This is a genomic window from Terriglobia bacterium (assembly GCA_020072815.1).
Classification (GTDB): Bacteria; Acidobacteriota; Terriglobia; order Terriglobales; family Acidobacteriaceae; genus Angelobacter.
Map to the genome: position 1 here is coordinate 56,578 of JAIQGE010000013.1, position 57,671 is coordinate 114,248.

The 57,671-nt window shown below is 59.1% G+C and carries 39 protein-coding genes and 1 tRNA gene (2 of these 40 only partly in view); 20 read left to right on the forward strand and 20 right to left on the reverse strand.

Features of this window, described 5'->3' with window-relative positions; translation table 11 throughout:
• Positions 1–246, forward strand: the final stretch of a protein-coding gene (locus LAO20_17100) for a sigma-54 dependent transcriptional regulator (protein ID MBZ5533150.1). It extends 1,161 nt beyond the left edge of the window; the window shows 246 of its 1,407 coding nt (coding positions 1,162–1,407); the start codon falls outside the window, past its left edge; its stop codon occupies positions 244–246.
• Between the two features lie 8 nt (positions 247–254).
• On the opposite strand, the gene LAO20_17105 is transcribed toward LAO20_17100, so the two are convergent.
• Positions 255–623, reverse strand: coding sequence for a response regulator (locus tag LAO20_17105; GenBank protein MBZ5533151.1), 369 nt, complete (start codon positions 621–623; stop codon positions 255–257).
• A 47-nt stretch (positions 624–670) separates the two neighbouring features.
• Positions 671–1,870 (reverse strand): PAS domain-containing sensor histidine kinase, encoded by a 1,200-nt coding sequence (locus tag LAO20_17110; GenBank protein ID MBZ5533152.1) that lies wholly within the window; start codon positions 1,868–1,870, stop codon positions 671–673.
• A gap of 465 nt (positions 1,871–2,335) precedes the next feature.
• Here LAO20_17110 and LAO20_17115 point away from each other — a divergent pair, with 465 nt between their 5' ends.
• Positions 2,336–3,046, forward strand: a complete 711-nt coding sequence (locus LAO20_17115) for a response regulator transcription factor (protein ID MBZ5533153.1) — start codon at positions 2,336–2,338, stop codon at positions 3,044–3,046.
• Between the two features lie 114 nt (positions 3,047–3,160).
• On the forward strand, positions 3,161–5,491 hold the full coding sequence (locus LAO20_17120) for a hypothetical protein (protein ID MBZ5533154.1): 2,331 nt from the start codon (positions 3,161–3,163) through the stop codon (positions 5,489–5,491).
• Between the two features lie 17 nt (positions 5,492–5,508).
• Here LAO20_17120 and LAO20_17125 read toward each other — a convergent pair whose 3' ends face one another.
• From LAO20_17125 to LAO20_17135, 3 genes are all read right to left on the reverse strand, one after another.
• Positions 5,509–6,105: a hydrolase gene (locus LAO20_17125; protein MBZ5533155.1), complete on the reverse strand. Its 597-nt coding sequence runs from the start codon at positions 6,103–6,105 to the stop codon at positions 5,509–5,511.
• Positions 6,106–6,203: 98 nt separating this feature from the next.
• Positions 6,204–6,746, reverse strand: coding sequence for a hypothetical protein (locus LAO20_17130; protein ID MBZ5533156.1), 543 nt, complete (start codon positions 6,744–6,746; stop codon positions 6,204–6,206).
• 193 nt (positions 6,747–6,939) lie between these two features.
• Positions 6,940–8,085 carry a potassium channel family protein gene (locus LAO20_17135; protein ID MBZ5533157.1) on the reverse strand — a complete coding sequence of 382 codons (1,146 nt, stop codon included), beginning with the start codon at positions 8,083–8,085 and terminating at the stop codon, positions 6,940–6,942.
• 111 nt (positions 8,086–8,196) lie between these two features.
• On the opposite strand from LAO20_17135, the gene LAO20_17140 reads away from it, so the two are divergent.
• From LAO20_17140 to LAO20_17165, 6 genes are all read left to right on the forward strand, one after another.
• Entirely contained in the window at positions 8,197–8,991 is a 795-nt protein-coding gene (locus tag LAO20_17140; GenBank protein MBZ5533158.1) for a VTT domain-containing protein, read from the forward strand.
• A 322-nt stretch (positions 8,992–9,313) separates the two neighbouring features.
• Positions 9,314–12,349: a PAS domain S-box protein gene (locus tag LAO20_17145; protein ID MBZ5533159.1), complete on the forward strand. Its 3,036-nt coding sequence runs from the start codon at positions 9,314–9,316 to the stop codon at positions 12,347–12,349.
• Complete coding sequence (locus tag LAO20_17150) at positions 12,340–13,083, forward strand: response regulator (protein MBZ5533160.1); 744 nt, start codon at positions 12,340–12,342, stop codon at positions 13,081–13,083. Before LAO20_17145 ends, LAO20_17150 begins: the two co-directional genes overlap by 10 nt.
• Before the next feature lie 77 nt (positions 13,084–13,160).
• Positions 13,161–13,670, forward strand: a complete 510-nt coding sequence (nrfH, locus tag LAO20_17155) for a cytochrome c nitrite reductase small subunit (GenBank protein MBZ5533161.1) — start codon at positions 13,161–13,163, stop codon at positions 13,668–13,670.
• Positions 13,657–15,111: an ammonia-forming cytochrome c nitrite reductase subunit c552 gene (locus tag LAO20_17160; protein ID MBZ5533162.1), complete on the forward strand. Its 1,455-nt coding sequence runs from the start codon at positions 13,657–13,659 to the stop codon at positions 15,109–15,111. Before nrfH ends, LAO20_17160 begins: the two co-directional genes overlap by 14 nt.
• Positions 15,112–15,235: 124 nt before the next feature.
• Positions 15,236–15,309 (forward strand) — tRNA-Gln (locus tag LAO20_17165).
• 364 nt (positions 15,310–15,673) lie between these two features.
• Here LAO20_17165 and LAO20_17170 read toward each other — a convergent pair.
• From LAO20_17170 to LAO20_17200, 7 genes are all read right to left on the reverse strand, one after another.
• Positions 15,674–16,444 carry an enoyl-CoA hydratase/isomerase family protein gene (locus tag LAO20_17170; protein MBZ5533163.1) on the reverse strand — a complete coding sequence of 257 codons (771 nt, stop codon included), beginning with the start codon at positions 16,442–16,444 and terminating at the stop codon, positions 15,674–15,676.
• Positions 16,445–16,762 (reverse strand): hypothetical protein, encoded by a 318-nt coding sequence (locus tag LAO20_17175; GenBank protein ID MBZ5533164.1) that lies wholly within the window; start codon positions 16,760–16,762, stop codon positions 16,445–16,447.
• A complete protein-coding gene (locus tag LAO20_17180) occupies positions 16,762–18,120 on the reverse strand; it encodes a DUF1446 domain-containing protein (GenBank protein MBZ5533165.1) in 1,359 nt (452 codons plus the stop codon). The genes LAO20_17175 and LAO20_17180 overlap by 1 nt, the downstream gene beginning before the upstream one ends.
• Positions 18,117–19,667 (reverse strand): AMP-binding protein, encoded by a 1,551-nt coding sequence (locus LAO20_17185; protein MBZ5533166.1) that lies wholly within the window; start codon positions 19,665–19,667, stop codon positions 18,117–18,119. Before LAO20_17185 ends, LAO20_17180 begins: the two co-directional genes overlap by 4 nt.
• Positions 19,667–20,839, reverse strand: coding sequence for an acyl-CoA dehydrogenase family protein (locus LAO20_17190; protein MBZ5533167.1), 1,173 nt, complete (start codon positions 20,837–20,839; stop codon positions 19,667–19,669). Before LAO20_17190 ends, LAO20_17185 begins: the two co-directional genes overlap by 1 nt.
• Positions 20,836–22,761: an ATP-grasp domain-containing protein gene (locus LAO20_17195; protein MBZ5533168.1), complete on the reverse strand. Its 1,926-nt coding sequence runs from the start codon at positions 22,759–22,761 to the stop codon at positions 20,836–20,838. Before LAO20_17195 ends, LAO20_17190 begins: the two co-directional genes overlap by 4 nt.
• Before the next feature lie 89 nt (positions 22,762–22,850).
• Positions 22,851–24,386, reverse strand: a complete 1,536-nt coding sequence (locus tag LAO20_17200; GenBank protein ID MBZ5533169.1) for an acyl-CoA carboxylase subunit beta — start codon at positions 24,384–24,386, stop codon at positions 22,851–22,853.
• Positions 24,387–24,580: 194 nt separating this feature from the next.
• Between LAO20_17200 and LAO20_17205 the strand changes: the two genes are divergently transcribed.
• The 5 genes from LAO20_17205 to LAO20_17225 all read left to right on the forward strand — a co-directional run bounded on the left by LAO20_17205 (position 24,581) and on the right by LAO20_17225 (position 31,758).
• Positions 24,581–25,405 (forward strand): alpha/beta hydrolase, encoded by an 825-nt coding sequence (locus LAO20_17205; GenBank protein MBZ5533170.1) that lies wholly within the window; start codon positions 24,581–24,583, stop codon positions 25,403–25,405.
• 43 nt (positions 25,406–25,448) lie between these two features.
• On the forward strand, positions 25,449–27,560 hold the full coding sequence (locus tag LAO20_17210) for an enoyl-CoA hydratase/isomerase family protein (protein ID MBZ5533171.1): 2,112 nt from the start codon (positions 25,449–25,451) through the stop codon (positions 27,558–27,560).
• Positions 27,561–27,986: 426 nt separating this feature from the next.
• Positions 27,987–29,291, forward strand: a complete 1,305-nt coding sequence (locus LAO20_17215; protein MBZ5533172.1) for a PKD domain-containing protein — start codon at positions 27,987–27,989, stop codon at positions 29,289–29,291.
• The gene (locus tag LAO20_17220) at positions 29,288–29,905 is read left to right on the forward strand and encodes a hypothetical protein (GenBank protein MBZ5533173.1); all 618 of its coding nucleotides are present in this window, start codon (positions 29,288–29,290) and stop codon (positions 29,903–29,905) included. Before LAO20_17215 ends, LAO20_17220 begins: the two co-directional genes overlap by 4 nt.
• 218 nt (positions 29,906–30,123) lie before the next feature.
• Complete coding sequence (locus tag LAO20_17225) at positions 30,124–31,758, forward strand: ATP-binding cassette domain-containing protein (GenBank protein ID MBZ5533174.1); 1,635 nt, start codon at positions 30,124–30,126, stop codon at positions 31,756–31,758.
• 154 nt (positions 31,759–31,912) lie between these two features.
• Here LAO20_17225 and LAO20_17230 read toward each other — a convergent pair whose 3' ends face one another.
• The 6 genes from LAO20_17230 to LAO20_17255 form a co-directional block, all read right to left on the reverse strand.
• A complete protein-coding gene (locus LAO20_17230) occupies positions 31,913–32,638 on the reverse strand; it encodes a response regulator transcription factor (GenBank protein MBZ5533175.1) in 726 nt (241 codons plus the stop codon).
• A 318-nt stretch (positions 32,639–32,956) separates the two neighbouring features.
• Complete coding sequence (gene rpoD / locus LAO20_17235; protein MBZ5533176.1) at positions 32,957–34,618, reverse strand: RNA polymerase sigma factor RpoD; 1,662 nt, start codon at positions 34,616–34,618, stop codon at positions 32,957–32,959.
• Positions 34,619–34,828: 210 nt separating this feature from the next.
• A complete protein-coding gene (locus tag LAO20_17240) occupies positions 34,829–35,017 on the reverse strand; it encodes a hypothetical protein (protein MBZ5533177.1) in 189 nt (62 codons plus the stop codon).
• Between the two features lie 48 nt (positions 35,018–35,065).
• Entirely contained in the window at positions 35,066–35,290 is a 225-nt protein-coding gene (locus LAO20_17245; GenBank protein MBZ5533178.1) for a hypothetical protein, read from the reverse strand.
• Positions 35,291–35,313: 23 nt separating this feature from the next.
• Positions 35,314–35,748: an RNA-binding protein gene (locus LAO20_17250; protein ID MBZ5533179.1), complete on the reverse strand. Its 435-nt coding sequence runs from the start codon at positions 35,746–35,748 to the stop codon at positions 35,314–35,316.
• Positions 35,749–36,233: 485 nt separating this feature from the next.
• Positions 36,234–38,738, reverse strand: coding sequence for a DUF11 domain-containing protein (locus LAO20_17255; GenBank protein ID MBZ5533180.1), 2,505 nt, complete (start codon positions 38,736–38,738; stop codon positions 36,234–36,236).
• 737 nt (positions 38,739–39,475) lie between these two features.
• Here LAO20_17255 and LAO20_17260 point away from each other — a divergent pair.
• Positions 39,476–39,793 carry a hypothetical protein gene (locus LAO20_17260; GenBank protein ID MBZ5533181.1) on the forward strand — a complete coding sequence of 106 codons (318 nt, stop codon included), beginning with the start codon at positions 39,476–39,478 and terminating at the stop codon, positions 39,791–39,793.
• A gap of 351 nt (positions 39,794–40,144) precedes the next feature.
• On the opposite strand, the gene LAO20_17265 is transcribed toward LAO20_17260, so the two are convergent.
• Entirely contained in the window at positions 40,145–41,125 is a 981-nt protein-coding gene (locus LAO20_17265) for a peptidyl-prolyl cis-trans isomerase (protein ID MBZ5533182.1), read from the reverse strand.
• Between the two features lie 1,018 nt (positions 41,126–42,143).
• Here LAO20_17265 and LAO20_17270 point away from each other — a divergent pair.
• From LAO20_17270 to LAO20_17290, 5 genes are all read left to right on the forward strand, one after another.
• Positions 42,144–44,762: a DUF11 domain-containing protein gene (locus LAO20_17270; protein MBZ5533183.1), complete on the forward strand. Its 2,619-nt coding sequence runs from the start codon at positions 42,144–42,146 to the stop codon at positions 44,760–44,762.
• Between the two features lie 1,068 nt (positions 44,763–45,830).
• Positions 45,831–48,239 carry a fibronectin type III domain-containing protein gene (locus LAO20_17275; GenBank protein ID MBZ5533184.1) on the forward strand — a complete coding sequence of 803 codons (2,409 nt, stop codon included), beginning with the start codon at positions 45,831–45,833 and terminating at the stop codon, positions 48,237–48,239.
• Between the two features lie 1,000 nt (positions 48,240–49,239).
• A complete protein-coding gene (locus LAO20_17280) occupies positions 49,240–53,799 on the forward strand; it encodes a fibronectin type III domain-containing protein (GenBank protein MBZ5533185.1) in 4,560 nt (1,519 codons plus the stop codon).
• A 242-nt stretch (positions 53,800–54,041) separates the two neighbouring features.
• Positions 54,042–54,734 (forward strand): Crp/Fnr family transcriptional regulator, encoded by a 693-nt coding sequence (locus tag LAO20_17285; GenBank protein ID MBZ5533186.1) that lies wholly within the window; start codon positions 54,042–54,044, stop codon positions 54,732–54,734.
• 203 nt (positions 54,735–54,937) lie between these two features.
• A complete protein-coding gene (locus tag LAO20_17290; GenBank protein MBZ5533187.1) occupies positions 54,938–57,628 on the forward strand; it encodes a glucosidase in 2,691 nt (896 codons plus the stop codon).
• A 16-nt stretch (positions 57,629–57,644) separates the two neighbouring features.
• On the opposite strand, the gene LAO20_17295 is transcribed toward LAO20_17290, so the two are convergent.
• On the reverse strand, positions 57,645–57,671 hold the 3' end of the coding sequence (locus LAO20_17295) for an aminotransferase class V-fold PLP-dependent enzyme (protein ID MBZ5533188.1). The gene runs 1,389 nt beyond the window's last position; 27 of the gene's 1,416 nt are visible here — the last part of the coding sequence; its start codon lies beyond the right edge, outside the window; it ends in the stop codon at positions 57,645–57,647.

Here is a 57,671-nt window from a genome sequence, read left to right on the forward strand (position 1 = left end):
CTGCCGCCCGCGGTGCAGTACGCCGCGGATGGATTCCGCCAGCCGGCTGCGGTTGCCGGCGGAGTTGCATCCGGCCTGCCCGCACCAAATGGCGTCGGCAACGGCTTGTCCCTGGAGGAGCATGAAAAACAGCTCCTGGACCAGGCCCTGACGCAAGCGGGCGGCAACCAATCTAAAGCGGCACGCCAGCTCCGCATCGGCCGCGACGCCCTGCGTTACAAAATGAAGAAGTATGGGCTTCTGTAATGTTCCAGCTATTTCGCACGCAATAATCGGCTTACTTCGTCGCGCAACTGGGTCAGGGCAACCGGCTTGGAGATGTATCCTGTAAAGCCCGCGGCCATGACCTTTTCGCGGTCTCCCGGCATGGCGTTGGCGGTCACGGCCACCACGGGAATTGCCGCCAGCTTGGGATTGCTGCGGATTTCCTGCAACACGTCATAGCCATTGCGCTGCGGAAGCTGCAGGTCCATCAGGACCAGGTCCAGCGACTGCCCGCGAATCAGCGCCAGCGCTTGTTCGCCGTCATTGGCTTCCACCACCTCGTAACCCTGTTGCTCCAGGACGGTCCGCAGCAGTTCGCGGCTGCTGGCTTTGTCTTCGACGATGAGGATTCGCGGCATGGCAACCTGCCTGTCGCAGGGTAAAGAATTCTATCGTAAAAATGAGTTTAGAGGCTGGGCGGGCCGGTCAGGGGCAGGGCAATGGTAAAGCGGCTTCCTTGTCCCGGCTCGCTGGTAAGCCGGATGTTGCCACCGTGCAGTTCCACCAGCTTTTTGGTGATGGGCAGGCCCAATCCCGTGCCTTCGCGTGTGCCTTTGGTTGTGCTGCCTGCCTGATAGAACTTTTCGAAAATGCTTTCGTGTTCATCCGCTGGGATGCCAACCCCGGTATCGCACACGCTGATCTCCAGCCATTGCCCATCGGCGGTGAGCGCCTCCACCCAGACAGCGCCGCCGTTCGGAGTGAACTTTACCGCGTTGCTCAGCAGGTTGTAGAGGATCTCTTTCAGGCGCAGGCGGTCGGCGAAGACCAGATCGTGGAAAGTGTTCTTGTTCTCCAAATGGATGTCTTTGGCTGCGGCCTGCTGATGAATGCCGGCCAGAACCTCGTCTAGGCAGGCGGCAAAATCAAAGGCGCCCAGCTGGAGTTCCAGACGTCCCGCCTCAATCCTGCTGATGTCCAGGATTTCGTTGATCAATTGCAGCAGGTGGCGCGAATCCTGCAGTACGTGGCCGAGGAACCGTTTTTGTTTGGGGTTGAGCGTCCCTTCCACTTCTTCCGTTAGCAGCTCGGAAAATCCGATGATGGTATGCAGCGGCGTTCGCAACTCGTGGCTCATGCTGGCTAGGAACTCGCTCTTCAGCCGGTTGGCTTTTTCCACGTCGCGGTTGCGGGCTTCCAGTTGTTCGTTTTTGGCCGCCAGTTCCGCATTGTATTGGTCCTGGACGGCGCGCAGCCGCTGCTCAGCCTCTTTGCGCGCGCTGATGTCGCGTACCACGGCAATCACGCGCAGGCCGTCTTCCACCCAATTCGGACTCAGACTGATCTCCACCGCAACCTGCGAGCCGTCTTTGCGTTGGGCCATCAGGTCCAACCCGCCTCCCATGGGGCGCACTTGCGGGTGAGCGGTATAAGAATCTCTTAGTTGTCCGTGCCCGGCCCGCATGGCCGATGGCACCAGTTGGTCCACGTTGATGCCGTGCAACTCCTCGCGCGTGTAGCCGAACATTTTTTCCGCGGTTTCGTTGGCCAGCACGATGCGGCCTTTGCCATCCACTTCCAGAATGGCGTCCGGCGCTGCTTCCAGCAGTTTGCGAAAACGCTTTTCCGCGAAGACTTCCGCCGCCGTGTCCGGCTTCTTACCCACGGTGGATGGGTCCTCCGGCTGCGAGGCGTCTTTCGTTATGGGCCGTTCTGGATCAAACTTGGTCGTAAATTCTCTTCCTTTCGATGAAACCGCAAGCGCAGCACAAGGCGGGATTAAGTGGCGAGCACAGCAATGGTATTCTAATTCTCTAATTCTGTGCTCTTCGAGCGATGTGCCGCTTCAATACGATGGGCCTCCTGATCAATGCAAGAAAGACAGGAGGTAACGGCCAACCTCGCCATGGTAAGCTGCGGCGTTGTGAGTGAGATTCATCGCGAATGAGAGTTAAGAAGAATCTTATCTCCATGCCCCTCCATAATACTTGTTGCTGAGATGTGACCTAAATCATTTTTTCGTTTCGAGTGCCACCTTCATAATCTAAAATGCCGCGTTCTCCAGGGTGTGCGTTAGTACGACCCGAGAATGAACTAAACCGGAATTCTGTTTGGGAGAAGGTGTAGCGCAATGCGGATTCTGATAGCGGAGGATGACGCTCCGCTGGCATCTTTTGTCGCCAAGGCCCTGACCGAGGAAGAACACCAGACGGAGATCGCTGCCGATGGCGAAGCGGCGTTGGCAAAACTGGTGGCGAAACCGTTTGATCTGTTGATCCTGGACCTGAACCTGCCCGTGCTCGACGGCAATGAAGTGCTCAAGCGGCTGCGCGGCCGCGGTTCGGAAATCCCGATTCTGATTCTTACGGCTACGGACAACGTGGCAGAACGCGTAGCGTGCCTGGACGCGGGCGCGGATGATTACCTCACCAAACCTTTTTCCTATTCTGAGCTGGCGGCCCGGCTGCGCGCGCTTTACCGTCGCAAAGGACCTCCGGTGCAAACCGTGCTGCGCGTGCAAGACCTGGAGTTGGACTGCGTCCAGCGCACGGTGGTCCGGGCGGGCGTTCCGGTTGATCTCACTCCCAAGGAATTTAGCCTGCTGGAATACTTCATGCGCAACCTGGGCCGGCAGATCACCCGCAACATGATCATCCAGTACGTGTGGAAGCTGGCGCCGGACACCATGACCAACGTGGTGGACGTGTATGTCAACTACTTGCGCAAAAAGATTGATGAAAACGCCAAAGTGAAACTGATTCGCACCGTCCGCGGTGTTGGCTACGAGTTCGGTCCATCCGCGCATCCGGACGATGCCGACCAGGCCGAAGACCCCGAATAACTTCCCCCGAAGCGATGTTGCACTGGGTCCCGCCGAACCTGACGGGTCAGAAGCCAGCGTTTGACTTTTATTCCAACTCAGGCCCATTATTTCCGCCCGGGAGAAACTGAATCAATGCTTGTCGCCACCAGCAAAAGTCAGCGCTGTGTTGTCTCTGCATTACTGGTTTGTCTCACCCTTGCCTCGGCAGGGCTTTTCGCACAACAACAGCAGCCTGCGGCCGAAGCCGCGCGTCTGGAGCGGCTGGTCGCGCTGTGCAAATTGTGGGGCGCGATCAAATATTTCCATCCCTATCTCGCCTACCGCGAGGATATTGACTGGGACAAAGCCGCGGTGGAGGCCATTGCCAAGGTCAACGCGGCCAAGAGTTCCGCTGACTATGCCGATGCGGTTGATCAGATGCTAAAGGCTCTCGGCGATCCCGCTACCCGAGTCCTGCCCAAGGAAACAGATCAAAAGCCATTGCCCGGAGAAACCGGTGATCCCAGTTTTCGTACTCTCGCTGACGGTGTTCTGCTGGTCAGCGTTCGCAACTTCGGGGAGCAACCGGGCTTCAGCTTCATGCTTGAGCAGGCCTCGGCTCTTACCAAGGAGATTCCCAAAGCCAAGACCGTGATCTTTGACCTGCGGCCTCCCGGCCGGCTGACGGAAAACCAGCAGGGAGTTGTCGCCAATGTGTTCGAATTCGGAAACCTGGCCAGCATGCTTTCTTCATCGCCTCTGGTCTTTCCCGGCGAACGCCGCCGAATGCACGTCGGATTTATTCCTCAGCAAGGGGCCACTTCAGGAGGCTATGAATCGGCGTTCTTCATTTCCCAGCGCACCAAGGTCTTGCCCGGTAAATCTGCCAAGGATGTCCCTGTTATTTTTCTTGTCAACCAGAATTCAGAGATTCCGGCAGCGGCGCTGGCGCTGCAAGCAGCAGGCAAGGCAGCCATCGTCGCAGAGGGCCGGATCGAAGATTACTCGGCGGTTTCTACGCAGAAATTCAAGCTCGCGGACGGTATAGAGGCGGAGATTCGCCTGGGCGAACTCCTCTACCCTGACGGTTCTACCAGTGTGGTTGCGGATGAAACCGTGCCCGCATCGTCTCAGGTGGGAGAGCAGAACACGGCATTTCAAAGAGCCCTGGCGTTGGCAAAAGACTTCAGAACGTCTCCGACGAATCGCCGCCATGTAGCCGTCAGCGCCGCAATTCCCGTTGAAAAACCATACTCGGACATGAGCTACCCTGCCCGCGAGTATCGCGTGCTTGCAGCTTTCAGGATCTGGACGGTCATCAACTACTTCTTCCCCTACCAAGATCTCATGGGAGAAGACTGGGATGGCGTGTTGCGCGAGTCCATCCCCAAGCTGGAACGGGCGAGTAACGCGCTGGAATACAGCCTGAGCGTGGCGGAGATGGTGACCCGGTTTCATGATGGCCATGGTTTTGTGCGCAGTCAGTTATTGCGGGACTATCTTGGCGCTGCTCCGGCGCCGGTGCGGGTGCGGATGATTGAAGGCTTACCCGTGGTCACCGCCTTTTGGAATGATCAATCCGTGAAAGATGCCGCCGCGGCCGGCATCGCGGTTGGCGACGTGATCATGAAAGTGGATGGTGAAGACGCTAAAGACCGCCTGGCGCGCTTGTCCAGATATATCTCAGCGTCAACACCGCAGTGGCAGCAATATCGCGCGGCAGGTACATTGTTGAGCGGTCCGGAAGGCTCCACCGTCAAAGTCACAGTGCGTGACGCCAAGAATCAAGTCAAAGAACTAAACCTGCTTCGCAAGGCCGCTTACTACCAAGGTGAACTCATCGAACGCCGTGGAGCACCCTTCAGGCTGCTTTCGGAGACGATTGGCTACGCCGATTTGGACCAACTGGAGGTCTCCATGGTGGACGACATGTTTGAGAAGTTCAAAAACACCAAGGCCATCATCTTTGACGATCGCACCTATCCCCGCGGGACAGCCTGGGCGATAGCGCCGCGGCTCACCGAAAAAGACCAGGTCGTTGCCGCAACATTCACACGGCGCGTTCCCATGTTCCCCGATTCGCCGATGGGAGAGATCGTGGGATCTTCCACCACGCAGGCTTTTCAGCAAAAAATTCCCCACAGCGACAAATGGAAATACAAGGGGAAGACCGTAATGCTGATTGATGAACGCGCCATCAGCCAGGCGGAACACACGGGTTTGTTTCTGCAGGCGGCGAACGGAACCAAGTTCATCGGCAGCCCCACGGCCGGGGCCAACGGTGACGTAACCTCATTCTGTGTTCCCGGCGGAATCTGGATCAGTTTTACCGGACAAGCGGTGCGTCACGCTGACGGCCGCCAGTTGCAGCGCGTCGGCCTGAAGCCGGACATCGAAGTCCGCCCCACCATCAAGGGTATCCGCGCCGGAAAAGACGAAGTTCTGGACCGGGCGGTGAAGTACTTGAGGAAAGAGCTGAAATAGTTGACGCAGAGGCAGCCTTACTTCAAATGCTCCAGCATCGCCTTGAACACGCTTGTCCCTGATTTGCCCATCAACTCGTAGATCATCATCTCCGTGGATGACAGCACGGCCCCGGCGGCGCGCATGCGTTCCAGGCCGAGCTTCCAGTTCAATTCGGTCCGGGAGCTGACCGCGTCGGCGGCCACGTGGATGTTCATTCCCTGGTTCAGCGCGCCCAGCGCCGTCTGCATCACGCAGATGTGGGTCTCCATGCCGCACAGCAGCAGCGTGTTGCGCTCGGCCAGCGTGCCGATAGCCGAACAGAACTCGCCGTTGCCGAAGCAGCCGAACTCCAGCTTGTCCACCGGCTTGGTGTTGGGTGGCAACAGCGCCATGATTTCCGGGACGGTCACGCCCAGACCCTTGGCGTACTGCGTGGAAACCACCACGGGCAGTGACAAGAGGCCGGCCAGCCGGACCAGCAATTGCGCGTTGCGTACCAGCCGGTCTTTTTCGTGGATGGGCGGCAGGAGTTTCTCTTGAATATCAATGACTGCCAGTACGCAATCTTCCACGCGCAGGGGCCGGCGCGCGACTTCAGAGTAGGGAAGCGTCTCAACCGGTGTGCTGACCATAATAGGAAATTGTAGCGCGTGGGCTCGATGTAATCATCCGCGCACAAAAAAGCCCGGAGTCCTTGCGGAACTCCAGGCTTCTCATATCGTCCCCGGGATTATCTTCCCAGGAAAGTCACGTGCACGTACGTTCCCAGGCGCGCATTGAACGCCAAGTACCAGCCAACGTGGTCGGGGTCGTTATAGATCACAACCCGGTCGCGGTCCCAGTACCAGTCATTGCAATAGGCGTAATCGGGTTCAGCCACGCGGAAGTAGTAACCGTTGAACCAGAACCGTTCCGGCCGCCCGCCGCCGAGCACCCAGATGTGACTGCGGCCAACAAAGCGGAACCGCCCGTGTTCCCAGGGATGCTCGAGGTGAAAGCGCCGGTCATTGCGGTCCCAATCATGTCCCACCCACCGGTCGCGGCGGTTGTCGTGGTCCACGTGCGGCCTGTCAGGATGGCCTTCGCGGTCGCGAAAGCCGCGGTCATGGTCTTCACGGCGCTCGCCCTTGTCGTGTCGCGGACCATGAGAAGGAATGTGTTCGCGCTTGTCGCGGTCCCGGCCGCGATCGTGGTCCCGATCTCGGTCTTGCGCCGTCACATAGACCGGTATGAGAAACAACGTCAGAAAAAGTCCGAGAAGCTTGTGTTTCATCCGCACCTCCAGAGTTGGGTCATGCTGTGTGCAAATAGGTTGTTGCCTCACTCTAACAACCCGTCCCAGCGATAATCCACTCGGTGCGGCTTACCAAAGTTCAGGAACCCAAGTCCCAAATCCTAAGCCTCAAAGACCCACGACCAAAAAGAACTAAGAGCACGAATTGGGCCATAAGTTTAGCTGGTCTTCCTCAGTGGTCATGGTCATCATGCATCGCCACCACGCGTGGCCGGACCTGGTCGTGTTGCCATGCGCTGGTCTGCCAGTTGTCTTTCACAGCCTCGCGTTTGATCCAGGGCGGCAACTCCAGGCGCAGATGGCGCGCCAGGGCCATGGCGTACGGTTCGTAGAGACCACGCAGGCGGAGCAGTTCGGCGTCCGCCGCATCGCCGACGGTAAGCTTCATCCCGGCGCCCTGCAGTTGCCTGCGGATGGCCTCCAGGTCTTCCGCTTGCAAGCGGGACGAAGCGCCATCGCGGTCCGGCGGCGCTGCAAACACCTGGCTCAGGTCCACCAGAGCATGGCGTGCGATGGCAAACGTCATTCGCGCCTGGTACTGGCACATGCCTTCCAGTCCGACCATGGCCAGCGAGCACACGTCCAGGACGGCGGTGAGCGACCCGATCCAGGATTGGTTATCGTGCTGCGACCGGAAGTAAGCCAGCACGGGATAAGAAAGATGGCTCTCCATCAGATCAGCCGCCCAATGTTCCCAGTCATGCAGCACGGTGGTGAGCGCGTCCAGGCCTTGATCGTTCCGTCCGGCGTGGCGGCGCAGCAGTTCGAAGGCTGTGGGCGGAGATCCGGCGCGCGCGTCGAGCAGAGAGATGGTCACTTCACGCCGCGAGAAAGCTTGATACAGCACCGGCAGATAGCCGATGACCAGCGCGAGAAATCCAAATCCAATGCCCGCTTCTAGAACGGTAACCAATCTGCCCAGCGGTGTGACAGGCGTGATGTCGCCCAGCCCCAGCGTGAACAGCGTGGTCCCGCTCATGTAGAGTGCGTTGCCAAAGTGGCTGGGAAGGAGCGAGCCGGTAAAGCGCGCACCATCGCCAAAGTGGATCAACGCGAAACCAAACACCAATACCACGGCGAAGAAGGCAAACAGCATCAGCAGGGAGAGCGGGCCGTAATAGCTGAGCAGCGCGTCGCGTCCCTTCTTACTTTGGCGTCCCTTTGCCACACTTCGCCATGCGACCCATGTTACGCGGTAGAACAAAACCGCCAGGCGGAAATGGCGCGTCACCCGCCGAGGCAGCACAATGGTCTCAAACGTCTCCCACAGCACCACCAGAACCATGATTACGCCGGCAATTACCGAAAAGTAGTTCAATACGTGTCCTCTCTTGCAAGGCATTAGATTACAGGAAATCGCCAACGGTTCGTCTTTCTGCGGGCTGCGGTACACTGAATGGCGAATGAAAGCGCCAGCAGGTAACGCCACGTGAAGACTCTACTGCACATGCTCACCGGGCATCCTTACCTGGTGGTATTGCTCTCGGCTTTGCTGGAGCGCATTGGGTTGCCGCTGTTTCTCTCACCAGTGCTGGTGGGCGCGGGGGCCCTCGCCGCCGGAGGACAGATGCGCTTCGACCTCGGCTTCTGGCTAGCCTTGGTTGCTTGCATCGCTGGCGACGCCCTCTGGTTTCATCAGGGACGCCTCCGCGGCGACTCCGTGCTCGCCACTCTGTGCCGCATCTCCTTTGAGCCGGATAGCTGCGTCCGCCGTTCCAAAGTGTTTCTGGAAAAAGGCGCGATGCGCACCGTATTCTTCTCCAAATGGATCCCCGGGCTCTCCCACATTGTTCCCGCCGTCGCCGGACTGAGCGGCATTGGCCAGGGCCGGTTCTTTGTCGCCAACGTAGCCGGGACCGCGGTGTTTGTTCTGGCGCTAATGCTGGTGGGCTATCTTCCCGTGGAGCACATGCGCCTGGTGCCGGCGGTGGGCTCGGTGGTCTTTGAAGGCAGCCTGGTCTTGTTGGCGGCCAACGTTGGCTACAAATACGTGCAGCGGCGCCGCTTCTTCGCTGAGCTTTACAAATCCCGCATCACTCCACATGAGCTGCGCGCCATGCTGCAAACAGGAGAACCCGTGGTGGTGGTTGACCTTCGCCATCCCCTGGACTCGGTCACCGACCCGCGCACGCTTCCCGGCGCCATCCGGATGTTGCCGGAAGATGTAGACAAAAAAGCCCGCCTGCTGCCCGCTGATCAGGAGATCGTCCTCTACTGCACTTGACCCAATGAAGCCACGAGCGCCCGGGTGGCGCAGAAACTCCAAAAGCTGGGAATCAAGCGGGTCCGTCCGCTGCAGGGAGGATTCAGCGGATGGAAAGACCTTGGCTATCCCTTAGAAGAGCCGACCGAAGTAGCGTGGCACAGCGCAGTGATCGAAAGGTGAATCCACGCGCGCCTGCTGCCGGGTGATGCCCATCACATCCTTAATGTGTCTTTCGACTTGAAAATATATGTTCAATGAAGAGGCAGGCTACGGGCGGCTGGCACAAGTGTCGCTCTGTTCGTAACCGGTGTTTCCGTTCATTGCTGATAGCAAGAAACTTATGGTTGTAGAGCCCCATTGGCCCAAGCGCGTTGCTTTCACCACAGGAACGGCGTCCTGCCTTCTGGGCTTGGCCGTGCTGGTGGGCTGGGCCGTGCATTATGTCCCGCTCATCCAGATTTCTTCTTCGCTTGCTCCCATGCAACGCATGACTGCTCTGGGCTTTGTGCTCTGCGGTCTCGCACTCATCTTCATCAGTACCGGACGCCGCCGGGCAGCAGCGATCTGTGCGGCTTTTCCGCTGCTCATTGCCGCACTTACCTGCGTCGAGTATGTATTCGATGCTGACTTGGGCATAGATCAACTGTTGGGAACCGGCTACATAACCGTGCTGGCGCCTCAGCCCGGCCGCATGTCTCCGGTCACCGCAGTGTGCTTCCTGCTCATCACTTCGGCGCTGGCAACTGTCGCGTTCCGGTCTTTGGCGCGGTTCGCATCGGCCGTCCTCGGGATCGTGGGCTCCCTGGTGGTGACCGTAGGGACGGTCAGTGGTCTGAGCTTCGTCCTCGCACAAAAGGACGTCTATGCCTGGGGCCACATTGCCCGCGTGGCCCTTCATACCCGGGCCGGGTTCCTGCTGCTGGGTGTCGGGCTTCTGGCGACTGCCTGGAAGGAAAAACCCCGTCACTCCATTTTGCCCGGGTGGCTTCCCTTGAGCGTCGGGCTCGCCGTGGCCGTTGGCGTCCTGGGGCTGTGGCAGGCTTTCATTGTGCATGAAGAAAGCAGGTTCGCGCTGCTCTCCTTCAGCTTGCTGGTAGGCGGTTTTGTTGTAGCTTTGCTTTTTGCGCTTACCGTATATCTTGCCCAGAAAGCCTGGGACCGCAACCGCGAACTTGTGATTTACCGAATGGCATTTGAGAACAGTTTTGATGGTCTTTTCCTCACCAGTCCTGATGGTTCCATCCAGGCAGCCAACCCCAGCGGCTGTCGCACTCTTGGCCGTACAGAACAGGAGATTTGCCAGGCAGGGCGCGAAGGCATCCTGGATACCGGCGATCCTCGCTTCCAGATCTTCTTGGAGCAGCGTACGCGAACCGGAAAGGCCCATGGCGAGCTCAATGCCAAACGTAAAGATGGCACGCTCATCCCCGTGGAGGCTTCCTCAGTCATTTTCAAAGATACTGGCGGCACGCTTAGGACTTCCACAGCAATGCGCGACATCAGCGGGCGCAAACGGGCAGAAGCACAGCTGCGCGAGAGCGAGGAACGCTTCCGCCGGATTTTCGAAGAGGGTCCGATCGGACTTGCTCTGGTTGCAACCGACTATCGCTTTCTGAAAGTCAACAACGCGCTTTGCCAGATGGTGGGGTACACGGAGCCTGAACTCCTCGGACTCACCTTCGCCGATATCACCCATCCTGATGACCTTCAGGCCGACGTCACGCTGGCAGACCAACTCCTCACCAATCAGATCCCTTACTACCAGATGGAGAAGCGCTACTTTAAAAAGAGCGGTGAAATCATCTGGGTCCACCTCACCGGCTCGGTCATCCGCGACCAGCACGGCAATATCCTCTACGCTCTGGCCATGGTTGAGGACATCACTGCTAGCAAGCAGGCAGAACAAAAGCTAAGCGAGCAGGCTGCCTTGCTGGAGCTTGCTCATGACGCCGTCATCGTCCGCGACCTGCAGAGCCGCGTGGCCTTCTGGAACAGGGGCGCCAAGGACACCTATGGATGGTCCGCGGAAGAGGCGGTTGGACGCATCACCCATGAGCTTCTGCGGACTGAATTTCCCATCCCGTTCAAGGAGATCGAGGCCATTTTGCAAACGGCCGGCCAGTGGGAAGGCGAACTGGTGCACACCACGCGTGCGGGCAAGACCATTGTCGTGACCAGCCGCTGGTCCCAACTGTGCGATGAGGCCGGAGCGCCCCGCAGCATTCTTGAAATCAATCGTGATATCACAGGGCGGAAGCACGCCGAGGCTGAACTAAGAGTCCAGACCGAGCGCCTCTCCCTGGCCACCCGCGCTGCCTCCATTGGCGTCTGGGACTTGGACCTGCGCACCAACCTCACGATCTGGGACGATACTTTGTTCGCAATGTTCGGCCTCCCCAAGATGGTTCCCATGCCCTATGAAAACTGGGCGCGCTTGGTCCATCCTGACGACCTGCCCGGGGCCGAAGCTTCGTTGCAGAGGGTCATGAGCCTGAAGACCCAGGACTACTGTGAATTCCGCATCATCCGGCCGGATGGTGCATTGCGCTACATCTCCTCGGCCCAGGGAGCGGTTCTGGATGAGCAAGGTAACGTTAGTCGCATTGTTGGCATCGGCGTCGATATCTCTGAACGCAAGCGCCTGGAAGCGCAACTGGCAGCCTCCGCGCGGCTTTCGGCACTGGGCATGATGGCCGGCGGGGTAGCGCATGAAGTCAACAATCCCCTTACCATCATCCATGCTTCGGCCAGCGACCTTCTGGATACCTTGAAGCGCGATGGCCAGGTGCCTTTGGAGACGGTGACGCGCGCCGCCACCCGTATCCGCCAGACCGCTGACCGCATCGCCAAAATCGTGAAGAGCCTCCGGCGCATTTCGCGGGAAGGGTCCCAGGACCAGTTCTTCCCGGTCTCCGCCGGCAAAATTGTGGAAGAGACTTTAGAGATGTGCCAGGAACGGTTCAAGGCCCATTCTGTGTCTCTGCAGTTGTCACCGATTGGTCCAGACCTGCTCATTTCCTGCCGCGAAGTGCAGATTGCCCAGGTGCTGCTCAACCTGCTGACCAACGCGTTTGATGCGGTCAGCGCCCAGCCGGGAGAAAAATGGGTGCGGCTGGACGTGCAGCGCCGCGGCGGGTCCATCGTCTTCTCCGTGGTTGACAGCGGCCCCGGTATACCCCCTGAGATCAAGGCGCGCATTATGGAGCCGTTTTTTACCACCAAAGAAGCCGGCAAAGGCACGGGGCTGGGACTGAACTTGTCCCAGACCATTGCAGAAGAGCACGGCGGCAAGCTCGAGCTCTCGGAAGACCAAGGCCATACCTGTTTTTCTTTGACCCTTCCCATTTCCCGAAAGGCAGAATCCCTATGCAGCTAAAAGAAGCAACTGTTCTGGTTGTTGAAGATGAGCCCGTTCTGTGCGAAATCATGGGCGCATGGTTTGAGCGCGTGGCCGGCAGGGTATTGGTCGCCGGCAACGGCGCCCAGGCCCTGGAAGTCCTGGCCGCCAATCGTGTTGACGCGGTGGTCTCCGACCTCCGCATGCCGGTGATGGACGGCATCACGCTCCTGAAGAGAATCAAGGCGTCCGTCCAGCCGCAGCCCAGCGTTACCTTCATCACCGGCTTCAGTGATATTGAGCCGCGCGACGCCTACAACATGGGCGCTGTCGCCGTCCTGGAAAAACCCATGGACCGCGACGAGCTTTTGCAAATCGTGAGGCGCAGTCTCATGTCCCGCGCCGAGCTCTGGCGGACTCCCATGGACGTGGAGCCGCCCGTTGTTCTCCGGTTGAGTTTTCCCAGCTTGGCAACCGCGTTGCAGGAGCAAAAGATAACTTTTGGCCGCGGCGGGCTCTGCATCGCGACCCAGGGCGTGCAAGAGGGGCCCATCGGGATCCAGATTGAGTTCAAAGACGACAAGCAGCAGTTGGAAGGAAACGGCGCTGTTCGTTGGACCGCCCCGGCAGAAGGCCAAGCCGGCATCGAACTGCTCTATGTAGCCCCTGCCAGCCGCGAATGGTTGGCCAAGCTGGTTGAACAAGAGGAAATCGCCGCGTTCATTCCAGGTTCGCTAGCAGGACAACACACCTTAACGGCTAAATCGGCTTGACACATTTGATGGCGATGTTTTTTGTGGCAGAATGATCAACTGGATCGCAACCAGCAGTCACAGTAAGAGAGGTTCGCATGCGGGCGATGAGTCTCAAACTCGTCCTGGCCACTCTGGCCGGCGTTGCGCTGGGCGTCGGCGGTTACGCTTTTGTTTACGCCAAAGGCTACTCTTACCTCTCCAACAATCCCAGCGCCTGCGCCAATTGCCACGCCATGAACGGGCAATACGACGGCTGGGTCAAATCCAGCCACCATTCCGCGGCCACCTGTAATGACTGTCACACTCCGCACAATATTCTCGGTAAGTATGCGGTAAAAGCCAGCAACGGCTTCTTTCACTCTTTCTATTTCACCACCGGCCGCTACCCGGACAACATTGAGATCACCCGGTTTGACCGCGAGGTCGTGGAGTCGGCGTGCCGCAACTGCCATCAGGCAATTACCCAGGCCATTGACAGCGACCGCGTGCACGGGCAGGCGGAAGGCGTCCATTGCACGCGCTGCCACTATTCCGTCGGCCACTCGGAGTCGTCCGCTTCCCTCAGTATCCCCGACGCGGTCAGGAGCTTACATGACAAACGCTAATCCCGCCGATTCTAAAGCCGCACGTCCGCGCGGTTTTTTGTTGACCATCGTTGTGCTGGCGGCCGTGGTCGTATTCACGCTCACCGCTCTGCTGGTCAATATCTTTGAGCGCAAGCAGGAAGCTCGCAACCCGTTTTACAAAGTGGTGGAGCTGAATGATACGGTGTCTGACCCCGCGATCTGGGGCAAGAATTTTCCCATGCAGTATGACTTGTACATGCGCACCGTGGACCAGCAGCGCACCAAGTACGGCGGCAGTGAAGCTCTGCCCCATTCGCCTACCGAAGCTGACCCGCGTTCCGCCGTGGCGCGCTCCAAACTGGAACAGGACCCGCGCCTGAAAATCATGTGGGCCGGATACGCGTTTTCCAAGGACTATCGCGAGCGTCGCGGCCACGCCTACATGCTTGACGACCAGACGTTCACCGAGCGCCAGCAGTTCAGTCCGCCGGGCGCGTGCTTGAACTGCCACGCGTCCATGGTCACTGTGTACAACCAGGCGGGAAACGGCGACGCCGCCAAGGGATTTCAAGCCATCAACCACATGAAGTACGCGGAGGCGCGCAAACTCGCCGCTCACCCCGTGGCCTGCATTGATTGTCACGATCCCCAGACCATGCAGTTGCGAGTCACACGCCCTGCGTTTGTCGAAGGCATCAAAGCGCTCAAGGCGTCACAGGGCGTGAAGGACTATGACGTAAACAAGATGGCCACGCGCCAGGAAATGCGCAGCTACGTTTGCGGACAGTGTCACGTAACCTATTACTTCAAGCCGCCGGACAAGACGCTGACCTTCCCCTGGACCAAAGGTCTGCGCGTGGAAGACATCATCGCCCACGAAGATGAAAACAAGATCAAGGAGTGGGAGCACCCGGATACCGGCGCTCCGCTGATCAAGGCCCGCCATCCCGAGTTTGAAGTGTGGAGCATGGGGGTACACGCGCGCTCCGGCGTGGCCTGTGCTGATTGCCACATGCCCTACACCCGCACGGGAGCTCTCAAAATCAGTGACCACCAGGTGAACAGCCCGCTGCTAAAAGTCAACCGTTCCTGCCAGACCTGTCACCACTTTCCTGAAGAAGAACTCAAGGCCCGCGTGGAGGACATCCAGGACCGCTTCTTTGATTTGCGCAACACCGCCCTGGATGCCCTGATGGACCTCATCCATGACATCCAGGCCAACAAAGACAAAGTTACTCCCGCACAGCTGGCCAAAGCCCGCGACTACCAGCGTCGCGGCGGCTTCATGATTGACTTCATCATGTCTGAGAACTCCATGGGCTTCCATGCGCCGCAGGAGGCAACGCGCATTTTGGGCGACGCCATCAACCTGTGCCGGCTGGGCCAGCTGGCTCTGCACGGCGGTCCGGAGCCAAGCCATAGTCCGCCCAACACCGCGAGCGAGCCCTCCCGCAGCGCCACCAGCGGAGGAGGGAAGTAAATAGGAGCAGGGAGCTAGAGACAGCAATTCAGGACCGCTCTTCGGCAGTGACTTATTTGACCTGCCTGGAAGCGCATCATAAAATGAATAGAGCCAGCAGTGCGTGCTGGCTCTTGCCGCTTGCTGCCCCCTCGTTCAATGGTAGGACAGCTGACTCTGGATCAGCATATCGGGGTTCGAATCCCTGGGGGGCAGCCAAAGATCCAGTGCATTTTCTTTAGTTTGTGGACTTGCCGTCAATCTCTCCTTCGTCCGTACTTTTCAGCGTGTGCGCGGGTTGTGCGGAGGTGACCGGGCTTGTTGAATTCCTTTCGCTAGACCTTCTCAGGAATCGCTCTAGAGCCGTCGGTGCCGAAGATTGCAGGTGTTCGAAGTCGAGCCGGTTTCCCTAAGCCCGGTTCCTTAAACAATGTGCAGAGCTGAAGCCGGCATCTCAATGGTCGCTCGCCATTTCTGTAATTCTTCTAAGGTGGCCTGAATCAGCGCAGGCAGAGCTGCCTCAACTGTGGGGCTGAGGTTCTCTCCCCATCCGGTCTGCTCCTGAATTCGAGCGGGCGCTTGGTCAGGAGCCCCTTTTCTTCAAGAAGCGCTCAATGCCGCGGCGACAATCGTCAGTCATGCGGGCAATGGCATTGGTTTCCACGCCGGCTTCGAGCGCCGCTTCGAACGACATGGAATCCATGTTGCACAGCAGGCGCTTCGATAGCATCACGGCCGATGCGGACTTGGCGGCCAGCCGCGCAGCGTAAGCATGCACCTCAGCAGGGAAGTCTTCATCCGTGTAAACACGGTGGACCAGGCCAAGTTCGTACGCTCGGGCGGCAGAGATGGTCTCTCCGGTTACCACGAGCTCAACCGCGGCTTTTTCTGAAATCGAGCGGCGCAGGATGGCCATTACCATTGCCGGCACGAATCCAATATTCACTTCCGGGTAGCCGAACTGGGCGGACCTCGCTGCCAGGACAATGTCACACGCGGTGGCAATGCCGCACCCGCCGGCCAAGGCGCGCCCATGTACAGCAGCGATCACAGGGTGCGGGTGATGGCGCATGGCCAGGAACAGCTCGGCCGTGCTGCGCGCGTCAGCCATGTTCTCCAGCACGCCGGCCTGCGCTGTCTTTTCCAGGCCTGCCAGGTCGGCGCCGGAGCAGAAGTCCGTGCCCGCTCCGCTGAGCACAACCACGCGGCACTGCGGATCGCTGGCAGAAGAAGCCATAGCTTCCTTCAACTCGGAAATCAATTCGCCATCCAACGCATTGCGTTTGTCCGGCCGGTTCAGGGTGATGCGCGCGATGCCGTCTTGAGTTTCGTAAATGATTTTGCTGTAGGCCATCTATGCCACTTCAATTTCCATTCTGAGCAACGCCGTGCTGTAGGTCTTCCCCTGAGAATCGGAGCGCAATGAGACCAACCCGCCGCCGTCGAGTGCGTGATGCAAGACGAAATTCAAGGCGTGCAGGTTGGGAAGCTCAAAGCGTTCTACTTCTCCCTGGCAAATGCCGGCAAAGTGCCGTTTGACGCGTTCGGCCGTAACCTCGCGAACCAGGACCGGGTAGTGCTCCGGCTTAAGCGCGATCAGGCCGATGTTGGCCGAATCACCTTTGTCGCCCGAGCGCGCGTGCGCGATTTCGCGTAGCTGGATTCTCGCCATCATGCCTCCGTCACCGAAATCTGCGGCGTAACCATTTCCTTGGGGACCAGCGCCGGCCAGTAAGCAACGATCTCTTCCACCTTGGGGCGGCCGACTCCCAGCCCGGTGACTGCCGGAGGGCCGTTCAAGGCGATGGGTATCAGTTCCTTCGTAAATCGCTCGACTGCGGTTTTGTCTGAGCTACGCACACCGATTCGCAATGCCACTTCAGCAATGTCCGGCGACGGTTCGCCTGCCATGTTGCCGTGCGTGGCGTTTACTCCAACGAACTCGGAGTGAATGGCATCAAACTTCAGTCCCAGCCGCTCGAACCGCTCGCGCAATATGCAGTCAGCGGCTTTCGCTTTCTTGTACGCGTCCGGCCAGGCATAGACCAGCGCGCCCATTGCTTTAAAGCCGGCAGCATAGCTTATGGAAACTTTGTAGAAATCCGTCGCCGGACGCCCTTTGATCCCGGAAGCATGCACGCGGTCCGGCCCTTGCTGTTCAAGATGAATCGTGGTGAAGTCGGCGATGCCGTCGGGCGTAATGTAACAACGCGGATCGCCAATCTCGTACAGCACTTGCTCGGTAACGGAGGCCACGCTCACGCGACCGCCGGTGCCCGTATGCTTGGTGACCACAAATGTTCCGTCGGTTTCGGCTTCAATGATGGGATAGCCGATGCCGGCGAAGTCGGGAATGCTCTCCCAATCCGCCTGGCAGTTGCCGCCGGTGCACTGCGCCCCGCATTCAATGATGTGCCCCGCGATGGTGCCGGCGGAGAGCCGGTCCCAATCGTCCGCCTTCCAGCCGAACTTCTGGATCATGGGGCCAAGCGCAAGCGCCGCATCATTGCAGCGTCCGGTGATCACAATCCCGGCCCCGCGATCCAGGGCTTCCGCGATGGGGAACGCGCCGAAATAGACGTTCGCGCTCTGCACCTGCGGCCAGATGCTGGTCAGGGGTTCGCCCGTGTCAAGGTTTGCGAGGTCAATGCCGCGATCGAGCAACTCACCCAGCCGGGGCAGAATATCGTCACCGGTCACAACGCCGATCTTGATGCGTCCGCCGTATCCGGCAGCTTGCAGAACCGCGGAGACAGCGTCACGGCAAGCCTGCGGATTGATGCCGCCGGCGTTGGTGACGACTTTCACGCCGCGCTCCACAATGTCGCGTGCCCCACGCTTGATCACGCCGACAAAATCATGAGCATACCCGGCCCGCGGGTCGCGCGCACGCAGCTTCTGCAGGATGGACATGGTAATCTCGGCAAGATAGTCAAGCGTCAGGTAATCGAGAGGGCCGCCACGCAGGAGTTGCAGCGGCGCTTCCTGGGAATCGCCCCAGAAAGCCGAGCCGTTCGCAATGCGGATCATACCGCCGCTCCACCGGCTTGCTGGTTGAGCTTCTCCCGCAGCACCCGCTTGAGCACCTTGCCCGTCGGGTTCTTGGGGAACTCGGCCATGACATAAACCTGCTTGGGAACCTTGAAGCCGGCCAGGCGGGAGCGCGCGTAGGCCAGCAGTTCATCTTCGCTCGGCTGCATGCCGGGCATGGGGACGACGCAGGCCACCACTTTCTCGATCCAATAATCATCGTGCACGCCGATGACGGCGACTTCTGCTACGGCCGGATGCTGCGAGAGGGCTTCTTCCACTTCCTGGCTGGATACATTTTCGCCACCGCTCTTGATCATGTCCTTTTTGCGGTCAAGGAAATACAGCCAGCCATGTTCATCGCGATAGGCGACGTCGCCCGTGTGGTGCCAGCCTCCGCGAAACAGGACCTCGTTCGCCGCCGGGTCTTCGAAGTAGCCGGGCGTCACGCAGGGACCGCGCACGACAATTTCCCCGGGCTTTCCCGCTTCCACGTCCCTCATCGCTTCGTCAACAATCCGAAGCTCCAGCGGCACATGCTGAATGCCAATCGGATCGGGAGCGGCCAGCATGCGCCCGATCTCCGCGCTGGGCGTTGCCGAACCGAGGGCGGTGGTTTCCGTTTGGCCCCAGCAGTTGACCCACTCCGCGTTGGGTGTTATCTGGCGCCAGCGCTGGAACACCGGGGTTGGCAAGTACTGGAAGACGAACAGGCGCTTAAGGCTCGATAGGTCCGCGGTCTCGATGCCGGGGGCTTGCAGCAGTCCTACCCAGACGGTCGCGGGCAACGCAAGTATGTTCGCTTTGTGAACCGCAATGGCTTGCAGAAGCGGTTCCGGCTTGGGCAGCGGGACAATGATGCTTTCACAACCCGAGGCAAAACAGGAAAAAGTCAGCACCAGGCCGGCGACATGAAACATGGGTAAAGCCAGCAGGTAGCGCCAGGAGCGATCAACCCCGTAGTCCGCGTAGCTGGCCAGAAGGTAAGCGTAAAAGTTCAAATGGGTGAGCACCACGCCCTTGGCCTTTGCTGTGGTGCCGCTGGTAAAGATGATGAGCAGAGGATCGTTGTCGTCCACCAGTTGCTCCACCTGATTCGCATCCTGAGCCGCCAGAGTTTTCCGCAAAGCATCATCAAGCAGGAAACGAGCCGCGGGCGGGCGGCTGACTTTCCCGGCAAACATTGGATCCAGCAGGAGCGCTTTCACCCGGGTCTTTTCCAGCACGTAATCAACTTCTTCCGCAGTGAACAGCAGATTAATGGGGACGAGCACTGCGCCGATCCGGGCACAGGCAAAAAACACGGCGGCATATTCAGGTGAATTGACGGCAAAAATCGCCACGCTATCGCCACGGCTGATGCCACTCTCCAGCAGAAGTCGCGCCGCCTGGTTCGCCAGCGAGTCAAATTCCGCGTAGCTGAGCGTGCGGTCCTGAAAACGAATGGCGGTCTGCTGCGGCGAACGCACCGCACTCCGCCGCAACGCGTCGCCTGCGTTGAAACGATGGATCAGGTTATACGCAAGGTCCGCCTGGGCCTTCTCCATCACAGCTTCTCTTCCTTGGCGATGATCTCTTTCATGATCTCGGAAGTCCCTGCGCCAATGGTGTTCAATCGCAGGTCTCGCCACATGCGTCCGACGGGATACTCCGTGGTGTAAGCGAAGCCGCCGAAGATCTGCATGCAGTCATAGGCCACCTTTTGTGACAGCTCTGTGGTGTAGAGCTTGGCCATGGTGATTTCGCGCACCGCCCGCTTGCCGCGGTTCACCATGTCCACAGCGTGATAAGTGAGCCAGCGCCCGGCCTCGATGGCCGTAAGGTGCTCGGCAAAACGGTGCCGCCACACCTGAAACTTTCCCACGGGCGAGCCGAATACGCTGCGTTCATGGCCGTAATCGATCGCCCACCGGAGACCTTTGTCCATGGCCGCCAGAGCGCCCAGCGAAGCCACCAGCCGCTCACCCTGGAAGTTCTCCATGATGTAGTAGAAACCGTGGTCTTTCTTGCCCAGAATGTTACGCACGGGAACGCGGCACTCATCAAAGAAGAGCTCGGCTGTATCGGAAGCGAGGTTGCCGATCTTCTTCAGCTTTTTTCCCACGGAGAAGCCTTTGGTATTTGTGCGAAACAGCACCAGCGAGATGCCTTTGTGTCCTTCACCGCCGGTGCGCACCGCCAGGACAATGTAGTCAGCGCGTGTGCCGTTCGTGATCCACAGCTTCTGCCCGGAGATCACCAGCTCATCACCTTCAATGCGGCCCCTGGTCTTGATCGCCGCTACGTCCGAGCCTCCGCCCGGCTCGCTGATTCCCAGCGCGCCAATCCAATCGCCGCGCACCGCTGGCGGCAGGAATTCGTCCTTTTGTTCCGCGGTGCCGAGGTCCTGGATCACCGGAATCGTCATGTCCGACTGGACCAGGAATGCCATGTTGATGCTGCCGCTGTCGGAATGGCTGAGCGACTCAACGTAAGCCGTGGTGGCCCACCAATCCTGCCCGCTGCCGCCCCACTTGGGATCAATGCGGATGCCGAACAGGCCCAGATCACCTGCCTTCTTGAACAACTCTCGCGGAAAGATGCCTTCTTCGTCCCAGTCGGCCGCGTGAGGCGCGATGTCTTCCTTGCAGAAGCGGCTCACCGTTTGACGGATCAGATCGTGCTCCTCGGTGAAGTACGGGAACTCAGTGATTTGCTGCGGAACTGCTTGCGTGCTCATTGGGCATCCTCCACGGATTGAATTTCTACGAGCATCTGTCCGGGCGCTACGATCTCACCCGGCTTGACCAGGATGGCCGCGATGACGCCCTCAATTGTGGCAATGATATTTTGCTCCATTTTCATGGCTTCAACCACAATTAGAGGCTCGCCCGGTTTGACCCTCTGGCCCTGCGCAACCAGGATTCTCAAGACCTGACCCGGCATAGGAGAGTTCGCCGACTGGTGCCGGCCTGCACCGGCGCTGTGCGGATAACGAGGCAGGCGCTTGACCGTGCGCTGTCCCAGACCAGAGCGCATGTAGTACTCGTCGCCGTGACGGCGGATGTGGAATTGATGACGAAGGCCTGCAATCAGGGCAACCGCTTCGCTGTCGTGCACATGCAGGACTTCAACACGTCCCTCAGCGCCGCGTATCTGGTGTTCGCGGCCGTCAATTTCCAGCTTCATGGCCGGACCGGGATAAGGATTGTTACGAAACCGGAGTGGAATCGAGGGCAGTATCTGCCTTTGTGCATGCTCGGTGCGTTCAATGTATGCGCGCAGCACCGAAGCGAAGATTTCATCCTGCGCCAAGCGCGCCTCGCGCAGATCGCCTTGAGCATAAGCGACAACATCAGAGCCTGTATGAATTTCCCCGGCGCGAAACGGGCTGCTGTCCAGCAGGTTCACAAGGAATTCGCGGTTCGTGCGCACTCCTTGCGCCGCGAAATGCTTCAGCGCATAGACCAGTTTGTTGATCGCGCTTTCCCGTTCGGCTGCGTGAACAATCACTTTGGCAAGCAGCGGATCATAGTAAACGCCGATTTCGGTCCCTTCCTCCACGCCCGAATCAACGCGAAGGCCTTCTACTCCCGCCGGCGGCTCCCAGACGTGCAGTGTTCCCGTCGAGGGCAGAAATCCGTTCTCCGGGTCCTCGGCATAGAGCCGGGCTTCAATCGCGTGTCCATTGGGTTGCAGCACTTCCGCGGGCAACGACTTGCCCTGCGCAATCTCGATCTGCAGACGGATCAGATCCGACCCGGTGGTCATCTCCGTGACTGGATGCTCCACCTGAATGCGCGTGTTAACCTCAATGAAGTAGAACTCGCCCGACGGAGCGAGCAGGAACTCCACAGTTCCTGCGTTGGTGTAGTCCATCTTGCGTGCCAGGGCAAGCGCTGCTTTCGCCATGCTTTGGCGGATTTCGGGCGTCAGCGCCGGCGAAGGGCTCTCTTCAATGATCTTCTGGTGGCGCCGTTGCGCGGAGCAATCGCGTTCGAAGAGATGAATCAGGTTGCCGTGATGATCGCCCACAATCTGGACTTCGACGTGGCGCGCGCCCTCAATGTATTTTTCGATCAGCAGGGCGCCGTCGCCGAAGGCGCGTTCCGCCTCGCTGCGGGCCGAGCTGTAAGCCTGCTGAAACTCGCCGGCCGTACGAACCACTCGCATACCGCGCCCGCCGCCGCCCGTCGAAGCCTTGATCAGCAGTGGAAACCCAAGCTTCTGGAAGTCCTTTTCTGTCGCCGACGGCGCCACCGGAACTCCCGCTTGTTCCGCGAGCCGGCGGCCCTCATCTTTCGATCCCATGGAGCGAATCACACCGGAACGCGGCCCAATAAAGATTATGCCCGCTGCTTCGCAGGCCGCCGCGAATTCGGCGTTCTCTGCCAGGAAGCCGTAGCCGGGATGGACGGCGTCGGCGCCGGTTTGGCGTGCGGCGGTGAGAATGGCGCCTATATTAAGGTAGGAGTCGCGCGGGGCAGAACCGCCGATCGGCACAGCCTGGTCCGCAAGGCGGACATGCAGGGCGTTGCGATCGAATTCCGAATACACAGCCACGGTCTCAATGCCCATCTCGCGACAGGTACGGATGATCCGCACCGCGATTTCGCCGCGATTGGCGATAAGGACGCGTCTTATAGAAGAAGATGAAAGCATGGACAATTTGGTAATTGAGTAATTTGGTAATTGGGTAAATTTCGCACGGTCTGTGGTTCAATTACCCAATTACCAAATTTCCCAATGACTCAATGCCTAAAAACTCCCCACTCCATGGTCCCTTCCGCCGGCGCATTGTAGGACGCAGACAAGGCAATCGCAATCACGGTACGTGTGTCTCGCGGGTCGATGATGCCGTCATCCCACAGCCGTGCTGTAGCGAAGTAACAGTCTGACTCGCGGCTGATCTGGTCTTCCAGCATCTTCCGGCCGAAGGCCAGCTTCTCTTCGTCAATGGATTGCCCGGTCTTGGCTGCCGCATCGCGCCTGATAATGTCCATCACACCGGAGAGCTGTTTTTCGCCCATGACAGCGATGCGGTGATTGGGCCACGTGAACAGGAACCGTGGATCGTAGGCCCGGCCGCACATGGCGTAATTGCCGGCGCCGTAGGACCCGCCAACCATGATAGTGATGGCGGGCACGGTGGAGTTGGACACCGCGTTGATCAGCTTGGCCCCATTGCGGATGATTCCGTCCTCCTCGTACGAGCGGCCCACCATGAACCCAGTGATGTTCTGCAGGAACAGGAGCGGAATGTTCTGCTGGTTGCACAAATGGATGAATTGCGCGCCTTTGCCCGACGACTCCGACATCAGCACGCCATTGTTGCCGAGAATGCCGATGGGGAAGCCGTGAATGTGGGCGAAGCCGGTCACCAGCGTGGGACCATACTCCGGCTTGAACTCGGCGAAGTCGCTGCCGTCAACAATGCGGGCAATCACCTCACGAATCTCGAATGGCACGCGCACATCCATGGAAGCGATACCCAAGAGTTCGTCTAGGTCATACACCGGTTCGCGCACCGGACGCAGGTTAGGAATTTCCGGCTTGGGAGTGTTCAAGTGGCTGACAATCTCGCGGGCGATTCGCACCGCATCAAGCTCATCTTCTGCCAGGTAGTCGGAAAGACCGGAGACGCGCGAATGCATCTCTGCTCCGCCCAGGGATTCTTCGTCGGAAATTTCTCCGGTCGCCATCTTCACCAAGGGCGGCCCAGCCAGGAACACCTGTGCCTGTTTCTTGACCATCACCACGTAATCGGACATGCCGGGCAGGTATGCGCCGCCCGCCGTAGAACTGCCGAAGACGACAGAAATGGTCGGGATACGTTGCCTTGAACGGCGTGTGATCTCACGGAAGCCGCGGCCACCGGCGACAAATACTTTGCTTTGCACCGGCAGGTCCGCTCCGGCGGATTCCACCAAAAGAATGCTGGGCAGATGATTGATGCGGGCGATATCGGCCAGACGGCCGTTCTTCCACAGGCCGGCTTCGCCGGTGGCGCCGCCTTTTGCTGTCGCCTCGTTGGCGGTGATGAGGCATTCGCGCCCGCAAACCAGCCCTACTCCGCCAACCACGCCGGCGCCGGGAAACTCGTTCTCTATTCCGTAGCCGGCCAAAGGGGCGATCTCCAGGAAATACGACCCTTCGTCCAGCAACATCTCAACGCGGTCACGCGGCAGCAGCTTGCCGCGCTCGACGTGGCGCTTCACGTACTTTTCGCCGCCGCCTTCCGTGGAGCGCTTCAACTCGGTGCGCAGGCGCTCGATGGCCGCTTGCATGCCCTCATAGTTGGTGCGGTATGAAGGGGAGTCGCGATCGACAGTGGAGCGAAGAAGCGGCACGGTGCACTACTATACCAATGTTCCCGCATGCCGCGGAAAGAGCTTGTTGCAATACTTCTCGCCAAGCGAACTCTCGCGTAACATGAAGGGCCATTGTTTTTGCGTGATTTGAGGAAGCATGAGGAGTGTCTGTGTCATTTATTGAAAATCAGGGAGCCCGAATCTACTGGGACGAACAAGGGAAGGGCGAGCCGGTGCTGCTGATCATGGGGCTCGGCTATCCCTCGCCCATGTGGCACCGCACGCGCCCTGTGCTGGCGGCGCACTACCGGACCCTGGCGCTTGATAACCGCGGCAGCGGACGCAGCGACGTGCCCCCGGGTCCTTATCCAATTGCTTTGATGGCGTCTGACGCCGCGGCGGTGCTGGACGCGGCAGCCGTGGAGAGCGCGCACGTCTTTGGTCTCTCCATGGGCGGCATGATCGCGCAGGAGTTCGCTCTGCAATATCCCAAGCGGGTGCGCTCGCTGATCCTGGGCTGTACGGCCTCCGGCGGGCCCACTGCCGTGCGGGCGGAAGCGGAGGTCACGAAAATCCTGATGGCCCGCGATATCACTCCGGAGCAGGCCGCGCTGGCGATTCGCCCGTACACTTACGATCCAGCCACTCCTCTTGAAAAGATGGATGAAGACTTGGCGATTCGCCGGCAATGGCTTCCCCGGCCGGAAGGCTTTCAGGCGCAGTTGCAAGGAATCCTGGCCTGGGAAGCGTACAGCCGGCTGGAACAGATCAAGGCGCCCACGTTGGTGATTCATGGTGAATCTGACCGTTTGGTGCCGCCGGGAAACGGCAAATTGATCGCCGAGCGCATTCCCGGAGCGAAACTGGTCATGCTTGCTCACGCCAGCCATATTCTTACGACAGATCAGCCCGAAGCAGCGCACCGGGCGATTTTGGAGTTTCTGGCGGTCCATGCCGTTCCGGTGTTGGGCTCGCAAGTAACGGCGTCACAGTAGGGCGAGAAAAGACTTCATGTTCGAATAGAAAAGGGATACTGCAATGAGTGACCTGGTTCAACTGACAAAAGACAAAGACGTCGCCATCATCACCATCAATAATCCGCCGGTCAACGCGTTGAGCCCGGGCGTGCCGGAGGGAATCGCCGAGGCGATCGAGCAGATTCATAACGACGGCAGCGTCAAAGCGGCTGTGCTCATCGGCGGCGGGCGTACGTTTGTCGCCGGAGCGGACATCAATGAATTCGGCAAGATCACGTCGGGCAGAACGCAGGGCGCGGTGAGCATCTTTCCGCAAATGCTGCGGCGGATTGAAGATTGCAGCAAGCCGGTGGTGATGGCCATTCACGGCACAGCGTTTGGCGGAGGACTGGAGCTGGCCATGGCCGGTCATTACCGCGTCGCTGCGCCCGGCGCCCAGGTCGGGCAGCCGGAAGTGAAGCTCGGCATTATTCCCGGCGCTCATGGCACCCAGCGCCTGCCCCGGCTCGCTGGGGTCGCCAAGGCGGTGGAGATGTGCGCCGACGGCAACCCGGTCAAAGCGCCGGAAGCTCTGAAACTCGGCATCGTTGATCGGCTTATTGAAGGTGACCTGCTGGCGGGAGCGGTGGCGTTCGCTCGCGAAGTCGCCGGAAAGTCTGCGCCCAAGACACGCGAGCGCAATGACAAACTGGGGACGCCCGAACAGAATGCCCCAATTTTCGCGGCCGCGCGCGATGCCGCCCGCAAGAAGCAGCGCGGGCTCATGGTCCCGCTGGCCGCGATTGATGCGGTGGAAGCCGCCACCAGGCTGCCTTTCGATCAAGGCTGCGAGGCGGAGCGCAAGCTTTTTACCGAATGCCTGTTCTCCGATCAGTCCAAGGCCATGATCCACGTCTTTTTCGGCGAGCGTGAGGTCGCCAAGATACCCGACGTCCCCAAAGAAACGCCGCTGATCCCGGTGAACTCGGTGGCGATTATCGGCGCCGGCACCATGGGAGGAGGCATTGCCATGACTTTTGCCAATGCCGGGATTCCAGTTCTGCTCAAGGAGACAGATCAGGCCGCGCTGGACCGCGGGCTGGCCACAATTTGCAAAAACTATGACGGCTCGGTGAAGCGCGGCCGCTTCACCCAGCAGTTCGTGGATGAAAGATTGAAGCTGATCAAGCCCACGCTTACTTACGACGGCTTCGCTGATGCTGACATGATAGTGGAAGCGGTCTTCGAAGGCATGGCGCTCAAGAAACAGGTTTTCGGCGAACTGGACCGCATCTGCAAGCGCGGCGCGATTCTGGCCAGCAACACTTCTACCCTCAGCATTGATGAGATCGCGCAGTCCACCTCGCGGCCGGAAGCAGTGATCGGTACCCATTTCTTCAGCCCGGCGAACGTGATGCGGCTTCTGGAGATCGTGCGGGGAAAAGCCAGCGGCAAGGAAGTCATCGCCACCTGCATGCAACTTGCCAAGAAGCTGGGCAAGGTAGGCGTGCTGGTGGGCAATTGCCGGGGCTTTGTCGGCAACCGCATGTTCGGGCCGTACCGGCGCGAAGCCCAGTTCCTGGTGGAAGAAGGCGCCAGTGTGCAGGATGTGGACAATGCGCTCTATGACTACGGCATGGCCATGGGGCCGCTCGCTGTGGGTGATCTTGCCGGTTTGGACGTGGGCTGGCGGATACGCAAAGAGTATCGCCACCTGGAGAAGCCCGGTGTGCGCCAGCCTATTGCAGAAGACCGTCTGTGTGAGATGGGCCGCTACGGCCAGAAGACCGGCGCGGGCTGGTACAAGTATGACGAGAACCGGCGCGCTGTTCCCGATCCGGAAGTTGCCGGACTGGTTCGTCTGTGGGCGGCAGAGGCCGGCATTCCCCAGCGCCAGATTTCAGCCGAAGAAATTGTGGATCGCTGCCTCTACGCGCTGGTGAACGAGGGCGCTCACATACTCGAGGAAGGTTACGCGCTGCGCGCGGTGGACATCGACATCATTTACCTGAACGGCTACGGTTTTCCCGCTCATCGCGGCGGCCCCATGTGGTACGCCGATACGGTCGGCCTGAAGAAAGTCTATGACCGCATCTGCGAATTCGAGCGGCAGCACGGGGAGCTGTGGCAACCTGCGCCATTGCTCAAGCAGTTGGCGCAGTCGGCCAAAAGTTTCAAAGACTTCAATGTCTAGGAGAAACAAAAATCCATCGGCTGCTGAAACCTTGCTTTCTCAAGCTCTCCTGATTACACTTTTGCGCACACCCCTTAGGCCCCAATCTTTCTTCGGAGAATGCTTGATGAAGAAGCTTCTCGGGCTCTCACTTGGTCATAACCTGATTCCCGCGACGCTTCCCCAAGCACTCTTGGATCCGGATTTTTGCGTGCAGAACTGAAATCCATGAGGTATTGCGTGAATCTGTTGTGGCGGCTTAAGTCGGCGATGTTCGCGACCGTCGGTGTCCTACTGGCAGCGGTTCCGGGGCTCGCGCAGCAGGCCCCAGCAGCTCCGTCGGCGCTCCAGGCAACGGCCGCCGCGGCTCTCGCGCGAACCGGGTGTCCTGAGCCTCCGCTGGCTGGTGCAGCAATCAGGGACGCGAGGGTGGCCGCCGAAGCGCAAATGGCCCAACCTCAAAGTGGCGGTGGGGCGGGACGAGGAGGCACGCCCTACTCGACGCAGGCGCGCACACTGGCGAGTGCCCGAGTGCAAACCGTGTGTGTTCCGGACTTTCGCGGAATGACTCTGGATCAAGCCAAGGCCGCAATTGACAAGACCAAAGGCCTGCACCTTGAGAGTGCGACTCCGCCAAATGGCTTGACGGTAACGGCCCAGAACCCTGTGCCGTTTCGCTATGTCCCGGTCGGGACGGGTGTCACATTGCAATTGACGCCTGCGGATAGGGCTTCGCACTGGCGAGTGGTGCCGGACATTACGCGCATGGACGTATCGTTGTTACCGGCCTTCCTGGAGCGTGCCGGCTTGGCGTACGGAGGGTCGAAAAAGATTGAGACGAAACAATACTCTGCTGGAACAATCATCCAGTCTCCGCTTGCGGGAACTCGCGTAGAAGAGTACACCCCGGTTTTCCGTTTCGAAGCTACGGTGCCGCCCCTACCGCAACCACAGGAAAATCATCTGGAGTTGGACGCTTCCCCTCACGTGGTGGTCGTCAATGAGCAAGTGGATTTTGAGGCTGTGCTGGCAACAGCCGTTCCGGGCGCGCAATACCAGTTCCAGTTTGGAGATGGCCGGCAAACCGGCCGGCAAGATGACAACAAGGCGCAGCACCAGTACGATCACGACGGTACGTTTAAGGTTAAGGCGACAGCTGTGCTGCCAAGCGGCGAAGAGCTTATCGCAGAGAAGGAGGTCCGCGTCCACACCACCACATGGACCGTGGATTTGGAGCTCAACCCGCGCCGTGCGGACACAAAAACGCCGATTTCTTTCCAAGCGAACCTTCTGCCGCCCCTCCCCCTGCCAGAGCGGCCGCAGTACTTGTTCTATTTTGACAATAACAAGCAGCCCGTGACCTCGAATAACCCTATCGTGCAGCGGCGTTTTGCCGACGCCGGCACGCATTTCGCGCACGTCGTCGTCACGGACGCCGATGGACACAGTTTTGAGAGTGACGTAAAGGCAGCCATCATTGATAAGCCGCCGCCACCGGTCTGGCTGTGGGTGTTGAGTGCTGTTGCCGCCGGCGCAATTTCCTGGCTAGGCGGATTGAAGATCGCGCAGAAGATCACCACCGGGCGTCTGCAATATGCCTTGGTCGCCGACACCCCGGGGCAACAGTCCGTCGAACAGCCCTCTGGGAGCGCGGTGGAGGCCGGGTTTGAGTTTCAAGTGGTGCATCCGCCGCTCGACCCCAACGCGCAATGTGCCGGACCGATCATCAAGCGAGTAGAGAGACTGCTATGAGCAAAACAGACATGAACATGAAGGATCTTTTTGCCGTGGAACCCGGGATCAGCGCCGCGGTCCCGCGGGAGAAGTTCGACAAGGCCAACAGCGCAGCGGAGTTGAAGGCGAATCTCGCGAAGACCTCCCAGCTCATCAGGTGGAACGTGGTCAAGGACGTCCTGGCGGAAAAGACGGTGGAGATGCTGGATATCCCGATGGTGAAGGTACTTTTTCCCGCGTGGAAGAAATACCGGGAGATTATGGAGTATGCCGATCCGCAGAAGCATCCTCCGCAAGAAACCTCGCTGGTCTGGCTTGCCGAGCACACCGTGGAAACCAAGCATCGCCCGCACCTGCAGGTCAGCTATCGGGGAGTGAAGTTTTCCGACCTCGAGTTCACGCTGACCGCTGCACTAACGCTGAAGGGAATCGTGCTGCGCATTCAGGACGGGAAGATCAAGGAGATCAAAGAGGGCACTATTTCAGGCAAAGGATCGCTGCTCTTGGAGACAGAGTTGGTGATCGAGAAGACGTTTGGCTCTTACGACCTGCCGGGCCGCCTCGACCTGGGCGACGGAATTCCGTTGCGCGACTCCGGCGCAGACCGTGTTTCCACTGCAGCCGGACGATAACGCCTAACTCGGAGGCGGGCCACGCCGTTGCGGAGCGGATCAACTCCGAGCCATCCTATGGGGCACATCTCTGGTGCAGAGGCGAAACGCCAGACCTGGCGCCGTTTACGTAAAGCGTCACCAAGGGTGTAATCCAGCCTAACCGTGATAACATATTACAGGTAAGTCTGCGGTCCCGCCTCGCGCGCCGGAATCCCTTCGCAGCTCCATAAAAACTAATGATTTCAGTCAGTAACGTGTCCATGCGCTACGGCGCCAAAGTCTTGTTTGAAGAGGTCTCCACGGCATTCACGCCGGGGAAGCGCTACGGCCTCACCGGCCCCAACGGCGCCGGCAAGACCACCTTCATGAACCTGCTCTCCGGTGAGCTTGAGCCGCAGAAGGGCAACGTGGTGCGTCCGCGGAAGCTCAGCGTGCTCAGCCAGGACCAGTTTGCCTTTGACGCGTATCGCGTGATTGACACCGTCATCATGGGCAACAAGCGCCTGTGGACCGCGCTGGAAGAGCGCAACCACATTTACGAAAAACCCGCGATGAGCAATGAAGACGGCATGCGCTTGGGGGAACTGGAAGGCATCGTCGGCGAAGAAGACGGTTATTCCGCCGAAACTGATGCGGCCATTCTGCTGCAGGGGCTCGACATCCCGGATAGCGTGCATGAGCGCAAGATGGGCGAGCTGCCCGGCGGACAAAAGATGCGCGTTCTGTTGGCGCAGGCGCTCTTCGGCCATCCCCAGGCCCTGCTGCTGGACGAGCCCACGAACCATCTTGATCTCGATTCCATCCACTGGCTCCAGGATTTTCTCAACCGCTATGACGGCGTGCTGATCACCATCTCGCACGACCGACATTTTCTGAACAGCATCTGCACCCACATCGCCGACATTGATTACGAAACCATCATCACTTACACCGGCGGCTATGACGACATGGTGATGGCCAAGACCCAGGTGCGTTCGCAGATTGAAGGGCAGAACGCGCAACGCGAAAAGAAGATCGCGCAGCTCAATGAGTTCATCGCGCGCTTCGCCGCCGGCACCCGCTCCAGCCAGGTACAGTCGCGGCGCAAGGAAGTCGAGCGGCTGCAGCTCACCGAGCTGGCCAAGTCCAATATCGCGCGTCCGTATCTCAAATTCGACATGAAGCGGCCCTCGGGCAAACACATTCTCGAGGTGGAAAAAGTCAGCAAGTCGTACGGAGAGGCTGAAGTCGGCGTCATTCAGGGCTTCACCGCCAGCGTGCTGCGCGGAGAAAAAATCGCGCTCATGGGACGCAACGGCGCCGGCAAAACCACCCTGCTCAACGCGCTCTTGGCCAACTCACCCACCACGCCGGAAGCCGAACTGCGCAAGACCAGCGGCTACGCGGGAGCTTTCATTGACGCCGGCAAAGTAGTTTGGGGACACGAAGCCTCCATCGGCTACTTTCCCCAGGACCATCGCAGCTTGATTGACAAAGGCAGCACCGTGCTGGAGTGGCTTTTCCAGTGGGACCCGTCAGTATCCAACGAAGAGATCCGCGGCCTGCTGGGCCAAATGCTCTTCGGCCGCGACGAAGCCAACAAGAAGACTGACGTGCTCTCCGGCGGCGAGGCCGCCCGCATCATCTTCTGCAAACTCATGCTGCAGAAGCCCAACGTGCTGGTGCTGGACGAGCCCACCAACCATCTGGACCTGGAGTCCATCAACGCGCTCAACATCGCGCTGCAGCGCTACCAGGGGACGGTATTACTGGTTACGCATGACCACGATCTTATTGACGAGGTCGCCACCCGCATCTGGCATTTCGACGATCACAAGATCGAGGACTTCAAGGGTACTTACGAGGAGTATCAGGCTGCCGTGCAGGTGTAGCCGAAGCCAGTGCTGCGGTTCGGGCGGCGCGCGCAGGATTTCGGCAGAAGAGTTTTACCAGCGCACAACGTCGGCGCGTTTGAGACGCCCAGGCCGATGCCTCTTGGGCGCCTCAACTCTTCCGTGACCGCTCCGTCCCTGCCGAAGGTCTTCCTTATCGCGCGCCCAGGCCCTGAGAACTCTGCCTCGGCCGTTCCACAACTCCCTCATCCGACGCGGAAGTGATGGAGTAGCCAACACCGCGCACTGTGCGAATCAACGGCGTGCTAAACCCTTGATCAACTTTCAGGCGCAGGTAGTTGACGTAAACGTCCACAATGTTGGTGAGCCCTTCAAAGCCAACGTTCCACACGTGCTCCACGATCATGGTGCGGGTAACGCTGCGTCCCGCATTGCGCATCATGTATTCCAGCACCGCGTACTCGCGCTGGGTGAGGTTGATCACCTTTCCTCCACGGGTCACGGTGTGGCGCAGGCGGTCCAATTCCAGGTCACCCACGCTGAGCTTGTCCAACAGTTCCTGCGGACGGCGCAGAAGCGTCTGGAGACGGACCAGCAGTTCTTCAAAAGAAAATGGTTTCACCATAAAGTCATCGGCGCCGGCCTGCAATGCGCAGACTCGGTCAGAGACTTCTTTGTGGGCGCTCAGGAACAGGACCCGGGCCTGCGATCCGGACTTGCGCAGTTTCTTCAATACCGACAACCCGTCAAGTTTTGGCAAGTTCCAATCGAGAATCACGGCGTCGTAGTCAATCTCCGTGGCGAGTTGCAGGCCTTCTTCGCCGTCCGTCGCCACATCAACGGCATAGTGGTCGGCTTCCAGACCCTTGACCAAGGTCCTTGCTACCTTAGGATCATCCTCAACAATAAGAATTCGCACGCTTCACCTTCCTGCGTCCGCACGGTTATGCGGATCTGATTTGAGATAAACCCAAGAATCTGTGGTTCGGCCCGTGATGAGGAAGCGGAGCAAAGAGGGTGCATCAGTTACCGGAAGTTGCTTCCCTTGCGCACAAGAGTCTCATTTTGTCTTAAGGCTGTCGGTGAGATTTATCACACCATAAATGTGATGGGGATCACATTCGCGGTGTGATTAAGCCGCGCTGCCTTCGGCCAAGCGCCGCTCTTAAGCTGCGAAGCAGCGGCGAAGATTTATTTACGCCGGCTTGATCCTATGACCGCAAGGACGAGAGGCGATTCAGTCTCTGTCGCCGTCCACAAATGCCCTGAGTTTACGCGACCGCGAGGGGTGGCGCAGTTTGCGCAAGGCTTTGGCTTCGATCTGGCGGATGCGTTCGCGGGTGACCTGGAAGTTCTGTCCCACTTCTTCCAGGGTGTGTTCAGAGCCGTCTTCCAGCCCGAACCGCATTCGGATGATGCGCTCTTCCCGCGGGCTGAGCGTGCGGAGAACGTGGGCCGTTTGTTTCTTCAAGTCCACGTCCAGCATCGCCTGGGCCGGTGATACGCCGGCCGTATCCTGGATCAGGTCGCTCAAGTGCGAATCTTCTTCTTCTCCGATGGGCGTCTCCAGTGAAATCGGCTGCTGCGCGATCTTGAGAATCTTGCGGACTTTTGACACCGGGATGTCCATGCGCTGCGCGACTTCCTCTGACGACGGCTCATGACCAAGCTCCTGCACCAGCTGGCGCGAGGTGCGGATCAGCTTGTTGATGTTCTCGATCATGTGCACGGGAACGCGGATGGTGCGGGCCTGGTCGGAGATGGCGCGGGTCACGGCCTGGCGGATCCACCAGGTCGCATAGGTGGAAAACTTGTAGCCGCGGCGATACTCGAACTTGTCCACAGCTTTCATCAGCCCCATGTTGCCTTCCTGGATCAAGTCCAGGAACTGCAGGCCGCGATTGGTATATTTCTTGGCAATGGAGACCACCAGGCGCAGGTTGGCTTCCACCAGTTCGCGCTTGGCGTACTCGGCGTCTACGTTGCCTTGGAGAATTTCGCGCTGGGTGCGGCGCAGCTCCACGTAGCTGGTCCGGGCTTCCTGCTCCAGTCTTTTGAGGTCGCCATGGCACGTGCGCTGCTGGCGCTTGTATTCCTTGCGCAGTTCCTCGCTGCGTGTGCCCTCATACTTCTTTTCCCAGTGACGAAGCTGGCGTTCCAGTGACCGCATAGCTTCCGTGGTGGTGGTAACTCTTTCGATCAAGCGCTTGCGTTCAGCGTGGGTGTACCTGAACGCGCGGATCACTTTGGAAACCGCCACTCTCTCCCGGCCCAGTTTCCAGCGGCTGCGGCGATATCGCTTGGCGTTCTTTTTCGGATCAATGCCCGCGATTTCGTCTTCCAGCGCCAGCGCTTTCTTGTGGTGCTTCACCATCTCATCAATCTTGCTGATGGTGGCGGTGGCGCGCGCGGAAAGAATCTCTTCCGTGATCTCTTCTTCGTCGAAGATGACGAAGTCTTTGATCGCGCGGGCGCCGGACTTCAAGTCCGCGCCAATCGCCGTTATTTCCTGAATCACGATGGGCGAGCGGGAAATGGCCTTGAGCACGCGGAGATGTCCGCGCTCGAACCGCTTGGCGATCTCAATTTCTCCCTGGCGCGTCAGCAGCGGCACGGTGCCCATTTCCCGCAGGTACAAACGGACGGGATCGCTGGTCTTGTCCAGAACTTCGGGGGCCAGCCTGAATTCCGCGTCCTCTTCGGGCTCCAGTTCCGCTTCCAGCTTCCTTCTGCGGTTGGAAGGCGTTTCTTCTTCCGGCAGCACGTCAATGCCGCGCCGGTCCAGCATGGTTACCAGATCTTCGACGTCCTCCGGGGAAACATCATCCACAAGGTCGCCAGCCTCGCCCAGGACGGGATCGGCCGGGTCCTCTCCCTCCATACTGATGATCTTCTTCATAGGGTCGTTTTTGTCGTGGACAGCCAAGAGTTACCTTTCGCACCGGCGGGGGTTCCATAACGCATCATCACTGCCGAGCGTTACTCAGACATTTTCAACAAATATGATGTGTGTTCACGGCCAATTGGCCGCAGCTGCCCACATACCACGCTGTCGCTTCCGTTTGCGGTTCCATTTCGCCGTTCCCGCGGGAACGATGGAGAAAACAAGCTAGAGAACAGGCTTGAGCTTCAGGGAGTCAATCTCTTGAAGAATCGTCTGCAGGCGCTGTTCCAGCTGCCGCTTCGTCCGTGGCTTCCGCTCGGTCTTGGTGAATTGCCCGTAGTTTGCGATGGAGCGGCGATAAAAATCAGCAGTTTTATTGAGCAATTCGGCTTTCTGGTCAGTGATTGTGGACATACCCCTATTCTACAGGAGATCGTCTTTGACCGCAGGCCGAATCTTTCGCTAGGGCAGGCTCGGCAGTTCCATGGTGCCGTGATGCTTCCGTTCCTGGATGTGGTCCCAGACCAGTTGATCGCTCACCCAGAAGGCCTGTTTTTTGGCCATTTCCACGTTCTGCAGGGCGTGGTCATGCTGGATGGCGAACCGCTGGCCGCACTTGCTGCAGACAACGGTCTCCATCAGCGCGGTCTTGGACGAAGGCTCCAAAGTCGCAGCGGCGCCACGCAAGCGTCTTGCAACGCCATTTGGATTCACCAGCGCGGCTCGCGTTTCGGACGATCGCCGCCCCGGCCGCCATCGCGCCGTGGCGCTTGTGGCTTGGCTTCGTTGACGGTGAGCGCCCTGCCGTTTGAGTCCTTGCCGTTCAGGCCGGCCATCGCCTTTTCCGCTTCGTCATCGTTGGGCATGGTTACAAAGCCGAAACCGCGTGAGCGTCCGGTATCGCGGTCCGTGGCCAGGGAAACACTCTCAATGTTTCCGTACGGCTCGAACAGTGACCGCAGTTCAGGTTCTGTCATGCTGAAAGGAAAATTTCCGACGTAAATCTTCTTCAAGTTGTTGCTCCTTGGTTCATGATGGTGGGATTGGCTGTTCTCAGCAGAAATAGGCAGGAAAAAGCAGGGATCGCGTCTATCCGAGTCGAGGACAACTGACTTGTCAGATCTGATTCTACACCCGAAAGCCATGTTGGAGCCAGCTCCTCCGATCGCCAACTTTGATTACTACTTCGTAAATTTTAGAGCCAAACCCCACCCCCCATGACCTGTTTGTTGCAAACAAAGGGCGAAGTGTAATTCGACAAGGCAGTCACTGGACGGTCGAAGCCGCTTTTTCGCTTCGCTTCGGCCTAGAATCGCTATCAATTTTCCCAGCGACGCCACAACCGCGATATTACTCTCTGGTTAACACCAATGGGCGTCGCCCCGGCCGTTTCCCTTGAGTTTTCAAAGAACCGTCGCCCCGCCGCCTGGGCAGCGGGTATTCGCCAAACCGCCAAATCCTAACATCCAATTATTGTGTTTGAATATATCGTATTTTGTTCGCTAATACAAGAGTGGAGCAGCCGGCTCCTCGCGATACGATCTGCGGCGGCTCGGATTCGGCGGTCAGGAGGGAATGAGAGCTTGCCGGGAAGCCCCATGGCTGGAGCTTCCCGGTTTGCTGGTGCGCGTTACTTGGCGTTGATGGTTACCGTGAACGTGTTGTTAGGCGTGTTGGTGTCCGTGCCGTTGAATGAGGCATGACCGGTCGAGCTGAAGGCCCCTGCCCCTGGCACGCTGAAGTTTACGGTCACTATCATGGTTTGTCCTCCGGCCACCGTGGCGGCATTGCAGGTGATGGTCCCCCCGCTGCCGACCGCCGGCCCGGTGCACGACCCCGTGGACGTGGAGACAGAGTTGAACGGCAATCCCGCCGGCAATGTCGCGGTGAAAACCACGGAATTGGCGGGGGAATTCTGCGCGTTCTTGATCTGCCAGGTGATGGTGTCCGTGGTCGTTGGCCCGGATGTGGGACCGCCGTTTTGCGGCGAGCCCGTCACCTGAAGGTCGGTGGTGGTTGGCGGCGCGCTGATGGCCGTGTTGAACGTGGCGGTGTTGTTCACCGGATTGGGATCGGTGAGCGGATTGCCGGCTGCGTCATTCGCGCTGACCGTTGCCGTGTTGGTGATGGCCGACGTCACGTTCAGGACTACCGTTACCGTCGCGCTGCCGCCCACAACTATACCGCCCAGGTTGCACTGGAATTGCGAACCCAGCAGAGCGCAGGCGCCCTGACTCGGCGTACCGGAAACAAACGTTGCACCGGCAGGCACGAAGTCGTTCACCGTGACCTGCGGAGCAAAGTTCGGTCCCAGATTGCTGGCCGTCAGCGTGTAACTGGCATTGCCGCCGGCATTGATGCTCGTCGGACCGGTCATGCTGATGGCCATGTCGGTAGAGCCCAGAGTCCGCGTGGGAGTTACCGCGTTGGAAGGCGCGGACTCAGGGCCAGCGCCTTTGATGTTGGTGGCATGCACGGTAAAGGTGTACGTGGTGCCGTTGGTCAGACCCGTTACCACCGCCGAAGTGGTGGTGCCATTCGATGTGGTAACTGTGTTTGCTGTGGCTATGCCGTTGATGCGCGCTGTCACCGTGTAGCTGGTGATGGTCGCATTGCCATTGCTTGCCGGCGGGACCCAGGCTACGGTGGCTTGGGAGTCCGCGGCGACTGCCGTTGCGCCTGTGGGCGCGCCGGGAACGGTAATGGCCAGCGGGACTACGGAGTTGCTCGGCGCCGAGAATGCGCTGGTGCCCTGGGCGTTGGTTGCCGAAACCTCAAACTGATACGTAACTCCGTTGACCAAACCCGAGACGGTAGCGGTTGAAGTCTGAGTAGACCCCCCGTTGTTAGGAACGATCAAGTCCGCCACAGGCAGTCCGTTGGAGGCCAGGGAATTGTGTATGGTGAAGGTGGTCGCCGGGCTGCCTCCGCCGTTGAGCCAGGTCAAGAATGCCTGACCGTCTCCGCTGGAGGCTGTGACTCCGACCGGCGTTCCCGGTACGGACGGTGGTGGTGGCGTGGTGGAAACCGCGTAGTAGCGTCCGCCGCCAGCGACGCCGGCTTCCTGCCCGGGATCATCGCCTACGTAGACGACCGGGCCAGTTGGCGAAGCATCGAATGCCACGGCGATCAGGAACAGAAAATTCGAGGCCCAGTTGTTATCAATTGTGATATTGCCGGTGGGACTGGTCAGGCCGGAAAGCTTGACGATAGCATTTTGTGTTTCAGCGATATACAGGCTGTCACCGTTGACGGCGGGATAGACCTGGTCGCTGGTCAGGGTGAAGACGCCGGGAATCAGCGTTTTGATCCTGGTTGTGCCTTTGCACGGCGTGAAGTTATTCGCCGGAGAAAAACACTGGTCGGCATTGGGAATGTTAAACAGGCCTCTGATGTCGGCGCCCCACATGTCGTGTCCCACAAACGATATTCCCAAACCTCTGCGCGCATCCGGCGTGGTTCCCATGACCTGCATATTGGAACACGGAATGGTTGGGCTCTCCGGCGCGATGACTCGCACCAGATTACCGGAGGTCTTGAATGACACGTAAAGGTTGGCGTCCGGGCCCATCGCGACAGCCCAGGGAAAGCTGCCGCTCAAGCCGCAGCCGTTGGTATCTCCCAGGAATTCCGCCGTTGCGCTGACCAGCCCTTGGCCATTATCGCCGTCGGGAAGAAAGTGGAAGCGGGCCACATTCGCCGCGCCGCCATCGTCCACCGAATAGATGGTGTTGTTGAGCGGATCGTACACCATTCTTCCTGGCACAAACGCCACACCCGCCACAGTCGTGATGCAGGTGGCCAGGTTGACGGTCAGCGGCGCGCCGGTATCCAGATCGGGATCCAGGCGGCATAGTCCGCCGGTATCACCCGACCACAGATGCCGGAACGGGCGTCCCGTAGCCGGATTAATGGCTGATCCGGTCAAGACCTGCGCTCCGTAAGGGAGCGTGAAGCCCGTAGCCAGGAGTGTGTTGCTGGCGGTTGGTGGTGCACTCTGCGCGGCGCCTGTCGCCGGCGCTACCAGGAGAAATACGATCAGGCACGCCAGAATTTTCCCCAGGACGCTCCAGCTTTCAGGAGAAGTCCTGCAGGTTGTCGCGTTCGTTGTCTTGCCGTTGTTCAGGTTCCTCATACGCTTGCATGTTTCTTTCTCCCGGAAGCGTAGGGTTGGTTGACAACTTGCTGAGCCTTGCTTTCCGGCTCTCCTCGGGTGCCGCGTAGCTGCGAGCTTGATCGAATGGGACGCACGCGCACGGAATAGGAAGACAGCTCGCGTTGACGTCTGAGGAAAGCACGCATTGGATGGAAATGCCCATGAGAACAATCACGGGAACAGGCCCAAACTTAACTCGGAGTTGCTCAGGGAGCTATCAGTCGGGAGGAGAAGATGGAATCGTCGCGGCGATGAGCGGCGCGAAATTTCTCGGCAACGGCTGTGCGCGGTAGCTCAAAATTTCTTTCGAGCAACTGGAGTCTAATCCAAGTTGCATCCGCAGCGCAAGAAACTTATTTGCGAATTTTCGTCGAATCGGTGCAAATGGAGCACACTGTACGAATTTCTGCCAAGGACAATGCTCTGAGCAAAAGAGATCAATCGCCTAGTGGGAAAATCCTAGTCGGTTGTTTTGCTGCGCGCTCGCGTGCATCGGCAAAGTCCGGCAACTTTCATGGAGAGCAAGGAAGGAGTCGCGAGGCCAAACTCATCATGGCGAACAATCTAAAGTTTGCCGCTGGAAAACTCAGAACTCTGGTAATCGAATTAGGGGTTTTAATTCTCGTTTAATGCTTGCCTAAGACTGGGGTGCCATCTTATTATGACCCTACATGCCGCACGTTTAGGGGCGGCCAATGACGGGTTTTTAACGAACTATGTGCCTGGGGAAATATTTTCGCGGCGCGGTTTTGAGCGTGATGTTCCTGCTGACGGTGGGAGCAAGCTGTTGGTCTGATTCCTACGATGCCGACCCCTGGGATGACACGCCGCCCGTGACCGTGGATTTCAACTTCGTGAAACCCCCGCCGATCAGTACTCAAATTGTCCAGGACAAGGTTGTCCGCGGCGCGATCGGCGTGACCGGCGTGCACCCTGCGCAGGTCTCCCGCGAACTCGAAGTGGTTCCAGCTTTCGCTCTTGCTCCCAATCAAGCCCAGCCGGGCACTCCTTTGTTTTCTCCTCTGCGAACGTAAGCCCACATCCGGACCGCGCTCTTGGACCGCCGGAATTTGCTCGCGGTGAGCGACGCCATTCAATACAGGGCGCAAGCAGCCTTGAGAAATGCATCGTCCCACGATCTAATTCCATAAGGCCAGACAGCCCGCGCAAGTCCGGTAGCTGCCCGAAATTCAAAACAATTTTCTTTTTAAAGTTTCCTCGCTGCGCTCAGATCGCGAGGGGATGCCGGGAACATCGGGCGCCCGGCAAAAAATCCGGGGACCTTCGGGTCCCTGGTACTGGCCGGTTCAATCGGGCACTGGCCAGACGGAGAGGCCGGGTGTAGCCACCCGGCCTTTTCAACGCATGCGCGTTATTGTTCAGGTCTATTTGGGCGCGGCGGCCTGTTGCTTCGGTGGGATTGGTACTTCAATCATTGGCCGGCCGGCGTTTTTGTTGACGGGGCCAAAGTAGTCGTCGTTGTACTCTGCGCGAACTTGTGCGCCGACCGCGTTGGTGAGGCGTTCCAGTTTTTCGCGAGACAGCTTCGCGCGAATCTCATCTTTCACCTGGTCCAGGGTGGGCATCTCCCGGCTTTCGAGTTTGAAGACGATAAAGACTGACGTTTGTTCGATCACTTTGCTCACCTCGCCGGGCTTCAGCGCGAAAAGCATGTCTTCTTGGTCTTTGGCATAAACGCCGCGATGTATCGGCGCCATCTTGGTTGGCGGAGGCGATTTAACCGCGAGTGCCTCCAGCGTTTCCTTCTCAATCTTCTCGAAGTCGTCGCCCTTGACGGCGCGATCATGGGCTTCATCTGCCAGCTTCTTTGCCCTGGCCGCGAAGTCAGCGTCTTTCAGGTTGGCCGTGTTGTATTTGGGTACGGACAGGTGGACAAGATGAAGCTCTTCAAAATTGGCCAAGTTACTTTTGTAGTAGCTGCGGATTTCTTCCGGGGATATTTTCTGCGCTTCCTCTTGCAAGCGCACGCGATACATATCGCTCAGGGCTTTCATGCGCGCCAGTTTGAGGACCTCCGCAAAACGAGGGTCTTTAGCCACGCCGGCTTTTTCCGCGGCGGTGGCGCCGGCCAGCAGATCAATGTAACCCACGGCGATATCGCGGCGCTGCGGAGCAAGAACGCTCCGTCCTGTCGCCTGCACAACGTCTATCACCGCTTCCATCTGCCGCCGGGTTACCACCGTCACGCATGGATCGGATGACGCGGCAGGTTTGTCTGCCTTTTTCGCCGCAGACGTTTCACACACTCCGTGAATCGTCACGACTGCCTTGTTCAGGGGCACATTGAGCCCGGTAGAGGAAGACTTGGGCGCCGCCGCTGGGCTGTTGTCTGATCCTCTGGCCATGGAGGCGGCTTGGGCCGCCGGTTTTGTTGCAGCCGGTGAGGATGGGTTGTTGGTTGAAGTTTGCGGAAATGCCGCGGCGACCGCGAATAGCATTAGGCTTAAGAAAACCCGAAGTGCATTACGAAGCATGTTGACTTACCCTTCCGTCGTTGTCCGCGAGCGTTGTAGAGTCGCGGCGTGTGCGTACCATAGCGCAACTCCACTTCAATCCTCAACAGAAAGTTGTATTGGGAACTCCAATGCGCGCAAAAACGGCGTGATCAAAATTGATCAAACATGCGTCGCCGGCGATGTAGATACCCGCCGAGCGCTTGGCGTGTGCAAAACGGCACTACCAGAATCTAAAGAAGTTATTCTCCGCAGGGAACAGACCGGCGGGCGAAGATGTTCATTCCGGAACACAACGCTGGGTTGCGTGCATGCGAAATGCTCAAAAAATTGCAACATTAAAGACTTTAATCTGAAGTTAATCAGCCTCTAATAGCCGGCGCGCATTGTCACGCTTGTCAGAAAGCAAGTTTCCGGAACGACAAGTTGGCTTTTGCGGGCCGCTCCGATCCGGAAGTCACCAAAAAATCCTCGCTCCCACTCGAACGTCTAATTCGGGCACGCGCAAGTTGGGTAGCTGAACAGCAAGACTGGATATCGGTCTGCGCTTACGTTCGCTACATGTGTCCGTAGAGCAACCTATTCCGTCTTCAAAACTTCAGCACCATGAAGGCTTGGCTGGTTGCCCATTCCAAAGTCCAAGAGACCGGCCTTCCCTTTAGTTGGCATAGAAGCAGTTGCGCTGCACCTATCAGGCAATTGCAGCCGGAGATCGCCGTTGCATAATGCAGCCCCATCCAAGGTCCAGGCGGATCCAGCTTCAGCCAATTCAACCATCGCTCCGAAGCTCAGGCTCGGACGGGAAAGACGGACATTGAAATCTATGAAATCCCCTACAAGACTTCAACAGAAACGAGCTTGCGGAACGCCGATCTCCCGCCTGGCCGCCTTTCTGTGCTTTGCGATTTTGATGGTCTGCGCCATTACAGCAAGCGCGCAGAACGTCACGCAACTCAACGTACCGACCACCACCACGCTGTGGGCCGGGACCCAGGACTACGTGCAATTTGGTTTGTCCTCGTTGACCTTCCCCGCCGCCGGCGTAATCCTGCCGGGTACGGCGATCAGCCAGTTCACCGGCCAGCCGGAACGCCACCTGTGGTACGGTGACGCCAGCAACGGCTTCTGCCGCGTTGACCCTGAAATTGACGATCCGAACCTCACGCAGCCCGCACCGGGCATCGGGCGTTTCAACAACATCATCACCACCTGCGTGGGCGCCATTCAAGCCGGCGCGTTTGCTCCGATGCAGGTTACGTGGGACGCCACCACCAACACGCTCTATGCCGCTGACATACCGCGTACGGCCAACGGCGTCATCCGCATGCACTACCTTCCTGCTGGCGACAACGGGCATGGCTCCATCGATCCCCTCCACGTTGAATCGCTGATGGGAAATGACACAGCCAGAAACAGCGCTGGCGGCTGCCCGGTTGTGACGGATCCGCGACTCGTTGCGCAAACTCCATTCACCATGTCTTCAGCGGCTCTGGGACCGGATGGCAACCTGTACATCGGATGGATGCGCAACGGCTCCATCGTCCGCATCCCCCATCCTGCAACTTTTGATCCGAATCTGGATTCTGAGTGCGCCCAAATTCAAGTGGTTGGTTTCGCTCCTGACGCCCGGTTCGGCAACGGCGCAGCGGCCGGCCATACCTTTGGTCTGGCCTGGATCGGCCACACCATGTTTGGCGCGGACAACATTGCTCCCTGGATCAAGGAGAACTTTGACCAGTGCAACACTCCGCAAAACGGCTTCGTGCTTTGCGGCCCCACACAGAATACGGGAACGGAAATCCTGGGTGCTTTTGTGCCCGGCCCGCAGGCGGGTATCGTCAGCGACTTTACTTACAACGGTCCTAACACTACCTTCCCCGGAAACTCACTGTATGCCATGACGCTGAGCGGCGCGGCCCGCATCATCAATGCCACGGACGTAACCAACATTGCGATCACACCGCAGTTCGGTGGAACGTTCTGTTTCTTGGTCGGCGGCACGGTTGACACCAGCGATCTGGCGAACGAAACGTTTTACGCTGGGGTTGACTGCACCCAGGGCGCCATCAACGGTGCGGCGGCCATTTACAAGATCGTCCCGCAGCCTCCAGCCGGCGCGCCTCCGGGAGTTCCTTCCGGCGTAACAGCGAGCAACGCCACGCCTCCAGGAGCACTGGCTGGCACGGCGCTAGTCAGCTGGATTCCGTTGCCCAACGGTCAAGCGACGAGCGGATACGTTGTCCGCACAGTGCTGGCCGGGACGCAGACTTTGGCGATTCCTGACACCGCAATCGGTCCAGGACCGAACGGCGTAGTCCCCACCAGCGCCCAGATTACTGGATTGCCTTTGGGCACGCCCGTGCAGTTCCTGGTGGCCGCCAGCAACACCTTCGGTACCAGCCAGTTCTCCATTGCCAGCGGTTCGTTCACGGCGTTTGTCCCCACGGCTCCTGGCGCCCCGACAGGCGTAGTGGCCACCGCGGGTAACGCTTCTGCTCAGGTTGCGTGGTCAGCTCCTTCCAGCAATGGCGGACTGCCCATCACCAGCTATACGGTTACCGCTCAACTCAACGGCGTAACCTCAGTGGGCAACGTGACGGTTCCGGCAAGCCAGACCGGTGTGAACTTCACCGGCTTGACCAACACTTCGCAGTACAACTTTGTGGTTGTGGCTACCAACGCGGCCGGCAACAGCGCGGCTTCACTGCCTTCCAACGCAGTGACTCCGACCGTGCCGGATGTGCAGGATATCTCCATCACCATGGCTTCGCCGTCGTCCTTGAACGCCGGATCGTTCGTCACTTTCACCATGACCATCAAGAACAACGGTCCTGGCGACGCTCCGAACGTGACTCTGGCGGACACGCTGCCGGCGCCGTTCGTGTCGTTCACGACCACCCAGGGCGCCTGCTCGATTGCGGGCAGCAACTTTAGCTGCACGCTGGGCGGCATGCTTGCGGGTTCCACCGCGACGGTGAAAGTGACCGTTGCCATGGGCTCCTCGGCCCTCACCAACTCGGCGACCGTCACGCTGCGCGATCTACTCGGCAACGTGAAGACCACCGATCCGAACACGGCCAACAACACCGCCAGCTCCACCACGAGTGTCACCAGCGGCGGCGGCGGCGGCGTGACCGCTGACATTCAGATCGTCGGTTCAGCCCAGAATGGTGGACCAGCGGTTGGAGCCAGCGATCTGTTCACGTGGCAGATCAAGAACAACACCGGCAACCAGGCGGCCCCGAACGTAAGCTTTGAGGCCACACTGCCGATCTCGTTCACGGTTGTCCCCGGCAGCCTTAGCGCGAACCAGGGAGGAAGTTGCTCCGTGGCTCCGGCTACTGGGAGCTCGGGTCAGACCCTGAGCTGCCTTACCAGCAGCTTGGCGGGCGGCCAGACGATGATTGTGACCTATAACGTGACGACCTCTGTGGCGGGCACTTTCGGTACGACCGGAAGAACAACTTCGGGCGCCAACGACAGCAACCCCAGCAACAACTCGTTCACGGTGAACATACAGCCGAAGTAAGCAGTCGGCGTTACTGCGCCGGGGTGCAGCAAGACCGCACCCCGGTTAAGTTGAAGAAGTTTTGAAAAGAAATCTGGCGTTTTCTACGACGGTAGAGATGCCTGATCCGGGGCTACCGGTCACGACGGACTCGAAACCGGCAGCCTTCCCCTACGGAGGTGAATCACGAATATGCCCTACCACAAGCTTTTCGGCGCGCGGCCGGGAGCTTGATCACAACTTAACTCGACATTTAGTACTGCTACACTTTTGAAGTTGGATAGCCGCTCGAATTTGCCTTCCCGCGGCTACTCCAACTTCAATTTTTTTGTTCGGGTGCTGCCGGCCAAAGTAACTTGTTGAAAGAGTTCCTGCGTCTTACTAGATGAGTGCATCGCAAAACTCCAAAAGATATAGTCCGCTCAAATTCTTATAAGTTTTAATAAGCTTTCAATTTTCTTCTAATGTCCCGGAGAGAACATACGCCCATTCGACGGATCGATGCTTCCGGGTCCCGAGTCACACGCGCGGCCTGACTTCAACGGCCAAGTCTCCTACCTGAGCATCTTCAAGAGATGCTTGTGCATTTTTTGTTCCTCACTGGATCCCGTCGTGCAACGGCTCTGCTTGGCAGATGAAATCCACCTAAGGTAAAAGGCTTTCACTTGGCCCAAGGGCCCACGCCGTATCATCCACGGTTTGCATGGCCCTCCCCCTTCCGGTCTTTTCTCTGTTGAGACGGTTGCACTCCAACCCTTTGCGCGTGTGCACGCTCCATTCCGAGGGACTTAGCCCCTGGGGGCCACGGCTCCATTTGTTAAGTGACCCCAGGGCATCCCCAACCCTGGTGAGCTGTTCCGGGCGGCCCGCTTGTCCCCATGAAGGCGAAGCTGCAACTGCAGTTCACGTTGATTGTCGCGGAGGCAAAGCGCTTCCGGACAGGAAAGACGGAATGTTTTGATGAGCAGCAGCTTCTGTACAACAAACAATTCTGGGCCGATATCGGGCAAGGTACGACCGGTACCTTTGCTTGCCCTTTGTCTGGCTCTCCTCCTGGCGTTTGCCGCAAGCACAGCAAGCGCCCAGAACGTGACAGAAATCAATACCCCCACTACCACCACACTCTGGGCCGGGACCCTGGATTTTGTCCAGTTTGGTCTATCTTCGCTGACGTTTCCCGCCTCCGGAGTGATACTGCCAGGCACGGCCATCAGCCAGTTCACCGGCAAGCCGGTTCGCCATCTGTGGTACGGCGATTCCAGCAACGGCTTCTGCCGCGTTGATCCGGAAATTGACGATCCCAACCTGACTCAGCCGGCGCCGGGCATCGGTCGCTTCAACAACATCATCACTACTTGCGTCGGCGCCATTCAGGCGGGTGCTTTCGCGCCCATGCAAGCCACCTTCGACGCGTCCACGAATACCATCTATGCACCGGATATTTCCCGTACCGCCAACGGCATCATCCGCATGCATTACATTCCCGGCGGTGACAACGGACATGGGTCGATTGATCCGATTCACGTTGAATCCCTCATGGGTAACCAGACGGCGCGAAACGCCGCCGGCGGCTGCCCGGTAGTCACGGACCCGCGCAACGGAGCCACGCCCTTTACCATGGGAGCCTCGGCGCTCGGGCCGGATGGCAACCTGTACATTGGATGGTTTCGCAACGGCACCATCGCGCGCATTCCGCATCCGGCCACGTTTGATCCTGCCAACCCGGCCGATTGCGCCAGCATTGACGTGCCGATCTTCGCGTCCGATGCCAGGTTTGGCGCGGGCGGTGCCGCAGGCCATACCTTTGGCCTGGCCTGGATTGGCCACACACTGTTTGGCGCGGACAATATCAGTCCGTGGTTCAAAGACAACGCCGACCAGTGCAACACGCCGGCCAACGGCTTTGTTCGCTGTGGCCCGGTGCAGGGCGCCGGAACTGAAATCCTAGCGGCCTTTGCTCCCGGTCCGCAGGCCGGCATTGTCAGCGACTACACCTATAACGGTCCCAACACAACCTTTCCCGGAAACTCGTTGATCGCGGCCACCCTCAGCGGGTTGGTCAAGATCGCCAACGCCACTGACGTCGCCAATCTGACGGTGCAACCTTCGTACGGCGGCACGTTCTGCTTTGTCACCGGCGTCACCATTGACACCAGCGACCTGGCGAACGAAACCATCTACGTTGGATCAGATTGCACGCAGGGCGCGATTAACGGCGCTGCGCAGATCTGGCGGGTCAAGCCAGAGCCGCCTGCGGCTGCGCCTCCGGCCACTCCGACTCTGGTTTCCGCCACGGCCACCGCCAACGCGGCAACCGTGAACTGGATCCCAGTGCCCAACGGCCAAGCCATCGCGAACTTTGTTGTACGCACGTTGCTCGCGAATGGTGCGGCTTCCGGAGTTCCTGATCTGACGGTTGGACCCGGCGCGAATGGAATTGTTCCCCGCGCGACGCTCGTCACGGGACTCACCAACGGAGTTGCGCTCCAGTTCCAGGTGCAAGCCTGCAACAGCAACGGTTGCAGTCCGTTCTCCATTGCCAGCGCCGCAGTCACGCCGCAAGCCCTGACTGCTCCTGGAGCGCCAACCGGCGTTGTCGCCAGCGGGCTTAACGCTTCCGCCCAGGTTGCCTGGTCCACTCCAGCCAACACCGGAGGATCACCGATCACCGGTTACACCATTACTGCGCTGATTGGAGGAGTACCCACAGCCCTCAAAACCAACGCGCCGCCAACAGCTACGGGCGCGGTGATCACTGGCTTGACCAATGGCACCACCTACAGCTTCACCGTCCATGCCACCAACGCGACGGGCAGTAGCACAGAGTCGCTGCCATCCAACGCGGTCACGCCTTTTGTGCCCAACGTGAACGATCTGGCAATCACCATGACCGCACCGGCCTCAGTGAACGCTGGTGCATTCGTGAACTTCAACATGGTGGTGACCAACGGCGGGCCTGGAAACGCGGCGGATGTGACTCTCTCCGACACCATTCCCGGGACGTTCCAGTCGTTTACCACCACCCAGGGCGTCTGCGTTCGCACCGGAAGCATCCTTAGCTGCAACCTGGGCGGGATGGTTGCCGGAGCCACCGCGACGATCAAGCTGACCGTGGCGATTGGCACCACGGCCATGACCAACACGGCCTCGGTGCAACTCAGAGATGCCAACGGCAACATCGTGAACAACGATCCTAACCTGACGAACAACCTGGCGAGTGCGACAACCGCAGTCAACGTTGTTGCGCCGCCCACTCCTCTTCCTCCTGCTCCTCCGCCGGTAGCTGGCGGCGGTGGCGGCGGCGGCGGTGGTGGTAAAGGCGGCGGCGGCGGAGCTGCTGGCGGCGGCGGTGGTGGTGGTGGAGCTGCCGGCGGTGGCGGTGGTGGTGGTGGTGGCAAAGGCGGCGGTGGCGGAGCTGCTGCCGGCGGCGCTGCTACCGGTGGGGCTGCCGGAGCGGCTGCTCCCACAGTCAAGACTGGCGGTAGAGGAAAGGGTTAATGCGGATTTACGCAATAACCTTGATTGCGAAAACGATCGGCGCGATAGGGCATATCGGGTCGTTTTCGGCCGGGGTGCAGCTACTGACGGAGCACCCCGGTTTACTCAAAATCCGGCATCGTTGCTAACCGGCAAAGATGCCTGATCGTGTGGGCTGCTGGGATAATCGGAAAGGCCCGGCAGCCTGCATCACAAAGAAGAGAACCATGGAAGTGAATTACGGACAAGTACTGCAAGATTCCTGGGCACGATCTCCAGGAAGGGCCCCAGGCTTATGAACTTCGTTTTGGCACTGCTTAGGGAAGTTGGACAGCCAATTTGCGGACAGGCAAAAGGGCTTTCCAGCTTCCCCTCCTTACCGGCACTCTTCTGATTGGGCTTCCGCCTGCCTCAGCCTTGCCATTTCTGTCGTATTCGGATACTTCTCTCTATGCGTGCAGGCAATTACACAAAAAAATATAGGTCGGCATGCATTCTTAGAAACTTTAATAATTCTCCAATAGCCGTCTAATGTTCAAGAGAGAACATACTCCCATCGACGGCTAGATGCTTCCGGACCTTCTCACGCGCTGGTCAGACTTTAACGACCGGGATGTTGTTCCGAGCATCCAACTGAAAAGGTTAACTTTTCAGGCTCCGGGTGGACCGTCGGTGCAACGCTCTTGTTGGCATCCCGATGGCCAAGCAAGGACGGCTTTTGAGAAAGCCCCGGGGTTTGTCCCGCTCTAACGGATGGCGGAGATTGAAACCCTTCCTGCTCGCCTCGCCTTACATGTCAACCAGCCTGCTTCTTACCCATAGCGCGTTCGCACTCGCCGTCCCCCTGTGTTTCCCCTGCCTGAACCGGCAAGCATCTAGCCGTCGGATTGACTGCAGTTTCCCCTGAGGGTGGCTGCTTCCGGGCAGGAGGGACACGTTGATGTCAAGCTGGAGACGGATTTTTGAATTTGGGGGCCCCATTTCCGGGATTTCAGGGGCTTCACAAAAGAGCAAGCTTTGGATGGGCCTTGCTCTACTCCTGGTGCTGGCGGCCGGCGCCGCCAGCGCTCAGAGTCCAACGGAGTTTGCCACAGGCGTAACTTCTCCCGGCGGAGGTTTAGTCCTGAGCGGTACCGCAATCAATCCGGCAACGGGCCAGCCGTACAGGCATCTGTGGACCAGCGACCAGGGAGGCTTCGGCCTCTGCCGCCTGGATCCTGATGTGGATACACCTGGGCCGCACTTCATCAACGGCGGAACCTGCATGCCCATCATTGATGGCGTCTTCTTCAAGCCCGGCCAGTTTGCCTTTGATCCCGCTACCAACAATATCTACGCTGTTGATCTGCAAGCCAATTCCCGCGGGATCTTCCGCCTGCATTACATTCCTTCGGGAAGCAGCGGCCACGGGTCGGTGGATCCGATTCACACGGAAGTTTTAGGCGGCAATCAACTGGGCGGGCGTCAGACCCTGCCGGGTTGCGGCATCGCCGGGAATGTCCCCAATTCGGCGGTGCTGGGGCCCGACGGCAACCTATATATAGGATTCAAAGCCAGCGGCGACATTCTCCGTGTGGCTGCTCCCCAGACCGAGCCGCTGCCTTGCGCCAACGTGCAGGTGATCGGAACCACTGCGGACGGCAGGAAGAACTTTGGTCTGGGCTGGATTGGCCACGACCTGTTCGGCGGCGACGGGCTGGCCGCCTGGGTGATCCCCAGCGCTGACCAATGCTTGACGCCACCGAACGGCAACATACCTTGCCACGCAACCAACATTCTTGTAGGACAGACGGCGACCCCCAGCTTTGTCATGAGTGATCAGATCTATCCGGCGCTCAACGGCAGAAAGCTGTTTGTCGGCAATCCCAGCGACCTTACATTGGTGGACATTGCAACCCAGCAGGTGACTCTGGGCTTTGCCACAGGCTTCCAGTTCCTCAGCGGAATGGCGCTCGATCCTACCAACATGAACCTGTACGTGGCGGATGATCCGACAGAAGGGATTGTCGGCGGATTTGGACGCTGGTGGTTTCTGGGTAACAGCGGCGGCAGCATCGCTCCGGTATCTCTGGTGAGGTTTGCCGACGGAGTGACCGCGCCATCGGGAGGAACAGTGCTGATCGGTTCGGGAATCAATCCCGTCAGCGGCAAGCCCTTCCGGCATCTATGGTCAGGCGATCAGGGCGGGTTCGGACTCTGCCGCCTGGATCCGGACATTGATTCTCCCGGTCCACACGTCATGAACGCCAGCACCTGCATTCCGTTTGTTGCCGGGGTGCAGTTCAAGCCGGGCCAGATGGCTTTTGATCCGATTACCAACAATCTTTATGCGGTGGACATGCAAGCCAACACTAAAGGCATTTTCCGCCTGCATTTTCTCCCCGATGCGGATAACGGCCATGGCGGCGTGGACATCATTCACCAGGAAGTCCTGGCCGGAAACGGCGGCGTGGGACGCAACGGCCTCCCAGGTTGCGGCATTGCCGGCAACGTTCCCAATTCAGCGGTGCTGGGTCCTGACGGCAACCTTTACGTAGGCTTCAAAGCCAGCGGTGACATTCTTCGCATTACAGGCCCGCAGACTGATCCTGTTCCGTGCAGCAACGTTCAGGTGATAGGCAGCACTCCCGACAACACCAGGGACATGGGTCTGGGATGGATTGGTCATGATCTGTTCGGCGGTGATGGCCGTGCCGCGTTCATCATCCCCAACGCCGACCAGTGCATGACCCCGCAGAACCCGAACCCGTGCCATGGCAACAACATTCTGCAGCGCGAAACGGCCAACCCATCGTTTGTGATGAGTGACCAGATGTATCCGGCGCTGAACGGCAGAAATCTGCTTGTGGGCCAGCCGGGAAGCATCACCCTGGTGAATCCTGTATCTCTTGAGGTCAACCTTAATTTTGTAAACGGCTTCCAACTGCTGAGCGCCATCACGCTGGATCCAACCGATCTGACGCTTTTCGTCGCGGATGACCCGTCGGCCGGGCTCTTGCCGCAACAAGGACATTGGTGGCAGGCTGCTCCGGTGCAGGTCACGCCCAAAGTGCCCGGCGCGCCTCTGTTTGTGCAGGGTATCGCTGAGGACGCTGCAGCGCTGATTAGCTGGACCCCGTTCCCGGATGGCCAGACCATTACCAGCTACACGGTACGCGCGTCATTTTCCAGCTCCGGCGTACCGGTACCAGACGTCATCGTGACTGCGCCTCCGGGAAGCACTGCCGTGCCGCCCTCAGTGACCGTGACCGGCCTGGTCAACAACTCGCAGTATTCGTTTATCGTAGCGGCAACCAACGACGTTGGCACCAGCCGCTGGTCTCTGCCCAGCAGGCTCATTCAGCCGTTTGCTCCTGCCGTGCCCAAAAAACCTGCCCACGTTTTTGCGGCCGGGCATGATTCCTCGGCCACCGTGTCGTGGACAGCCGTCCCGGACTACTTGAACGGAGGCTTCCCCATCATTGTGTACCGCGTTGAAGTGGACGCCGATGGTGTTGAGGTGCAGATTGAAGATGTTCCCGCGTTGCAGACCTCGACGGAAATCACCGGCTTGAAGAACGGCACGCCATACACATTCAGGATCTATGCCACAAACAAGCTGGGTGACAGCGTGGCTTCGCTGCCTTCGAATGTGGTTGTCCCCTCGGCAACGCCGGTAGGGAGCGCTCCCGGCCAGCCCACGGGAGTCTCCGCCGTCGCCGGCAACGGGTCCGCCTCGGTTTCCTGGAGTGCTCCAGCGTCTAGCGGCAGCAGTCCGATCACCGGATACTTCGTCCACGCGCTGGTGAATGGAGCATTTGCGCCCATCACCGCGATCGCCAATGCGCCGAACACCAGCGCGACGATCAACGGCCTGACCAATGGGACCACTTATACGTTTGACGTCCAGGCTGTAAACGCATACGGCTTAGGACAGCTGTCGCCACCGTCGAATGCGGTAGTGCCCAGCACGCAGATCACTCCTAAAGGCGTGGTTCCGGGCGTGCCGACCGCGGTCAACGCCGTGGGCGGATTGAACTCAGCCACGGTCTCATGGACTGCGCCGGCCAGCAGCGGTTCCAGCGCGATCACCAACTACAGCGTGGTCGTGCTCGCCGGTGGTGGGCCAAGCGGAATCTCCATCAACGTGCCCGCGCCTGGCACGCAAGCGGTGGTGAACGGATTGACCCCAGGCACCAGTTATGCGTTCCAGGTCCACGCATTCAATGCCGCGGGCGACAGCGGCGCGTTGCTAACATCCAATACGATCACTCCCACGGCGCCGCCGGCAAACACGGCCCCTGGTGTGCCAACCAATGTGGTTGCGTCCGCGGGCACGGGTTCGGCAAGTGTCGCGTGGACTGCTCCCGCTTCCAACGGCGGCCAGCCTGTCACCAGTTATGTCGTCGTCGCTCTGGCGGGCGGAGCTCCAACCAACCAGACGATGACCGTGACTGCGCCCACCAGTGCCGTGGTCTTCAACGGTTTGACCGGCGGAAACACCTACACGTTTGTGGTTCACGCCGTCAACTCCGTGGGCGACAGCGGTGCCTCGGCGCCTTCCAACGCGATTACCCTGGCTGGGCCTCCGCCCGCGGCCTCTGAGCCCAACGTTACTGTGACCCTGAGCGGGCCCACCAGCGTGCCGGCCGGAGTGAATGGAAACTTCGCGATTACCGTCACCAACAATGGATCTGGCGCCGCCTCTCGCGTGACGCTTACCCACACGTTTACCGCAAGCAGCGCGACGCGGGTGTCGCACACCATCAGCCAGGGCAATTGCACGGAGCGCGGCGCCAAGCTTGTTTGCGAGTTAGGCGGCATGGCGCCAGGTTCCAGCGTGACGCTGAACGTTGCACTCGCCGTGCACGCAGCCTTCACCAGCAAGGCCATCGTGCTGGCCTGGGATGTCAGCGGACGCACGGTAGCGGCGTCGAATCCCGCGAGCGGCGTGACGAAAATGAGTACTTCCATGGCGGCGGCAGTCGCCGCCAGCACCACCACGGACCTGCAGATTTCCGGTTCAACCGTGGCGGCCGGCGCCAACACCACTGTTCTGTGGGTGGTGTCAAACCTTTCGCCGCAACCGGCAAACACCGTGCAGTTCACCAATCAATTGCCCTCAACCCTGCAATTTGTGGACGTCACCACCAGCGCGGGAGTGAACTGCACCGCCCCTGCCGCAGGTTCGGCCGGCTCATTGGTCACCTGCAGTTTGACGTCACTTGCCGGTGGGCAAGATATGGTCGTTGCCGTCACAGTTAGTCCCACGGCCGGGGCCACCTCTTTTACCGATACTGCGTCCGTGGCTTTTTCCGGAACGGACAGCCAACCGGCCAACAATTCAGCTTCTGTAACCTTCACTGCCGCGGCCAGCGCGATCGTCAGCCTTGCCGGCGGCGGTGCTGTAAGCGCGGGTGGCAATGGCGGGGCCACCGGCGGAAATTCCGGCGGCGCTACTTTCGGCGGGAATAGTAGCGCCACCGGGCCTAATCCTGATAATGTTAGCAACCACAGCGGAGTTGTGGCCGCAGGGACTCGTCGCCAGCAGTTCGGTGCGGTTCTCCCGGACGCAAACCCGCGCGGCAATCGGGCGCAATGAAGTTTGGTTTTTAACGAGGTTGTAACCGTACTCCTGCCCGATGGTTTACGGCTACAGCAGGGGCTGTCGTTCAGTTCGGCCCGCAAAGCGGCAGCCCCGACTATTATCTTCCACGCGGGAAGCTGAAGCACTCGCTGATCATACGCGTGCAATTGCTCAAACCAGGAACCGGATTCGGGCCCGGCGCTGGGATTGAGCACTCGGCGAACAACCAATGGTCGTTACACGGAACTTTACATAGCATGCAGCCCGAACAAGTTACTCCCTCAGCAATCGCGTCCGCTCCCAGGCCGCTTTATGGCCTGGACTTTCAAATTGCGGACCTTCTCTTTCCCAACGGCATGAACGGCAACCTCCTTCTTCTAAGAAGGAAAGAAATGCTTTTTCGCCAGGACACAACCGCTGACGCCGCGTTTTACCTGCAAGAAGGCCGGATCAAGCTTCGCGTGGCGTCGGCAGGCGGCCGGATCGCTACGGTGTCGCTCATGGGGCCCGGCGAACTGCTGGGCGAAGAATGCCTGGCGTCCAAGCTTTCTCTTAGACCGGCCACTGCCGTTGCTGTTTCCGATTGCACCATCGTCAGGCTTGAGCGCCTGTTCCTGGAGCAGTTGCTCCGCAGTGAACCCGGGTTCCAGGAATTCTTTCTGGATCTGGTTCTCGCCCGCAATCGCCGCATGCAACAGGACTTGATGGCCCACCTCAGCTATTCCGGAGAGAAGCGCCTGGCCCGCCTTCTGCTCCTGATTGCCGGGCTTGACGACTGTGCCCAAGACGAAAAAGTGATTCCGCGAATCAACCAGGACGAACTGGCGGAAGTGGTCGGCACCACGCGGGCCCGCGTGAGCTACTTCATGAACCGCTTTCGCGACAAGGGTTTCGTTGACTACAACGGCGAACTCACAGTGCGCAGGTCCCTGCTGGAAGTAATCCTATAGTTCCTGAGGACCAGGAAGACGCCCAGTCTGCCTCGCTGGCCATCGTCGCCGGCAAAGAGATATGCTCACGCTTGCGGCGGGCGTGTGCTTGGTACCATCCACCAAGCTGGATTTATGATGAAAGACGCTGAGGGCGGCGCCAGCGCACAGCCAACACCGTAACTTCGAACTATCGCCCCGACTCCATTCCAGTGGAGGCATTGATGACGAAAGAAGAGATACGCCTCAAGGATTCCCAGTCGCGCACCCGGCACTGGAAGCGATGGGGCCCGTACTTGAGCGAACGCGCTTGGGGCACGGTGCGAGAAGACTACAGCGCCGAGGGAGACGCCTGGGATTATTTTCCGCATGACCACGCCCGCTCCCGAGCCTACCGCTGGAGTGAGGACGGCATCGCCGGTATTTGCGACCGCCACCAGCATCTGTGCTTTGCCCTGGCGTTGTGGAACGGGCGCGACCCCATCCTGAAAGAACGCCTCTTTGGCCTCACCGGCAACCAGGGCAACCACGGCGAAGACGTAAAAGAATACTACTTCTATCTGGACAGCACACCCACGCACTCTTACATGAAGTATCTCTATAAGTATCCGCAGGCCGAGTTTCCCTACGATCAATTGCTGGAGGAAAATCAGCGGCGAGGCAAGAACGATCCCGAATTTGAACTCATGGACACCGGCGTGTTCCAGGACGACCGATATTTTGACGTCTTTGTTGAATACGCCAAGGCCAGTACGGATGACATCTGCATCGTGCTGCGGGTGGCGAACCGCGGGCCGGAGGCGGCAGAAATCCATCTGCTGCCAACGCTATGGTTCCGCAACACCTGGTCGTGGGACCCGGGGAGTCCCAGACCTGATCTGGAGCTGGACAAGGCCGGCGCGATTCACGCGGCAGACGCCGAACTGGGCGACTACCGTCTGTACTTTGCCGCGGGCGGCACTCCGCTGTTTACCGAGAATGAAAGCAACACCCAGCGTTTGTGGAACGCCGCCAACAAATCGCCCTATGTGAAAGATGCGTTTCATCACTGGGTGATTCATGGAGAAGCTTCCACCGTCAACCCGCAGATGCGCGGCACCAAGGCTGCCATCCATTACAAACTGGAGATAGCTGCCGGTCAGGAAGCAGTCGTCAAGTTGCGACTGAAGCAGCAGGACGCAGAGGCCGCGTCCGGCGACATGCTGGGCGCTGAGTTTGATCACACCTTCCAGCTGCGCCGGCAGGAAGCCGGCGAGTTTTATGGCAGCGTGGTTCCGGAAGATGCCAGCGAAGACCGCCGCAACGTGATGCGCCAGGCTTTTGCCGGACTCCTTTGGGGCAAGCAGTTCTATCACTACGTTGTGCGTGACTGGCTCAACGGAGACCCTGGCCAGCCTCCACCTGCACCGGAGCGCAAGCAAGGGCGGAACCACGCATGGGAGCATCTCTACAACGCTGACGTTATTTCCATGCCGGACAAGTGGGAGTATCCCTGGTACGCCGCTTGGGACCTGGGGTTCCATTGCGTGTCGCTTGCGCTGGTGGACCCGGACTTTGCCAAAGAACAACTGGTGCTGATGTTGCGAGAGTGGTACATGCATCCCAACGGGCAGATTCCCGCGTACGAATGGTCTTTTGGCGAAGTAAATCCTCCGGTGCACGCCTGGGCCGCATACCAGGTGTACCTCACGGACAAAGCCAAGAACGGCGGTCACGGGGACACGCAATTTCTGGAGCGCGTCTTCCACAAGCTGCTGCTGAATTTTACCTGGTGGGTGAACCGCAAAGACGTGGAAGGCATGAACGTGTTCCAGGGCGGTTTCCTCGGGCTGGACAACATTGGTGTGTTTGATCGGCGTGCGGAGCTGCCCGCGGGGGGAAACGTCGAGCAGTCTGACGGCACCAGTTGGATGGCCATGTATTCACTCGATATGCTGGCCATCGCGCTGGAACTGGCTGCCGGCGATGCGACGTATGAAGATGTGGCCAGCAAGTTCTGGGAGCACTTTGTTTACATTGCGCGCGCCATGAACCACATGGGTGATGACGGCCTCTCCCTGTGGAACCAGGAAGACAATTTTTTCTACGACGTCCTGCATCTGCCGGACGGGACGCGCTTGCCCCTGCGCGTGCGCTCCATGGTGGGATTGATCCCCTTGTATGCGGTCCAGATTCTGGAACCGGCCCTGCTTGATTCCATGCCTTCATTCAAGCGCCGCCTGGACTGGTTCATTGAAAACCGCAAAGACCTCATCGGCAACATGGCTTGCATGAAGACCCCTGGCCACCAGGAACGACGGCTTCTTTCCGTCGCGAGCAGGGAACAGCTGCGGAGCATCCTGCAGTTCATGCTGGACGAAGATGAGTTCCTCTCGCCCTGCGGCATTCGCGCCTTGTCGCGATATCACAAGGACCATCCGTACACGCTGGAGCTGGATGGCACAACGCATTCGGTGGACTATGAGCCGGCGGAATCCAGGTCCGGCCTTTTTGGAGGCAATTCCAACTGGCGCGGTCCTATCTGGTTTCCGGTGAATTATTTGCTGGTGCACGCGCTGCGCCGCTTCCACCAGTATTTCGGCGACTCCTTCAAAGTGGAGTGCCCCGCGCGTTCCGGACGGATGGCCAATCTTGACGAAGTTGCGGATGAGATCGCGCGCCGCCTGGTCAGTACGTTTGAGAGAAACGGCGAAGGCCGGCGCCCGGTATTCGGCAACAATGATAAGTTCCAGTCTGATCCTTACTGGTGCGACTACGTGCCCTTCTATGAATACTTTCATGGTGACAGCGGGGCGGGCGTGGGAGCCAGCCACCAGACCGGCTGGACGGCCCTTGCGGCCAGCATGATTTGGGAGCTGCACTTAAAGGTCAGCCAGCAGGGCGATATCGCAATGGATTTGCGGGCAGAGACTTAGTCGCACTCGCAAAGGTTCATGCCTTGAGAGTAGGCTCCGCCGC

Bases quoted from the DNA above. Each gene is read 5' to 3' on its own strand.
- LAO20_17105 (MBZ5533151.1), bottom strand. From the start codon at position 623: ATGCCGCGAATCCTCATCGTCGAAGACAAAGCCAGCAGCCGCGAACTG.
- LAO20_17115 (MBZ5533153.1), top strand. From the start codon at position 2,336: ATGCGGATTCTGATAGCGGAGGATGACGCTCCGCTGGCATCTTTTGTC.
- LAO20_17120 (MBZ5533154.1), top strand. From the start codon at position 3,161: ATGCTTGTCGCCACCAGCAAAAGTCAGCGCTGTGTTGTCTCTGCATTA.
- LAO20_17125 (MBZ5533155.1), bottom strand. From the start codon at position 6,105: ATGGTCAGCACACCGGTTGAGACGCTTCCCTACTCTGAAGTCGCGCGC.
- LAO20_17130 (MBZ5533156.1), bottom strand. From the start codon at position 6,746: ATGAAACACAAGCTTCTCGGACTTTTTCTGACGTTGTTTCTCATACCG.
- LAO20_17145 (MBZ5533159.1), top strand. From the start codon at position 9,314: ATGGTTGTAGAGCCCCATTGGCCCAAGCGCGTTGCTTTCACCACAGGA.
- LAO20_17150 (MBZ5533160.1), top strand. From the start codon at position 12,340: ATGCAGCTAAAAGAAGCAACTGTTCTGGTTGTTGAAGATGAGCCCGTT.
- nrfH (MBZ5533161.1), top strand. From the start codon at position 13,161: ATGCGGGCGATGAGTCTCAAACTCGTCCTGGCCACTCTGGCCGGCGTT.
- LAO20_17160 (MBZ5533162.1), top strand. From the start codon at position 13,657: ATGACAAACGCTAATCCCGCCGATTCTAAAGCCGCACGTCCGCGCGGT.
- LAO20_17170 (MBZ5533163.1), bottom strand. From the start codon at position 16,444: ATGGCCTACAGCAAAATCATTTACGAAACTCAAGACGGCATCGCGCGC.
- LAO20_17175 (MBZ5533164.1), bottom strand. From the start codon at position 16,762: ATGGCGAGAATCCAGCTACGCGAAATCGCGCACGCGCGCTCGGGCGAC.
- LAO20_17180 (MBZ5533165.1), bottom strand. From the start codon at position 18,120: ATGATCCGCATTGCGAACGGCTCGGCTTTCTGGGGCGATTCCCAGGAA.
- LAO20_17185 (MBZ5533166.1), bottom strand. From the start codon at position 19,667: ATGGAGAAGGCCCAGGCGGACCTTGCGTATAACCTGATCCATCGTTTC.
- LAO20_17190 (MBZ5533167.1), bottom strand. From the start codon at position 20,839: ATGAGCACGCAAGCAGTTCCGCAGCAAATCACTGAGTTCCCGTACTTC.
- LAO20_17195 (MBZ5533168.1), bottom strand. From the start codon at position 22,761: ATGCTTTCATCTTCTTCTATAAGACGCGTCCTTATCGCCAATCGCGGC.
- LAO20_17200 (MBZ5533169.1), bottom strand. From the start codon at position 24,386: ATGCAAGCGGCCATCGAGCGCCTGCGCACCGAGTTGAAGCGCTCCACG.
- LAO20_17210 (MBZ5533171.1), top strand. From the start codon at position 25,449: ATGAGTGACCTGGTTCAACTGACAAAAGACAAAGACGTCGCCATCATC.
- LAO20_17215 (MBZ5533172.1), top strand. From the start codon at position 27,987: ATGGCCCAACCTCAAAGTGGCGGTGGGGCGGGACGAGGAGGCACGCCC.
- LAO20_17220 (MBZ5533173.1), top strand. From the start codon at position 29,288: ATGAGCAAAACAGACATGAACATGAAGGATCTTTTTGCCGTGGAACCC.
- LAO20_17225 (MBZ5533174.1), top strand. From the start codon at position 30,124: ATGATTTCAGTCAGTAACGTGTCCATGCGCTACGGCGCCAAAGTCTTG.
- rpoD (MBZ5533176.1), bottom strand. From the start codon at position 34,618: ATGAAGAAGATCATCAGTATGGAGGGAGAGGACCCGGCCGATCCCGTC.
- LAO20_17240 (MBZ5533177.1), bottom strand. From the start codon at position 35,017: ATGTCCACAATCACTGACCAGAAAGCCGAATTGCTCAATAAAACTGCT.
- LAO20_17250 (MBZ5533179.1), bottom strand. From the start codon at position 35,748: ATGGCTTTCGGGTGTAGAATCAGATCTGACAAGTCAGTTGTCCTCGAC.
- LAO20_17255 (MBZ5533180.1), bottom strand. From the start codon at position 38,738: ATGAGGAACCTGAACAACGGCAAGACAACGAACGCGACAACCTGCAGG.
- LAO20_17260 (MBZ5533181.1), top strand. From the start codon at position 39,476: ATGTGCCTGGGGAAATATTTTCGCGGCGCGGTTTTGAGCGTGATGTTC.
- LAO20_17265 (MBZ5533182.1), bottom strand. From the start codon at position 41,125: ATGGCCAGAGGATCAGACAACAGCCCAGCGGCGGCGCCCAAGTCTTCC.
- LAO20_17270 (MBZ5533183.1), top strand. From the start codon at position 42,144: ATGGTCTGCGCCATTACAGCAAGCGCGCAGAACGTCACGCAACTCAAC.
- LAO20_17280 (MBZ5533185.1), top strand. From the start codon at position 49,240: ATGGGCCTTGCTCTACTCCTGGTGCTGGCGGCCGGCGCCGCCAGCGCT.
- LAO20_17285 (MBZ5533186.1), top strand. From the start codon at position 54,042: ATGCAGCCCGAACAAGTTACTCCCTCAGCAATCGCGTCCGCTCCCAGG.
- LAO20_17290 (MBZ5533187.1), top strand. From the start codon at position 54,938: ATGACGAAAGAAGAGATACGCCTCAAGGATTCCCAGTCGCGCACCCGG.